Source organism: Streptomyces sp. NPDC012935 (genome assembly GCF_042900345.1).
GTDB lineage: Bacteria > Actinomycetota > Actinomycetes > Streptomycetales > Streptomycetaceae > Streptomyces.
In genome coordinates this window covers 1,146,931-1,204,601 of record NZ_JBIBBC010000001.1, presented here as the reverse complement: position 1 = coordinate 1,204,601, position 57,671 = coordinate 1,146,931, and the positions used below count along the sequence as shown (strand labels likewise).

Sequence of the window (57,671 nt, the reverse complement as noted above, 5' to 3'; positions counted from 1 at the left end):
TGGCCGAGTACGTGAGGAAGGTGCGGCCGTTGTGGTAGAGCGGTTCCGGGGCCTCGTTGACGGGGATGCCGGACCGCTCCCAGTCCAGGGTCGGGCTGGAGATGATCGTGAAGGTGTTGCTCGCCAGGGTGTACGGGTTGCTGAGCGGCGCGATGACCAGGCTCTGCGTACTGCCGTTGATGAAGCCGCTGCCGACCAGGTACAGCTTGCTGCCGACCTGCAGCACACTCGCGTCGATCAGCCAGCCGCCCGGCGTGAGGTTGGAGCCGGTCAGCGAGCCCTTGTACGTGTACGGGCCCATCGGGTCCGTACCGGCGCTCTCCAGCACATGCGTGCGCTGCGAGTCGCAGCACGCCACACCGCCCTGCCCGGCCGAGTAGTACACGTACCAGCGCCCGTTGAAGAGATGCATCTCAGGCGCCCAGATGTTGGTGTTGCGGGTCGACGTGGTGTCCGACCACACCTGCACATTCGGCGCGGTGGCCAGACCCGCGAGTGTCGGCGACTTGCGGATGCCGAGGATGCCGGTGAACGTCGTGGTGATCAGGTAGTAGTTGCCGTCGTGGTACTGCAGCCAGGGATCGGCGCCCTTGAACGACTTCAGCGGGTTCGTGAACGGGCGGCCGTCCGCCGCGGACGCCGGTTGCGTGGTCGTCACCAGGGCCAGCAACGCGGCGATCACGCACAGGATGAGTGATCTGCGGCGTTTCCTGGCAGGCGTGCGTGACATCCGAGGCATACGAGACCGTCCCTGTCCGTAATTTCGAACGAAGTTCGTGATTCCGATCGTGATTGGGTCAGAAGATAGAAGTGGGCCATGTCCCCGTCAACGGTTTCGTCGTCCACGCTTCACAAACCCGCGTGCGGACGCACGCTCGGCGCGGCCGGCCGGCGATGCGCTTGCCCGTTCAGGTGATGAACCGACCGATGCGCTACCGGTCGGTCAACTGCCCCCGTATCCAGTGCATATGGACAATCACCGCGCGCCTGTCGGTTCAACTCCCCTCTCCCGACGGCAGTTCACGGCCGGGACCACCACGACGGCCGCCCTGGCCGCGTTGGCCCCGACCGCGGCCGCCGCCGCGCCCGCCGTTCCCCAACAAGCCCCCGGGCGAGCGCGATCCACCGCCGACTGGGACACCTGTCTGGCCGTCGCACGCGCCCTGCTGGTCGTCGACGAACACGACAAGCCGCTCGTCCCGGGGTACCGGAGGATCCTCGACTCCGGGCTGCCGCGCGCGAAGACGAAGGCGGCCAAGAGAATCCTCGTCATCGGTGCCGGACCGGCCGGTCTCGTCGCCGCCTGGCTGCTCAAGCGAGCCGGACACCGGGTCACGCTCGTCGAGGCCAACGGCAACCGCGTCGGCGGCCGCATCAAGACGTTCCGCACCGGCGGCCACGAGCAGGCGGCCCAGGCGTTCGCCGACCCGGCCCAGTACGCGGAGGCCGGCGCCATGCGCATCCCCGGCAGCCATCCGCTGGTGATGACCCTGATCGACCAACTCGGCGTGAAACGCCGCCGGTTCCACCTCGTCGACGTCGACGGCGAGGGCAAGCCCGTCAACAACGCCTGGCTGCACGTCAACGGCGTCCGCGTGCGCCGCTCCGCGTACGCGAAGTCACCCCGCAGGATCAACCGTTCCTTCGGCGTCCCGCGCGAGTACTGGGACACGCCCTCCGGCACCATCCTGCGCCGTGCCCTGGACCCCGTACGCGACGAGTTCAGCACGGTCGGCCCGGACGGCAAGCGTGTCGACAAGCCGATGCCGGAGCGGGTCAAGGGCTGGGCGCGGGTCGTGCAGAAGTACGGCGACTGGTCGATGTACCGGTTCCTGACCGAGGAGGCGGGCTTCGACGAGCGGACCATCGATCTCATCGGCACCCTGGAGAACCTCACCTCACGGCTGCCGCTCTCCTTCATCCACAGCTTCATCAGTCAGTCGCTGATCAGCCCGGACACCGCGTTCTGGGAGCTGGTCGGCGGCACGGCGACGCTTCCGGACGCCCTTCTTAAGGAGGTCGCCGACGTTGTGCGCCTCGACCGGCGCGCCACGCACATCGAGTACTGGGCCCCCGGCCGGCCCGGCGCCGACGACACCTCCCACGTCCACGCGGGGGGCCCGCACGTCTGGATCGACACCGTCTCCGAGGGACGCGACGGCAAGGTCGTGCGCGAGGAGTTCACCGGCGACCTCGCGATCGTCACGGTGCCGTTCTCGGGACTCCGGCAGGTGCAGGTCAGCCCGCTGATGTCGTACAAGAAGCGGCGGGCGGTCGGCGAGCTGCACTACGACAGCGCGACCAAGGTGCTGCTCGAATTCGGCCTGCGCTGGTGGGAGTTCACCGAGGCCGATTGGGAGCGGGAGCTCGACGCCGTACGGCCCGGGCTCTACGACGACTACCGCAAGGGCAAGGCCCCGGCCGACGGCAGCCTCCTGGGCGCCCACCCCTCCGTCCCGGACGGCCACATCAGCGACGCCCAGCGCGCCCACTACGCCGCCAACCGCTGGGCCACCCGCGACCAGCCCGAGGCCGCGCACATCATCGGCGGCGGCTCGGTCTCCGACAACTCCAACCGCTTCATGATCAACCCGTCCCACCCCATCGAGGGCAGCAAGGGCGGCGTCGTCCTCGCCTCCTACAGCTGGGCCGACGACGCCTCGCGCTGGGACTCCCTCGACGAGGACGCCCGTTACCCGCACGCGCTGCGGGGGCTGCAACAGGTCTACGGCCAGCGCGTCGAGGTCTTCTACACCGGCGCCGGGCGCACCCAGAGCTGGCTGCGCGACCCGTACGCGTACGGCGAGGCGTCCGTCCTCCTGCCCGGCCAGCACACGGAGCTGCTGGAGGCCATCCGCAGCGCCGAGGGGCCGCTGTACTTCGCCGGGGACCACACCTCGGTGAAGCCGTCGTGGATCGAGGGCGCCCTCGAATCCGGGGTGCGGGCCGCGCTGGAGGCGCACGCGGACTGACACGCCGCCGGGCCGCGCGGACCCCGTGGGGTCACGCGGCATCCGCCTGGGCCCTGGCCCGTACCGCGTCGGCCGGATCCCAGCCCCGCCGCGGTACGGAGGCCGGCAGGAGGCGGGTGTACGGGTCCTCGGGCGCACCGAGGACCCGGTCCGTCGGGGCCTGCTCGTCGTCGCCGATGCCCTCGTCCTCGCCCTGACCACCCTGGACGAGACCCGAGCGGTGGAGCATTCCCACCAGCTGACGGCACTGCGGGAGTAGTTGCCGGCCGGAAGGAGCCGCGTCCGCGCAAGACCTGAGACGACTGCGCCGGATCCGGTGTTACGGCCGTAACGGCCCTTACGACTGCCTCACTCGGCCGGCGTGGCCCCCGGCGCCGCCAGGAGCTGTTCCGTCCAGATCACCTTGCCCGCCGCCGAATACCGGGTGCCCCAGCGTTCGGCGAACTGCGCCACCAGGAACAGTCCCCGGCCGCCCTCGTCCGTCGCGGCCGCGCTGCGCAGGTGGGGGGCGGTGCTGCTGCCGTCGGAGACCTCGCAGATCAGGGCGCGGTCGCGGATCAGGCGGACGCGGATGGGGCCGGTGGCGTGGCGCAGCGAGTTGGTGACCAGCTCGCTGAGGATCAGCTCGGTCGTGAACGCCTCCTCCGACAGACCCCAGTCGTCCAGCGTCCGGGTGGCCGCCGCCCGGACCCGGGCCACGGCGGAGGGGTCGTCCGGGACGTCCCAGGTCGCCGTGCGATCGGGGCTGAGGAGCCGTGTCCGGGCGACGACGAGGGCGATGTCGTCGCGCGGACGTTCCGGCAGCAGGGTCTCCAGTACGGCCTTGCACGTCTCCTCCGGCGTCCGGCCGCCCGTCGGCGGCGTCGCCTCGAGCGCCCCGCGCAGCCGCTCCAGGCCCTCGTCGATGTCCTGCCCCTGGCGCTCGACCAGCCCGTCCGTGTACAGGACCAGCCCGCTGCCCTCGGGCAGCCGCAGCTCGGTCGCCTCGAAGGGCAGGCTGCCGCTCAGACCCAGCGGGGGCCCGCCGGCGACGGCCGGGAACTCGACGTCGCCGTCAGGGTGGACGAGCGCGGGTTCGAGGTGCCCGGCGCGGGCGAGCGTGCACACCCCGGTGGACGGGTCGTACACGGCGTACAGGCAGGTCGCCCCGGTGACCGGTACCCCCTCGTTGTGGCCGTCGTCCTCGTCCTGGTCGATGCGGGCGACCAACTCGTCCAGATGGCCGAGGAGTTCGTCGGGCGGCAGGTCCAGGGTTGAGAAGTTGTGGACCGCCGTACGGAGCCGCCCCATCGTCGCCGCCGCGTGCAGTCCGTGTCCCACGACGTCCCCCACGACCAGCGCCACCCTCGCCCCCGGCAGCGGGATCACGTCGAACCAGTCCCCGCCGACCCCGCCCTGCGCCGCGTGCGCGGGCAGATAGCGGTAGGCGACGTCCAGGGCGCTCTGGTCGGGCAGCGCCCGGGGCAGCAGGCTGCGCTGGAGCGTGACCGACAGGGTGTGCTCGCGGGTGTAGCGGCGGGCGTTGTCGATGCTGACGGCGGCGCGCGCCACCAGCTCCTCCGCGAGGGACACGTCCTCCCGCTCGAACGGCTCGGGCCGGTCGGCGCGCCAGAAGGTGGCCATGCCCATGATCACGCCGCGGGCGCGCAGCGGGACCGTGAGCATCGTGTGGATGCCGAACGCCACGATGCGACGGGCGTTCTCGGGATCCTGCACCTGCCAGCCGGCGAAGGCCGGCATGTCCGCCTCCAGCACGGAGTCGCCCGTACCGAATCCGAAGGCCTGCGGCGTGCCCTCGCGGAAGTGGATCAGCTTGCCGATCGGATAGAGCGGGCTGCCTTCCCGCACGCCCCGGAAGGCGACCCGGCGCATGTCCGCACGGCCCTCCTTCGGCTCCTCGCCGCGCAGCACCGGATCCGCCAGGTCGACGCTGACGAAGTCCGCGAACCGCGGCACCGCGAAGTCGGCCAGCTCCTGCGAGGTGCGGGTGACCTCGAGGCTGGTGCCGATCTCCAGACCTGCGTCGTACAGCAGCTTCAGCCGCTCCTGCGCCACGTCCGCCCTGCCGGTCAGCGTCCGCAGCTCGGTGGTGTCGCGCAGGGTGGCCACGCTGCCCGGCGGACCGCCGTCCTGGTCGGTCGACCGCTGACTGACGGCCAGCAGCCGGCCCCGGGCCAGATGCACCTCGTCGGTGGCGTCCCGCCCTGAGGTGAACAGCCCGGCGAGATCGCGGCCGATGCCGAGGTCGGGACAGGGCCGCCCCTCCGCGTCCGCGGGCAGCCCGAGCAGCCTGCGCGCCTCGTCGTTCGCCAGCGCCAGCCGACGGCGGCCGTCCAAGATCAGGACGCCCTCGCGTACGGAGTGCAGGACGGCGTCGTGATGCTCGTACATCCGCGTCATCTCGGCGGGCCCCAGCCCGTGCGTCTGGCGCAGCAGGCGACGGCTGACCAGCGCCGTGCCGCCGGTGGCGAGGATGAGCGCCGCCGCAGCCGAGCCGAGCAGCACCGGCAGCTGGTTGTCGACGACCCCGCCCACGCTGGCCAGGGTCACCCCGGCGGACACCAGCCCGACGACCTTGTCGTCGCCGTCGGTCACGGGGACCACGGCCCGCACGGACGGCCCCAGGGTGCCGGTGTACGTCTCCCGTACGACCCCGCCTGCCGCGGCCGGCGCGATCGTGCCGACGAAGTGCCGGCCGATCCGGTCGGGGTTGGGGTGGGTGTAGCGGATTCCGTCGGTGCTCATCACGACGATGAAGTCCACGTCGGTCGCCTGGCGCGCCGCCTCGGCACGTGGCTGGAGCGAGGCGCTCGGATCCGGATCCGCCAGGGCGTCCACGACACCCGGCGCGTTCGCGAAGGACTCGGCCACGGCGAGGGACCGGTTGCCGGCCTCCCGTCTGGTGTCGTTGCGGACCTGCAGCACCAGTGCCACCACGGCGGCGACGACGAGGAGCACGACGATCGCCGCCTGGAGCACGAAGACCTGCCGGGCGACGGTACGCGCGCTCACCAGCGACCGCAGGCGGCCGAGGACTGCGGCCATGCCTCATTTCTAACACCGTTGGGCGGGGTGGGCACGGTCGCTCCGCGGGGAGGGCCGGAAGGGGGTGCCGGGTTGTGCCGTCGTTCGGGTGCGGCGCCGTCGTGACGGCCGCGCAGTTCCTCGCGCCCTTAGGGGCTACGGCGAGCAGGAACCGACGCGTCCGGCGTCGGGCACTTCACGGTCGGTGGGGGTGCCGGCCGGGGCCGGCATGCGCAGCAGCAGCAGTGCCGCGTCGTCGTGGAGCCGGCCGCCCACATGGGCCAGCAGCTCGTCGTGGAGGGCGGTGACGGTGCGCGCCGGTTCGTCGCAGGTGTGCCGTGCCAGTCCTTCGGCGAGCGGGTAGAACTCCCGCTCGTGGTCACGGGCCTCGGTGACGCCGTCGGTGTACAGCAGCAGCTGGTCCCCGTCGGCGAAGGGCAGCACATGCAGTGCCGGCGTCTCATCCGAGAGGGTGCGCAGTCCCAGGGGCGGCGCCGGCCGCTCCGGGTCGACCGCCACGACGACGGAGTCGCGCACCAGCAGCGGCGGCGCGTGACCGCAGTTGACCACCTCCAGCTGCCCGTCCCGGGGGTACCCGGCGACCACAGCAGTGACGAAGTCGTCGCTGCCCAGGTTGCGTGCCAGGCTCCGCTCGATGCGTGTGACGACGGAGAGGAGATCGGGCTCGTCGTATGCGGCCTCGCGGAACACACCGAGCACCAGAGCCGCGGTCCCCACCGCGGGCAGCCCCTTGCCGCGCACGTCGCCGACGATCAGGCGGACGCCGTACGGCGTGGAGACGAGCGCGTAGAGGTCGCCGCCGATCCGGGCCTCCGCCGCGGCGGCGCTGTAGCGCACGGCGACCTGGAACGGCCCGACCGTCGCCGGTACGGGCTGCAGCAGCGCGTGCTGGGCGGCCTCGGCGACGGAACGCACGGCGGCGAGCACCCGCTCGCGCCGCCCGCGCAGCGCGCTGGCGAGGCTCCCGGCCAGGGTGACGGCCATCAGGGCGGCCAGCACGACGGCCAGCTCGCGGACTCCGGCGTCGTCACGGACGCCGAGGACCGCGCCCAGGGCGGCGGCGAGCAGTCCCAGCCACAGGACCCCGCGCGGCCCGTTGGTGGTGGCCGCGAGCGCGGGACCCACAGCGAGAAGCGGCAGCCAGGTCATCCCCGATCCGCAGACGAGATCGACGAGCGCGATCGCGGAGACGATCAGAATGGGCAGTACGGGCGTAGCGGCGACCAGTCGCCTCGGCCAGTGGTAACGACCGTGGTGCGGGGCCTGGCTCATGTCTTGGGGTGTGTCCTCACCTGTGCGCGTGGGCCATGGTTCCGGAGTTTATGTCCGGTTTATTCAGGAAATCGGTTCGACCCCGGATGGGACAAGGACACGGATTTCAGATAGTGAGCGAGAGGCCTCGGGTCACGCGGCTCGCGGTCGGGAGCAGGCGCGCCCGGACCTCCTCCAGACGGGCCCGGGTCTCCTCCAGCCGGGAGCGCCGGTCGGCCCGCAGCGACACCCCGAGCGATCCGAGGGTGCCCCCGCTGTAGACGGGCACCGCGACGCAGACCGTGCCGAGGGCGTACTCCTCCAGGTCCGTGACCGCCGGGGCCAGCGGCTCCGAGTCGAGCCGCCGGATGAGCTCCGGAGGGTCGGTGATGGTCCTGGGCGTGAGGTCCGCGAGCCGGTGCCGGGACAGGTAGTCCTTGCGCGACTCCTCATCCAGCTCGCGCAGCACGGACTTGCCCAGCGCCGTGGCGTGTCCCGCGTCCTCGAACCCCACCCAGAGATCGACCCGGGGAGCGCGGGGGCCGTCCACGATCTCGGCGACCCGGATCTCGCCCTCCTCGTAGAAGGTGAGGTACGCGGCGGTCGACAGCTCGTCCCGCAGCGCGGCCAGCGTCGGGCGTATCCGGCTCAGCAGCGTCTGCGCCCGGCCCGCTGTGTGCAGGGTGCCGATCCGCTCGCCCAGGATGAATCCGCCGTCGTCGAGTTTGCGCACGTATCCGTCGTGGACCAGCGTCCGCAGCAGGTGGTACGCCGTGGCCAGGGGCAGGCCCGTCTCCCGCGCCAGCTGCTTGGCCGGCGCGCCGTTCTCGTGCGTGCTCATCGCCTCCAGCAGGCGGAAGGCGCGCTGTACGGAGCCGATGAGCGTAGGGCCGTCCTGAGCACCCATAGGAACAGCGTGCGCCGGGCGCCCGGCGCAGGCAAGGCGGGCCCGCCCCCACAAGGCTGGAGCGGCTCGTCCGCGGGGCTGCGGCTCGGCCCGGGGCGCTGGACCGGCTCGGCCGCGGGGCTGCGGCTCGGCCCGCGGGACTGGACCGGCTCGTCCCCGGGGCTGGAGCGGCTCGTCCGCGGGGCTGCGGGTCGGCCCAGGGCGCTGGACCGGCTCGTCCGCGGGGCTGGAGCGGCCCGGCCCGCGGCGCTGGACCGGCTCGTCCGCGGGCTGGACCGGCGCGGCCTACAGCACCCGCGCCACGAGAAGAGCCACGTCGTCGTGGTCGTCGGGGTGGCGCAGGCCGTACAGCAGGAGGTCGCAGGTCTCCTCCAGCGGCCTGTGGGGTTCGTCGAGGAAGCCGAGGAGGACGTTCAGGCGGTCGTCGATGGGATGGAGCCGGGTCTCGACGAGGCCGTCTGTGTAGAGGACCAGCAGGTCACCGGGGCCCAGCTCGACCGTGGTGCTCTCGAACGGGATGCCGCCGACGCCGAGCGGGGCACCGGTCGGCAGTTCGAGCAGCTCCGGGACGCGGCCGGGGCGGGCCAGTGCCGGCGGCATGTGTCCGGCGTTGGCGATGTGGCACTGCCCGGTGCGGGGGTCGTACACCGCGTACAGGCAGGTGACGATGTAGTGCTCCAGATCGCAGGTGATCTTGTCCAGGTGCTGGAGCACGGAGCCGGGCTCGAGGTCGAGATCGGCGTAGGCACAGGTGGCGGTGCGCAGCCGGCCCATGGTGGCGGCGGCGTCGATGCCGTTGCCCATGACGTCGCCGACGACCAGCGCCGTCTTGTCGTCCTCCAGCGGGATGACGTCGTACCAGTCGCCGCCGACCTCGCTGGTGGCCTGGGCAGGCTGGTAGCGGGAGGCGAGCTCCAGACCCGTGTGGTGCGGCGGATGGTCGGGCAGCAAGCTGCGCTGGAGGGTCAGGGAGGTGTTGCGCACGCTCTGGAACCAGCGGGCGTTGTCGATGGCCACCGCGGCCCGGCCGGCCAGCTCACTGGCCAGGACGACGTCGTCCTGGTCGAACGGCAACGGATTGCGGGTGCGCTTGAGGTCGAGGGCGCCGAGCACCTCGCCGTGCGCGATCAACGGCACGGCCAGATAGGAGTGCACGCCCGCCCGCGCCAGCAGCTCGGTGGCCTCGGCGTCCTTGGCGATACGCGGCAGATCCTGCTCGCCGACATGGCGTACGAGGATCGGCCGGCCGGTGTGCACGCACAGGGTGACCAGCCGGTCGCCCTCGTACGCGGCGAGGTCGCCGGGGGAGTCGGCGGCGCGCAGCGCCACGCTCGGGTAGGCCGCCTTCAGCGCGAGCGCGCGGAACAGTTCCGGGCCGTTGTCCGGCTTGCGGTTGCGCCGGCAGGCCAGCGCGGCGTCCAGGACGTCCACGGCGACCACGTCGGCCAGCTCGGGAGTGGCGACCTCCGCCAGCTCGTGGGCGGTCCGGTCCACCTCCAGCGTGGTGCCGACCCGGGTGGAGGCGTCGGCGATCAGGGCCAGGCGCCGCCGTGCCCGGTCGGCCTCGGCTGCCGCGCGGTGCCGCTCGGTGACGTCGACGAACGAGATGGCCGCGCCCAGGACCCGCCCGCCCGGGTCCTCCAGCCGGTAGAAGGACAGCGACCAGGCGTGCTCGTTCTCGGGGTCCGCCGGCGGGCGGCCCACGTGGTACTGGTCCAGCAGCGGCGTGCCGGTGGTGAGCACCTGGCGCAGACAGGACTCGATCGTGTCGATGTCTGGCAGCGGCAGGGTCTCCCGCAGCCGGCGGCCGACGTGATCCTCCGCCGGGGTGGCGTCGATACGCTCCAGTCCCGGGTTGACCAGCAGATAGCGCAGGTCCGGGTCCAGGAGCGCGATCCCGATCGGGGACTGGTTGATCAGCCGTTCGCACAGCGCCAGGTCCGTCTCGACCCGTTGGAGCAGGGAGTGGTCGGCCGCGATGCCCAGGGCGTAGACGTCACCGAGATCGTCCAGCAGCCGCATGTTGCGGAACTCCGTCAGCCGGGTGCTGCCGTCCTTGTGCCGCACGGGGAAGGTGCCGGCCCAGCTCCGGCCCGTCTCCAGCACCTCCGTGAACAGCTGCACCACGGCCGGCAGCTGATCGGGGTGGATGAACAGGCGCGTCGCATGCGTGCCGAGGGCCTCCTCGGCCGTATAGCCGAAGAGCTCCTCGGCCTGCGGGGTCCAGAAAACCACCCGCCCGTCGGCGTCCACGACCACCGCGGCCACGCTCAGCACATCGAGCAGACCGGTCGGCCGGGACGGCTCCGGCGCGTACCCGCCTCCCGCGGACTCGAAGGATCCGGCTGTCATCCCAGCTCCTCCTTCACCGGCCGGCACGGCCTGCCGACCTCGGCCACGGTCGGGTACCACGATCGGGGCGACCGGCACCTCCATGCTCTCTCCGCCCTCCCGGTCCTGCCCGGTGAGAGGCCGCCTACGGGCCGCCCCCGCCCACCCGCCCGCACGTCAGCGGAACGGGACCGGGGCCGTCGGCCCGTGCACATCGGGCGGACAAGCAGGAACATGGTCGTGTAGAAGACGGGACGGGACCCATGGACGCTGCGTGAGGACCCATGGATGCTGCGCGAGAAGAACCGGAGGCGCCCACGTCCGCAGGACCGAGCGCCATATTCGACGCGTCCACCGACGCGGCGGCGGTCGTGTCCGGACACGGTGTCGTCATCGGCTGGACCCGGGCCGCGGAGGAGCTCCTCGGCCACCCCGCCTCGGAGATCGTCGGTTCCCCCGCCGAGCGGCTGCTGGCGGTACCGAGTGACCCGGTCCGTGCGGCCGGCGTCGCCGAGCGCTGCCGGGAGGGCATGGGATGGAACGGTCTTATTCCGCTACGGCACCGTGACGGCCGCCGCGTCGATGTGGACCTGCGGGTCTCCGCGTCCTTCCGCATCACGGGGGACGAGTGCTTTCTGATCTCGGCACGGCAGCGGCGCCGGCAATGGGCGGTCGGCCAGTCCATGCTCGACGGATTCCTGACCCGCTCACCGGTCGGCATGGCCGTGCTGGACACCGAGCTGCGCTACGTCTGGCTCAACGACACCCTGGAACGCTTCGGAGGTGTCCCCCGCGAACAGCGCCTCGGCCGCCGGCTGAGCGAACTGCTGCCGGGGCTGCAGGCGGAGACCATCGAGGGCCGGATGCGCAAGGTCCTGGAAACGGGCCTGCCCGTCACCGACTACGAGTACGTGGGATGGAGTTGGGCCGACCCCCACCGTCAGCACGCCTACTCCACCTCGTTCTTCCCCCTGGTGGACCCCGACGACTCGATCACCGGCGTCTGCTACATGGTGCTGGACGTCACCGAGCGGTGGAACGCCCGCCAGCTGCTGTCGCTGGTCAGCGAGGCCGGAACCCGCATCGGTACCACGCTGGACGTGCTGTGGACGGCTCAGGAACTGGCCGACTTCGCCGTCCCGCGCTTCGCGGACTTCGTCGTCGTCGACCTGCTGGAGCCGGTGCTCAGCACCGAAGGGCACGGAACGTGGCTGACCGACGCGGGCCCGGCCCCCGCCAAGCCGGTGATGCGCCGGGCCGGCATGAGCTCGGTGCGCGAGGGCTGCCCGGAGGCGGTGGCGCGGGTGGGGGAGCGGGTGGACTTCGTCCCGCCGCCGCACGACGCGCATCTGCTCATCGACGGAGGGCCGATCCTCATCCCGGTCCTCGACCCCTCCGACGAACTGTGGAACTCCGAGCAACCCGCACGAGCGGCCCGCATCCGCGAGTTCGGCCTGCACTCCCTCATCTCCGTGCCGATGCGGGCACGGAACACCACCCTGGGTCTCACCACCTTCATACGGTCGCGCAATCCCGTCTCCTTCCAGCCCGACGACGTCCTCGTCGCCCAGGAACTGGTGGCCCGAGCGGCCCTGTGCGTCGACAACGCCCGCCGTTACACCCGGGAACACACGGCCGCGGTCACCCTGCAACGCAGCCTGCTGCCCCAGGCCCTGACGGGGGGTACGGCACTGCAGGTGGCCTCCTCCTATCTGCCCGCGGACCCGAGCGGCGGGGTCGGCGGGGACTGGTTCGACGTGATCCCGCTGTCCGGGGCCCGGGTGGGCCTCGTGGTCGGCGACGTCGTCGGCCACGGCATCACGGCGGCGGCGACCATGGGCCGGCTGCGCACCGCCGTACAGACCCTGGCCGACATGGAGATGCCGCCCGACGAACTGCTGGCCCACCTCGACGACCTCGTGCTGCGCCTCAGCGAGGAGCGGCCCGAGGTCGAGCCGAGCGGGGCAGCCCACCAGGGCATTGCCGGGTTCCTCGGCGCCACTTGCCTGTACGCCGTGTACGACCCCGTCACCCGACGCTGCACGATGGCCCGCGCCGGACACCCGCCGCCGATCGTCGTCGCGCCCGACGGGCAGGTCTCCTACCCGGAACCCCCTGCCGGGCCCCCGCTCGGGCTGGGCGGGATGGCCTTCGAGGCCTGCGAGATCGAACTCGCCGAGAACAGCCTGCTCGGCCTCTACACCGACGGCCTCGTCGCGGACGCCGACCGCGACATGGAACGCGGCATGTCCCGGCTCGGCGACCTGCTGTCCCGGCGGGACCTCGACCTCGACACGCTGTGCTCGTCCGCGGTGCGCGAGCTCGTGCCCGCGCCGCAGCCCGACGACATCGCCCTCCTGCTTGCGCGCACCCACGCCCTCGGCGCCGAGCACGTCGTCTCGTGGGACGTGCCCGTCGACCCGGCCGCCGTCGCCGACATCCGGGCCCGGGCGACCCGCCAGGTGACGGAATGGGGTTTCGCGGAACTGGCCATGACGACCGAGCTGATCGTGAGCGAACTGGTCACCAACGCCATCCGCTACGCCGAACCCCCCATCCGCCTACGCCTCCTCCGCGACACCCGTCTGACCTGCGAGGTCGCCGACGGCAGCAGCACCGCCCCACGACTGCGGCACGCCCGCAGCATGGACGAGGGCGGCCGCGGCCTGTTCCTGGTGGCCCAACTCACCCATCGCTGGGGCGCCCGTTACACGGCCGGCGGAAAGATCATCTGGGCCGAACAGGAAATTCCCTGACCGCCGACAGCGGTGTGCCGGGCCCGACTGCACGGGCCCGGCACACCAACCGACGTGCGAATCCCCTAAGGGACCAGGATCAGCTCCTCGTCTCCGCCATCACCACCCGTGCTGCTTCTTCTCGTGCCCGGAGTGCTTGGGCTTGTCGGGCTGCTTGGGGTGATCCGGCTTGACGGGCTTGCTCGGGTAGTCGGGCTTCACCGGCTTCACCGGGTGAGCGGGCTTGGCCGGGTAGGCAGGCTTGGCCGGGTACGCGGGCTTGACGGGGTGGGCCGGCTTGGCGGGGTACGCGGGCTTGACCGGCTTGGCGGGGTAGGCGGGCTTGGCCGGGTACTCAGGCTTCACCGGTTTTGCCGGGTACACGGGCTTCGCCGGGTAATCCGGCTTCACAGGCTTGACCGGGTAGGCGGGCTTGGCCGGGTAGTCGGGCTTCACCGGTTTGGCGGGGTAGGCGGGCTTCGCTGGGTAGTCGGGCTTGACTGGCTTGACCGGGTAGGCGGGCTTGGCCGGGTAGTCGGGCTTGACTGGCTTGACCGGGTAGGCGGGCTTCGCCGGGTAATCCGGCTTCACAGGCTTGACCGGGTAGGCAGGCTTCGCCGGGTAGTCGGGCTTCACCGGCTTGACCGGGTAAGCGGGCTTGACGGGGTGCACCGGGTATTCCGGCTTGACTGGCTTGGCCGGGTACTCGGGCTTGACCGGCTTGACCGGGTATTCGGGCTTGACCGGGTGTACCGGATACTCGGGCTTGACCGGGTGTACCGGGTAGGCGGGCTTGACCGGGTGTACCGGGTAGGCGGGCTTTTCCGGGTGTACCGGGTACGCCGGCTTGGCGCCGTGTGCCGGATGTGCGGGCTTGGCCGGGTACGGCGGGTGCGGGGTGGTGTCGTCCTGGGCGTGGGCGGTGCCCGCGCTCGCCAGTGCGGCTGCGGCGAGCGCGGCAGCCATGGCGGCGGGCGCCAGAACAGATCGCCATTTCGGCGATGTCGTCATCTTCCACTCTCCTCGACTTGGTTCAGGGCCTCGTGACGGTTGGTCAGCACCAAGAGCCGGACAGTGGAATGAATAGGAAATACGGTGATATGAATAACGCCGCGACGCCCATAAGCCACCGGATGGTGTAGCACCCGGGGGCCAGTTGGCCCGGAACCGGCGAGGCTCGGAGGGGCCCCGCCCAACGGAGTGGCGGCGACCGCGACCCCGGGTGTCAGGACACCAGCCCTCGCCCGTCCCGCAACCTCCCGGCGAACGCCCGCGCGGCGGCCAGGTCCCCGGCGTTGGGCCGCTGCTTGTTGATACCGCCGAGGATTTTGAACGGCGTCCAGGTGTCGAACGCCCGGCACGAGAAGCTCCCGTCCACCTCGAAGCCCTTGCCTCGGAGGAGCCGGACGAGGGGGCGGGTGAAAGGCGCCGGCGAAATCTCGGGGAGCCCGCTGGTGGCGAACACGAACGTCCGGCCTCGCCCGGCGGGAAGTGCCTTGACGAACTCGGTCAGCCGGGGGTGGAGCCTGCCGTAGAAGACGCCCGAGCCGAATCCCACGAGGTCGGCCCCGGCCAGCTCCGCCAGGTCGGCCTGCTCGGGCGCGACCACCTCCGCGCCGAGTACGTCGGCCATGCTGTTGGCGACACGACGCGTATTGCCGTGCGACACGGACGTGCACACGATGACGGTCCTCATCCTCACGATCCCTTCTCTCGCTTTGACAGTGAGGACCGCACAGAGGCACTCAGACGTGACAGCCGCCCGGATGTGACGCGGTGTCATCGCCTGCGCGACAGCGGCCGCGTACGCGTTGAACCTGCTGTTGAGGCGCTCGAAAACCAGTGGCGCGGCGCTGCCGGCCGCCAATAACGTGGCTGCCGATCCAACTCCCCCAGGCAAGGACGTGCCGTTGTACACCGTGTGAGACCTCCCGAGAGCTGATTTGTCGCGCGTCGCGCTTATGCGCCGCGCTCCTTTTTGCTGCGGACTTCTCACTGGAACCGGTGTACTTCTGTGCTCAATAGCTGGGTGGTCATGCCCACCTGCCTGCCGCTCGTTCTCCGCCGTTGCCACACCTGCGCGTCCGAGCGCTTCCGGGCGAACGGCAAGTTTCGCGTCAACGCGAACCACAAGCTCCTCGACGTCTGGCTCCTCGTGCTCTGCACCGCTTGCGGGGAGACTGCGAAGCTCACGGTCCTGGAGCGGATGAACGTGCGCTCCGTACGGCCTGAGCTGCTGGACCGGCTGCACGACAACGACCCCGGCCTGGCAGCCGAGTTGCTCCAGGATCCGGTCGTGCAGCGCCGCAATCGCATCGCCCTCGACTGGGGCAACGCCTGGCGCCTCGACACGGGCGGATCGGATCACCTGGACCGTGAGGTGATCGACGTGTCGGTCCGCTTCGCGGCCCGGATCCCCGTCCGGCCGGTGCGACTGATCGCTGAAGGCTGCGGTCTGTCGCGGGCCGAGGTCGAGAGACTGCTCGCGGAGGGGAAGCTCGTTTCGGCGGTCCGGCTGAGCGGCAAGCTCTCCGGCGACTTCACCTTCACGCTCAAGCGCTGAGCCTACGGGTCAGTCAGGGCCTGTCCGGCAAGATCCGCCCGACAGGCCCTGGAGGACCACTCCCGCGCGGCGCCCCCGGTGAAATCAGGGCCGTCCTTGCGCTTGAATCCCAGATGCCGTGACGCAGCATCGCCGGGATGTCCGCCTGCGCCGGCTCGTCGCCGGCCCGGCCGGGGGCGGCGAGGCCTGCGGCGCGGAGGTCATGGCTTCCTCACGGTGACGGTGTACGTGTGGATGGCGGCTCGGTACTTCTTGTCGGGGTTGGGACTGCCGCTCGGGACAGGAGACGGGGTGACGGGACCGCCGGCATCGCCGCCGCCTGCGCATGCACCATGCGGGCACTGGATGAGCCGGATCTTCGTCGTGCCCCGACCCGACGGCCCTGAAGTCGAAGAAGCCGTTCCGCTCCCGCTGCCGACGGCGTCGTCGGCCTCGATCTCCTCGCGCTTGTCCGTCTACCGGACGACTTCAGGGTCGGGTTCCGGCACCGTCGCTCTGCTGGCCCGCCACTTCACCACCCGCCTGGGGTCCGCCGATGCCTCACACCCGCTATCTGATCGCCGTCGCCGCGCTCTGCTGCGCCATCACCTGGGCCCTGCGAGCCCTGCCCTGCACCGCCCTGGAGCCTCTCATCCAGTACCTCAGTACCCACATGCCCACCGGCGTCCTGGTGATCCTCAGCCTCTACACCGTGCGCACCCTGCCGCTGACCGAGGTGCGCGTCCTCGCGCCGCTGGCCGGCCTGCAGCCCGCCGAAGCGACAACCATCGTGCTTCGGCTCACCTCGTCGAGACAGCCGCCCCGATGAGGGGAAACGTCTTTAGCCGGTGACGTTGTCCTTCTCCCCGGTGCGGAACATGCGGCTGACGGCGTCAGTGAACCGCTTTCGCCCTTTCGGCGACCGGTTCTCCCTGTCGATCAAGAAGCGCGCCGTCTGTGCCGTGTCGCGAGAGGGGTGACCCACCTGATGGAGTTGCCAGTAGCGGGCTACTCGTCGATCCAAATCTGCCAGGTCAGTCCGGCCGGTCCGCGCCAGAAGCACCGGGCCTCTCCAGCTTTCTGGAGCTGTCAGGGCCACTACGCCCCCGTCAGGGGTGTAGGCAGCTGTGTACTCGCCCTCTGCAACATCGATTGCCTCCATCCAGTTCGCTGCCTGGACGAAGGACGTGAAGACGCAAAGATCTTCCGTCTGGTCGAAGACGAGCACCGTTTCGCTGGGAAGCTCCATGCCGACATCCTGACAGCCGGTCTACGGGCTACCTGCGCGGCCTGGTCAGCGCGACCTTGTGGTGCGGGTCCTGGCGAGGGGGCGGTGACCCGGAACGGACGACCGTTGCCTCCGCCTGCAGCGACGATCTGGCCACCGTGACACTCGACGAGGAACTCGACCGTGCGGTGGGCATCCTCTCCATCGGCGACATGGCAATCCAACGGAACGCCAGGGCCTGGCCGGTGGAACGTGCCGGGTCGGCGTGCCCAAGGCGGATGAGGCGGTTCTCGAAGGGGTCCCGCTCATTAATCACTCGACCGCCCGTCGGACCTGCGGGAAACTCCCCGCGATGACTCAACGAACCGATACGCCTCCCACCTGGGACGAGCGCACGCAGCTGATCACGTTCCTGGAGTACGCCCGTGACACGGCGCGAGCCAAGTGCGAGGGCGTGTCCGCACAAGACGCCCGCAGGGCCCCGCTCCCGAACTCACCGCTGATGACCCTGTGCGGGCTGATCAGCCATCTGCGGTGGGTCGAGTACCACTGGGTCCAAGTGATGTTCCTGGGGGAGGAACCAGCGGGTCCGCTCACGCAGGCGAGTGACGACGACCCCGACCCCGAGATGCGGACAGCGCTGGACATCCCGTTGCCCCAGCTTCTCGCCGCATACGAGGAGCAGAGCGACCGCTACCGTCGCCTGCTGTCCGACCACGACTTGAACTCGAAGGCCAAGCGACCCATCAGCGACGGCCGCCACGTGGACCTCCGCTGGGTGATCCTTCACCTCATCGAAGAGATCTCCCGGCACAACGGGCATCTCGACATCGTGCGAGAGCTCGTCGACGGACAGACCGGCGTCTAGGCCCCTTCGGCTGGGCACGAGCGGAGCCCGCGTCTGATCGAAGCGACGGTGCCGGTGCCGTGGAAGACGTAGGCACGCTGTCGAACCTCGTGACCACAGCCCGACGCAAGGCCAGCGGACGCGTCCGCCGTCACCGGCGAGGTGGGTCTTGCGCTCGGCGACATCAGCGCCGCCAACCGCTACTTCTTCCGGCCGGCCTCGATCGTCAATGCGGCTACGAGGCCAACCGCCCCCGCAGCCATCGAGCCGAAGAAGACCCCGTCGAAGAGCGCACTGTTGGCGCCCTCAACTGTGCCGTCCTCATGCCGGCACGACTTCTCGAAGGGGAAGCTGGCGGTGTGCAGATCTCCGCAGCGATTGTGCAGGTCTTCATTGAGCACGCTTGCCTTGACCCAAGAGAGCCCCCACACCAGGAAGAAGATCCCGGCGCAGGCGCACACGGCTCCCCATAACCGGTTCAGTCGAGCGTCGAACGTGCCGGGCCTCGTCATGCGCTGGAGCGTACGCGCCTTTACGGCGACGACCGCCGCGGGCGCTCGTCGTCGGCACTCGCAGCTGCCATGCCCCCGGATACACTGCTCCGCTCCACTCTGACTGGAGGTCATCCGAGTGTCCCCTGCACGGGTACTTGCCGGTGCTCCGTCGGCTCTGGTGATTCTCGCCCTCTCCGGCTGCTCCTCCCCTTGGAGTTGCACCGACACGACGGCGGAGCGCGGTGAGGCCGGTGTCAGGGTGCAGGTCGAGGACACGTCTGGGCGGCCTCTCGGCGTCACGGCTGCGGTCGTTGACTGGCGCATTGAGCCCCACCCGCAGGTGCCCTCCGATGGTGACCAGGTCCACCTCCACTACCGCTTCGACGGCGCCGACGAGATATCCGGCCCTGCGGTGGACGCCTGCGCGGTCGACAAAGTGCGCATGGCGTTGGGGTGTCAGACGGTCTATTCGTCCGAGGCGTTCGGGCCGGACGGTGACCTCACGGGGGACGCCTGGCTCGCCGTCGAGCACCCTGAGCAGGTTGCCGGAGTGCTGTTGATCCCCAATGACCAGTCCTACGACGGACGAACCTGCGAGCAGGACATCAAGGACGGTGGTGGGCCGCATCCTCCGGAACCAGCCAGCGTGGGGGACCAACTGTAAGCCGTCATTTCAGTCGGGAGCCGGCGGTGACGTAACGGATCGCGACGTGAGCGGATGGGCGGGATGCCGCGGGCCAGCGGATCACGGCCTTGCTGTTCAGAAGGTTCGCGCGGAGATACCGACGGACAAGGGCAGGCCGTGACGGTCGACGATGAGATGGATTCTCGACCTCACGCCCGACAGCCCGAACCCGGCGGCAGTTGGTTCCAGATGCCGTCCCAGGCGGCCACGAAGATTTCGCCGCCGGCACCTCACGGTCCCCTCGATCGCCGAGTGCTCGCCCAGGACGCTGTACGGGACCACGGCCGGCCGCGGCGCCGACTTCGTGGCGGCGATCAGTCCGAGCGCTTTGCGACGTTCCATGGAGGGGGCCTCGTATTCGATCGGTGGAGGGGAAAGGCGCAACGGTCGGTGGTGTGGTGACCGAGGCGCGATTTCAGGAGACCGCTTCTGAGCCAGGCGTGGCAGGTCGGGTTTATGGGGGGTACAAGCTCGACCCCCCACCCCGCGGGGTGGGGGGTCGCAGCGTGGAAGGCATGCCGCACCCGACACCTCCCGGACACCCGCGCCGTGTCAATCCCCTGATTTCATAAGGACGTTGGTCATGCAGCCTGGCTCTGGCCAGAAGAACCGTGCATGTCGCAGCGATGGCCCGAACAGGGGAGGAGACGCGGACGGCGCTCCTCCCGTTGAGCGCCGAGTCATTGCTCGACGAGGACCTTGAGGCTCTTGCGGTCGGCCATGCCCCGGTATCCGGCCGGGACGCCGTCGAGGTTCGTGGTGGCGTCGAAGACCGATCCCACGAAACCGGCAGTGCCGCAGGTGGAGAAGGTTGCGTTTATGGGGGGCACAAGCTCGACCTCCCTCCGAGCGCCCCGGTGGCTACGGTGGAACGCAAGGACGACCACAGTGGCCACCGCACGGAGATCCGGGACTTTCTCGCCGGCCGACGCGCCAAGATCACCCCTGAGCAGGCCGGTCTGCCCACCAGTGCCCGGCGCCGGGTCCCGGGGCTGCGGCGTGAGGAAGTCGCCGTCCCGGCCGGCGTGAGCACCGCGTGGTACACCCGCCTGGAGAAGGGCCACATCAGTGGCGTCGCCGAAGACGTCCTCGCCGCGGTCGCCCGAGCCCTGCAACTGGACGAGGACGAACGCACCTACCTGTTCTCCCTGGCCCGCGCCGCCAGGCCCGCCCGGCGCACGCCGTCCCGCCGCAAGGACGTCGAGGTCCCGCCCCGCATCCAGTGGCTGCTCGACTCCGTCACGATGTCCGCTGCCTTCGTACGCAACGGCCGCTTGGACGTCATTGCCCACAACGTGCTCGGCAGGGCCTTGCACGCGCCGATGTTCGAGAGCCCCACCATCGACAAGCGCGGCCGCACCAACTTCGCCCGCTACCACTTCCTCGATACCGGCTCACAGGACTTCTTCGTCGACTGGGAGGCCGGCGCCGCCGCCACCGTTGCGTTGCTGCGGGCCGAGGCCGGGCGTGAGCCGCATGATCGGGCCCTGCGCGAGCTGATCGGCGAACTGTCCACCGTCAGCGCCGACTTCCGCACCATGTGGGCCGCGCACGACGTCCGTATCCGCCACGAGGGCGTCAAGCGGCTGCAGCACCCCGAGGTCGGCCTCCTCGAGCTGACCTACCGGTCTCTGGACCTGCCCGTGTAGCAGCGAGCTGTGCACGACCTGAGCCTCTACACCGCCGAACCGGGCAGCACGTCCGAAGAACGCGTCACACTCCTCGCCAGCCTGGCAGCCACCCCCGCCTGGGCGACCGAGACCACCGACCAACTGCGCTGAGCAGCCTGCTCAGACAGTTGTTGCCGGCGGCTGTGTTCCGCCGGAAGCCCACCGCTCTCCGTGTCGGCCTCCGCTTCCGGATGGCGCCTCAGCGGCGGGGCTCTGGCAGGTCAGCGGTCGCGGTCGCGGGAGCCGGCCCGATTCGGGTCGCGGCTCATTCTCCTCAGATGCTCCCAGCGGCCTCGAGCGCTCCGTCAGCGCCTGCGATCGGAGCCGCATCCCCCATGGCAGCACCTCGCGGTGATGACTCAGAGCCAGTCCTTCCGCTTGAAGATGAGGTACAAACTGGTGCAGACTCCCGCCATCAGCAACACCGCGAACGGGTACCCGAACACCCAGTGCAGCTCCGGCATGTGATCGAAGTTCATGCCGTAGATCGTCCCGACCAGCGTCGGAGCGAACAGGATCGCCGCCCAGGACGAGATCTTCTTGAAGTCGTCTACCAGGTGGCGCTGACCTGGAACGATGTGACATTCGCTGTCGCTGACCTGCGGCGATGAGGCTTTCAGGTTCGGGCCGCGATATGTAGCCCATTCTCCCCACGCGCTCCCCAGCGCCGCCCGTACTCCCCAAATTCTCCCCAGGGAGCGGCTCGTTGAGTCACGGGGCGGCGCTGCGGTGCCCGTGACGTCGAGAGCCCTGTTCACAGTCCGTTACCAGCACCGGACCGCCTTGCCGCAGGCGGATTGCGTGCATGCTTGGGTTGCGTAGTCCACAGACGCCTGCCTATGCGAGTTGCTCCGGCGGTTCGGCTGAGCCTGGCGCGGGCTCCGATTGTCAGTGGTGACCCATATCATCCGCTCACCCGTATAGAGCCGGTTCGGAGCGGAGCGGTACGACATGGCACGACGACGTCCGTGGATCATCGAGGACAGCGCGATCGACTCACCGGATCAAGATCGTTTTGATCACCGGTCAGTGAGTCGTGAACTTCTCGATATCGTTCGCGGCTCCACTCAGCCGCTCGCTGTCGGACTGCTCGGGCCGTTCGGCAGTGGCAAGTCCTCCGTCGTGCGTCTCCTCGCAGATGAACTGAGAGGGGACAAGAAGTGGGCGATCCTGCACTTGAGCGCCGAGCGGCACAGTGGCTCAGCCCGGGCAAGGGGATTGCTGTACGGGCTGCTTGACGAAGCTCAGCGGCAGAGGCTCATCACTGTCGGGAAATGGGAATCCGAACGGGCTTGTCTGGACGGCGGGCGGCAGCGCACTGCGTCGCGTCCCACTGCTAATGCCGCCAAGCCAGGGGGCACGCGGTGGTTCACCTACCCCGCAGCCGCTGGTGTTGCGCTGGCGTGGCTTCTCGCCTCCCTGGTCACGATCTGGCTGCTCGGCACTGTTGTGGTGACGGTCGGCCACTTCAGTGGCCTCGGAGCCGGTGTATCGGCCTGGACCTGGTTCGCAGCTCAGGGGGCTGGACCGCTGACAACTGCCTTGTCGGGCGCTGCCGTCGTGGCCTGCGTTCTCGGGACTGCCAAGGACGGCGCGCTGTCCATGTTGAAGAAGCACGAGATCACCCTCACCACACCGCGTCCGGAATCCACAGACGACCTGGAGCAGGTGTTCTCCGGGCTGATCGAAGCCATCGATCGCCGATTGGTCATAGCCATCGATGACATTGACCGCCTGGCTGCAAGTGAAGTGCTCGAAGCCATCACCACCGTGCGCAGCCTGCTGCTCACCGGTACGTACCACAAGCATCCGCCCGTGTTCCTGCTCTCCTGCGACGAGGACATTGTCCGAGAGGCGATTGTCGGCGTGCGTCCGGGGCTGGCCCATCGGCCCGTCCAGCGGGACCGCGGCAGTGGACAGCATGTTCCGGCCCGGGCCGCCGAACGCAAGGCGACGGAAGAGGCCGCGCAGGAGTACTTGAACAAGCTGTTCACCGTTCGGCTCGTGCTTCCTGCCCACCACGACGCAGATCTCCGTCAGTACCTTGAGCACCTCCTCACCCAGCCCGAACCACACCAACTGGTGGCCCGGCTTGGCGGTATATCGGCCCTGCGTGACGTACTCGAAACGCTGATCCACCCGGACGTCCGTGATCCCCGGCATGCCATCCGCCTGCTTAATGCCTTTTTGGCTGACTACGGCCTTGCTATCCGACGTGAGCAGGACAACGGCGCGTCCGCCTGGATCGCCCGCGGTGAAGTCACCGGCCACCCCATCACCCTGGCCAGGCTGACTGTGCTGCGCCACGATTACCGAGCTTTGTACGACGCCATTCGCGCCGAGCACGACCTGCTCGCGCTCTTGGACGACGCCCTGCTCAACGCGCCCAGCGCGCTTCGCGATCCGCTCCTTGATGCCTACGTCATCAAGGCCGAGCAGGATGGTTCGGAAGACGGATCAGGCGACGACGTCGGTGTCTTGCCCCGTCTCGATACCGCGGCGCACCCCGGACTGAGCTATCTGCGGGCCACGGCCTTCCGGGCGCGGATGGGACGCCCCGAGCACCTGACGCCGCTCCTCACTTTGGGCTCCACTCCGGCCAGCCGTGCGCTGGGCAGTGACCAAGCAGCAGCCGTCCAACGTGAACTGCTTCAGCGTGATGCCGATGCCTTCCGTGACCGCCTCACAGCTATCGACATGCGCGCACGTGTGCTACTTGCCGCGACCCACGCCTTGGGGGCAGCGCGCCCCGGCCAGGACCTCGACAACACGATGGCAGCTATCGTGCAGGCTCTCGCATCCACGCCTGGCCTTACAGACCACCTCGACTCCAGCGGCGACCCCGTCAAACGCGCTCTGCTCAACCTGACCGACCGCATCGCCAGCCGACGCACACAGACCCGAGAAGCGGTTGCGGCCCACCACCTCATCGGGATCCTCCGTCTCATACCCCCGGCTCACCTACCCTCCCTCTACACCAGTCTCAGCGTTCCTCCCGCACCGGCCCCCGGAGTCACCGCCGAGACAGATCAGCCGGCTTTCGCGTGGGCCAAGGCGCTGATCCTCCTCCCTGCCAACGAGCACGCTCAGCAGCTGCGACCCGCCGTGGAGAAGTACTTCCGTATCCTCGCCCGCACCGGTGGGCCCGAGCACCTGAAGGCATGGCTCGTAGAGCATGCCGAAGCGCCCGCAGCACAGCGCGCCCTCTGGCCACCAGACGCGTATCAAGCGCTCCTCACGATGGCCAGGCGTGCGGCGGACAGCACCACCACAGCCGAGGTCCGCCGTGCTATTGACGAGGCAGCCAACTACCACCACTGGCAGCCGCCAGTCATGCGCGGCGTCCTGGAATGGCTGTCTGCCGACTCTGACCCACTGCGCAGACATGCGGTGGACCTTCTGCGTCAGCGCACGATTCCCAAAGACGAATGGGGCCGAGCCACCGCCTCTGATGCGGCAAGCGACGCCACGCTCGCCACAGAGCTCCTCGGGCACGCGGCCACGTTCCTTATCGATGACGATGATGCCGAGAGCTCCGAGAGGACCCTGGAACTCCTCCACCGCTGGCTACGGATCCTCGGTGACCGCACCGCCCCCGACGGACGCCACGTCAGCACCGTCGTTGCCGAGGCACTCGGCCAAACCGCACACACATGCCAAGAGCTCGCCTCGGCAGCAGCCGGCATTCTGTCCGACCTACAACAGCAGGACGCGGCAACCTGCGCCGTGGCCATCGCAAGTCATCTTAGAGAAACGGCATCCAGCGATGTCTCTGTGGCCGACGCCCTCGCGGAAGCCGTGCTGACGTTCATGCGGGTCAGGACCAACGACCCCACAGCCAAGGATGCCGCTCGCGCATGCCGTACGGCCCTGACGGCCGGCTTCACCAGCGACGATGCCCAAAGCGCTTTCGCACGTCGGCACCTTGCCGCGGTCATGACCACTGACGCGGGCCGCGAGGCGGGCGAAGTACTGATCGACGAATTCACGCCCCGCCTCGCACAGCAGCACATGCCCCTCAGCGCAGATCACTTCTCAAGCCTCCGTGTTCTGCTTGGCAACCCGCCTACGAGAGCCGCCCGCCTGGGTCAGGTACTACAACACCTCCACAATCGGATGGGCACGCAGCCGGCTGAGAATGCAGGGTTTGCGGCCCACTACGTGGCGGACCAGACAGTCGGCGTGCAGTGGCTCACATGGATCACCCAGCACTGGGCCGCCATTCCTGACCATGAGCGCTCACTCGCCGTGGCCGCAGCTCACCGTCCAGATCTGGCCCAGAGCAACGGACTTCCCGACCTGCTTGCCCAACACCTCCTGGATACGGGCGAGGCAGGATCGTGGCAGCATGCCGCAGCCCTCTGGAACGCAGTCGCCTCGGAACGCCAAGTGGCCCTGCTCGTGGCCGCGAACGGCCGCTGCCCTGCCCTCGCCGATCGAGCGGCTCAAGCATCGACAGATATCCTCATCACAGCACTGAACGCAGCGACAACCCACGAACTACCTGCTCTTCTCATCCTCATCTCGACGAGTCCGCAGGCTTCCCAGGCCATCTCTGACTACCTCGACGACGCTATTGCGGCTCGCGAATGGAATGAAGCAGACGCTGTACTCATCGCTGCCGCTTGCTCTGACCTCGCGCCCCTGTGGAAAGTCCTCCTGGCGGCCCTTTCAAAGGGCCCAAGCACGATCGAACGCGTCGGCCCGCTCATCGCCGTGCTGCTTACGCGCGCCCCCGACGACCCTCCCCGCAACCTCGTTGACGAGATTGCTCCTGTGCTCCGCGACGCGACAGCCGCCAGTGCCGCAGCGCTCGGCTACGCCGTTAAGCCCGCACCTCACATCGCCACGGCACTGCGCCGCACCCTGCACGGACACAGCAAGACTGCTGCGGAGAAGGAACGGACAACGGCCTTTAAGCAGGCGGCAGGACTTCGATGATGACGTCACTGACTGTCGGTCCGTCACCGCGTGGTGATCGACGGCAGCCGGCGCTGCGGTCGCAGGGTCTGCGGGACAGTTCGGGGTCGCGTACCTGTTCAGTGGAGGGTGCTGGCTTACGTTTCTCGTGGTACTCGCCGGGCTGCCAGGTGGTGCTGGGGGCCCTGAGCTATCCAGGGCAGTGGGCCGGCGGCCTTGTCCGAGCCGATGGTGAAGAGGTTCATGATGATCGGCCTGTGTTAGGCGCACCGCATGAAGCGAGTGGTGTCACTGGCGAAGTTGCCTGGTTGGGCAGCGCTCGGTGGCTCTGCTGGGGAGGGCCGAACGGGAAGGTCGGGCGGGCTCGCTAGGTGGCGGAGTCTGATGACGCGTGGTCCCCGGTTGGCCAACCGGGGACCACGCGTCATCAGGGATCAGCGGGATTGCCGGAAGTAGGTCACAGCAGGCGGCGCGTCCTGCGGATCGGGAGGATGCTCAGGGCCATGACAGTCCCGTCTTCGTGGAAGGAGATCGGACCGCTCCAGCGCCTGCCTGCGTCCGTGCCGTACCAGTTGGAACGGAGCTTGTAGGCCGCATGTCGGTACTCCTCGACGCGCCCCTCGCTGATCAAGTCGTACAGTTCCTCGACCATGCCGGAGAACGCCTCGATTCGTACGGTCTCCATGCGGAAGACGTGATCCGTGCCGACGAACTTGGTGTTGCCGATCATGATGTGCGCATCGTGGACGCTGGCCGTGGCGGCGAAGGCGGGGACGTCGTAGTGCTGTCGGCCCTGGCCCTTGGTCAGGTACTGGGCTGTTTTGGGTCCTCCGCCGGCGAATGCGGTAAGGCCGGCGCTTCCGGTACGGGCCAGGAGTTGACCGAACCAGGCGAGGTCCTTCTCGGACACCTGAAAACCGTCGACGGTCCGTTCCCGTTTCCCAACGTGCGCGGGTATTCGGATCGCGTTCGGGTAGGGGATGCCGCTCCTGTCCTCCGCCTCAAGATCGGCGTTGCGCGGCGCTTCAGGTAGACGCTCGGGGAGGAGGGCTTCACCGGGTGACTGGAGGGCGTTGACCACGACTCCGCCCTGTCCCATCAGCTCGGTGGAGAGCAGAAGGCACTGCGCTGCGTTCCATGGGCCGATCTGCATGCCCTCAGCGAGCTCTGATCCCCTGGCCAACTGTCGGACTGTGGTGCTGCGGGATCGGCTGGTCCGCTTGCTCGGCTTCTGGTGGTTTCCTCTGCACACCACGAAGGTGACGATCGACGCTTCGCCGGGCTTCCAAGCCTCGATGAGGTAGTCCGGTCGTGGCCGTGAACCCTTCGACCGCTCCGAGCCGCCCAAGGCCCAACCGGCTCGCAGCACCGTGCTTGTGTCCACGACCGAGACCACGTGGTCCGGGTACTGCTGTTTCACGATGTGCTCGGCCACGGCGAGTCCGAAGCCGACGCCCAACTCCTGGGACTGCATTGCCTTGTACCTGCGCTCGGCAGTCCGGCCCTTGTCCGTGAGCTCCAGGGCTCCGGCCCGGTCGCCGTGAACTGCTTCGCAGTACTTCAGGCTCTGCCAGTGTTCCGCGAGTCCTCGTGCCATGCCCTGTCCGGCCAGCACGTATCCCCGCGCCATGGCATGCAGCACCTGCCACGGTGTCAGCTCGATGATCCGACCGCACTCGGCGCGCGCAACGGGCTGCAAGTCGGGCTTTCTGCGCCCTGCTTCCTGGCCCTTCTCACGTCGTTGTTTGTCGATGGCCGCCGCTGCCTTGTCCGTGTGCTCCACCAGATCAGCCGTCGAGCGGACGTGGACCGTCGTCGTGAAGCTGAGTTCCTTGAGGATCTGTCGCGCGGTTCTTGCCATGCGTCCCCCTGCGGTGTCCGCGTGCTCCGGCCGGCCGAGAACGGTAGGCCGGAGCATTGGGGCGCACACAAGTGCGCAAGCTGCACTGGGGGCAGAAAATTGGCCATACGTGAGGCATGCCGCAAGGGCCAAGACTTGGGCGACGTACCGGCAGCATCCCGCACGTGCCAAAGTCCCACCTGGTCGACCGTCACCCGCGGGGAAGGTGTGGGCCGGATGCCGTACTTGGGAGGGGAGCCCATATGGCCTTGCTGTCTTCGAACATGGTCTGGCTGACCTGGCCGGGGCTACGGCGTCGACGTCAGCGAGTGACCTTGCGGGCCCGCGTTATGTGTGGGTTAGAGGGCCGTCTGTGCAGCGGATGCCGGACATCCGCCCCGTGCTCAGACTCGTCTGACGAGCTGGGCGCGGGGCGGAGCTGGTTTACGTTGGTCAGGTTGTCTTGGGCTGGGAGTCGGCGAGGTCGTTCAGGACCGCGTTGACCACAGGCCAGCACATGTTCAGTGTGTCGCGGTCCGGGGCATGAGCCTCGCGAATCTCGGCGCGTGGGTGGACGAAATTGCGGTACCTGCGCAGTTCGTGGCAGAAGCGCTCGACGTCGGAGCCGATCCATCCGGCCTCGTGGCAGGTCTTGATCAGGGTGTCCAGGCTGACGTTGTCCGGTGACTTGTTGCCGAGCAGGGATGCGTCGCGTTCCTGGACCACGTGGACCAGGACGCCTTCGAGGAGGCTGCCGAGCATGATGATGGCCGCTACGTGAGCGCCGTTGGCGTAGCAGGTGCGTGCCTCGTCCAAGCGGTGCTGGAGGAGCCCGGCCATCTTCTGGTCGTTGATGAGGTCTGACATAGCTGCCCTGAGTTCGACCGGACCCTGGTTGCCCGGGTGGGCAAGTGAGGGGTCGCAGGCGATGAGGCGGGGACGGCCGCCGGGGTTCTCCAGGCGTACGCCCTCGTGGATGAGGAAGGCGTTAACGGCGGAGACGACGGCGGGGAGCTGCTCGGGTTCATCGAGGTACTCGCGTGGGTCGGCGAGCCGGAGCAAGACCTTCGCCAACTCCGCGGGGTCGTCCCGGCGTTCGGTCAGACGAGCCAGGGTCCAGTCCATCCGGTAACCGTCGTACTCCGGAACCTGCTGCCAGCCGGCACGTTCGAGGAACTGCGCGATTTCATAGCCCTTGCGGTAGTAGAGGTGGTCGTTGCCGCAGATGACGCGGGCCAGCTCTTGCAGGGTGTTGACGTCCAGGACGCCGAGTGGGGACTGCGTGGTCATGCCGGCCCTTCCGTACTGGGGATTTCGGTTTCGTCGTCTTCTGTCATGTCGAGGGCAGCGATCGGATCGGCCGCGTCCGGGCCATCGGAGGATTCCGGCATGTCCTCGGTCAGCTCCTCGTCGGTGGAGAGGTCGAGGGGGGTCCACTTCACTCCGGCGGACGAGGAGGTGGGCGTGGCATGAGACCAGTCGCCGGCGTGACCGGACGTGGCCGGACGGATGCCCAGCCGGTTCAGTTCCTCCCACAGGCCGGTCAGGGCCTCCTCGGGGTCGAACCGGAATTCGCTTTCGGGGATGCGCCAAAACGTCCAGCCGACCCTCTGGAGTTCGCGATCACGCTGCTGGTCGTGCCGGATCTGTTCGGGCGTCGAGTGGTACCGCTCGCCGTCGCACTCCACGGCCAGGCGCCCCCGCGCCCCCACAACGACGAGGTCGATGCGCTTGCTTCCTGCCGGGTACTGCGGGATGACGTGATACCCGCGGGCTTTCAGACGCAGGTAGACGTGCTGCTCGAAGAGCGATTCGAACGGCTTCTGCGGGACCTCGCTCGACACCTCCCCGAGGTCGTTGGAGTTGGCCAGCGCTGCGGGTGGGTTCTCCATGTAGGCAAGGAGGTTGAGGCGGAGGTCTCCGGACTTCAGGCGGTCCCCCGGCACCGAGTAGAAGAGCCGCATCTGGTCCTGGGCGCGGGACGCGGCGACGTTGTACGCCTGTCGCTCGCTGCGCGCGCCGCCCGCGATGCGTGGCGGGTCGGTCGCGACCATGGACAGCAGGATGACGTGGCGTTCGTCTCCCTGGAACGATGCGGGGTTGCCCACACGTATCTGGTGGCGTTCACGTACAGGCGCCGGAATGCGCTCGTTGATCAACTGTTCCAGGAGCTTGACTTGGCCCACCGGCCCTTGAAGGGCGATGACGCCCATGGTCTTGTCCCGGTAGGCGGGATCCTCCACCAGCTGGGCCAAGCAGTCGACGATGGTCTCGGCTTCCTTCGGGTTACGGAGTCGGCTGTCGCGTCCCTGGGTGACGGCTCCGTCGACGAAGTGCGTCACGAGCGGATCGAGGCGGTCACCGCCGTACTGGCGCAGTGGCTGCAGTTTGTTGTTGTAGAAGGTCTGGGAGGACCAGCCGATGATCTCTGGCATGCACCGGAAGTGCTCCTCCAGCCGGATCACCTTTGGGAAGAACGTGGACAGCAGCTGATAGAGGTTGGTGGCGGGGCCGTAGAGAGTGCGTAGGCTCGGAGGCATGTCCGGCAGATGGGAGATGAGCCGGTCGTGGATCGCCTGGTGACGGCCCATGCCGCTGAGCGAGGGCGCGCACTGCTTGTCGTCCCCCACGACGATCACGCGAGGAGCGAGCCACATCAGGAACAGCGCGTCCATGCCTGCCTGGCTCGCTTCGTCAACGATGACCACGTCGAACGCATCCCGCTTGGGCGCCACCATCTCGGCAACCTGCGAGATGGGCATGACCCACGCCGGGACCGCTCCCTGCGCCGTCCGCATGGCGTCGTGCGCTGCGGCACGGTAGCGGCCCGCGCTCCGGCCCTTGCCCTTGCCGTACGAGGCCATGTGGGTGCGATACGCCTGCAGCGCGGACCGCTGTTCCTGTGTCATGCGTTCCAGGCAGTGCAGCCGACCCCAGGTGGCGGCGAGTTCACCCGTCAGGTCCTCCAGGTTCCTTTCGCACTGGGCCAGTTCGCCTTCGAGCTGACGCTCACGGCCCGGGGTGCGCTTGCGGCGTACGAACGCGGAAGCCACAGCCCAGGCCCACGCCTCGGCCAGTGAGTCCAGCCGCGACTCCCATGCTGGATCGCCGGGGTCCTGCGTCAGCCGGTCGGCGAGCAAGGGATGTGCCCTGCGAACGCTGTCCAGGAGCACAGCGCACTGGCGTCGACGATGCTCACGCCTGTGGGCGTCCCGCAGCGCTTCGATCTCCTTGGTGTAGCGGTCGATGTCCTGTTCTCGGACAGCCTGGGCGGCGGCCAGTGCTTCGGAGGCGGGGTGAGAACCTTCCACCGGCGTACGGAGCTGCTCCTCCCACGCGCCGATCCGGGCCATGGCCTCATCGGCTGTCTGCCGACCGGAGAGGGCGGCCAGCGCGGTGGTGAAGTCCTGCCAGGCAACGCGGGAGGTGAGCGCGACATGCAGGCCGTGGCGTACGAGCAGTTCGTCGATGCGTTCTCGGGCGGCGCCGAAGGCGTCGACGTGCTTCAGGCGTGTGTATGCCTCGGCCAGGGAGGCCAAGCGGAGTGCCAGCGGCCCATCAGAAATGGGAACTCCTACCTGTGCCCACCGCTCCGAGAGCGTGGCAACAACCGAGTGTGCGCGCAGGTGAGTGAGGACGGAGTCGAGATCGTCGAGTGTTTCGGGCGGGTGACCGTCCACGGTGCATGTGTCGAGGAGCTCTTGAGCGGCCTTCTGCGGCTTCGCGGCGCGGAAGCTTCCGCGAGGACGCAGCTTGCCGCCCGAGGCGAGATGGTCGCGCAGCGCCGAGCCCGTCGAGACCAACGCATCGGCGTGGTGCGCGGAAAGTTGCTCGGGCACGACGATGCGCTGCATGCCTTGCTCTTCCAACTGCTCGGACACAGTGGCGAGTTGATCGGCCAACCCGGAGACCCGACGCCACAGGAACAGGTTCTCGCGGGAGAGCCGGTCCGTAAGGGCCTTGGTGGTCCACTTGCCGGTCTCCCATTGCCTGGCCGACGGCGGCAGACCGAGGTGGTGCAGGGCCGTATGGCAGTCGCCCGCGAGTGAGGTCAGCTCATCAGCGACGGGAGCGTGGAGCTGTGCCAGTTGATCGCGAATGTCAACCGCTTCGGGCGATAGGCCGTCATCCGTGACGCGGCTGGCTGCGAGTGCCTGGGCCAGGTCCTCGGAGGTGGGGAGAGTGTCGGGATCGGGCAAGGTGCCGCCCGCGCGTGGCTCCGCCGCGCCGTCGCGCAGCAGGGTGAGCAGTTCTGCGGCCTGCGCGGGGGAGAGCGGGGGGATGGAGAGGGCCGGCCCTCGGTCCGGAACGAGGCCGATCCAGGAGTGATGTTCAGCGTTGTCGCATACGCGCTGCACGACGGATGCGAGGATGCCGGCGTAGCCGGGCGCGACCTCTGGGTGCCGGTAGACCTCCGCCTCCCGTAGGGCGATCACCTGCTCGTTGAGTGAGCTGATCCGTCCCCGCACCTCCTCACGGCGTGCGGAGAGGCGACGGATCTCGTCCCGAAGCTGATCGGGGTCACTGGCGGCGACCTGGTCCGTCAGGGCGTTGATCGTGCGTTCCAGTTCGTCTGCCCCGTCCTGCCGTGCGGAGCTGAGGAGGAGGACGCATAAATCCCTTACGGCGGGCGGCAGTTTGTCCCGCAGGACCGTCAGGGCCTGGTCGCGGGCACTGGTCACCAGGACCCTCTGTCCCTGTGCGAGCAGTGCGGAGACCAGGTTGGCGATCGTATGTGTCTTGCCGGTACCCGGCGGACCCTGCACCACCACGCCTGTGTCGTGCTCCAGCCGTCGCAGTACGCTACGTTGCCGTTCGTTGGTCTTACCCGGGAAGAGCGGGTCGTCCCCGAAGAGGGGCGGGATCTCGCGGCCGCCCCAGGTGGCGCGCTGCTCGGAGTTCAGGGGTAGTACGAGCTGGGCGAATCCCAGGGGCGCGTGTGCCTCAGAGGCGACGCTGTCCGCGATTCGGTCGTAGAAGCTCAGCAGCGCGTTACGGTCCCGCGGCCGCAGCACCAGCGCAGGCGCGTAGGTGAGGCGGGCGCCTGTCTCAGGCTCGCGCGGAGGCTGCCACTCGGCGCTGAAGGCAACAGGACGCTGCAGCACCAGCTCCTGCCACTGGGCCAGCTGGTCCAGGGCCTCCGATCCCAGCAGGTGCATCGACTTGGCGGCTATCTCCTCCGCGAGCGCGGCCGAGCGCTCCGGAGCCCAGCCGTCGTCGGTGTCGAGGAACGCCTGATCCTCAAGCCGCACCGCGCCTTCGGACATGAGACGGACCGTGAGCCGGGCAGTTTTGCGGTCCACCGAGGTTTCCACTCGGTGCGTGAGCAGATGGCGGTGGACGGTGTCCACGCGCGGATCGCTCCACGTCAACAGACCGGTAGCCAGCACGAGTTCGAGCTGGTCGTCCTGCTGAGTGAGCTTCTGGTGCCAGTGGTAGACCTGCTCGTACAGCTCTCTCAGCGATCGCTCCGCACGCTCTCGCTCCGCCCACCGGCGCCAGCGGTCGAGCCACGGACCGTAGGCGCGCAGCACTTCGGCCGCATCCTCGCGGCGGACGGTGTGATCGTCTGCTTCCTCCCACCACTGACGGCCGTCAGCGGCGCGCACCAGTTCCCGCCTCGGCCCCTCGATGGCGAGTGGCGGATCACCGCCATCGGCATCCTGACACCGCTCTGCGGATATCCACCCCTCCAGCACCTCCGGCAGGGAGGGCGGTGCCGTTTGCGGCACGTGGTCGAGCGCGAGTAGGAGGCCGTCGACTCGGTCCGACGGACGCCGTACGGAGGCGGGCAGGTTGGCCAGCCAGACGCGCTCCCGTGGGCGGCGGTCGTCGCGGAGACGGTTTTGGCTGCTCTGGACGACTTCTTTGAGGAAGCCGATCAAACCGGTGGTCTGTCCGATGACGTCAGGGTCGTTCGCGGCAGGTCGTGGCACGTTCACCTTGCTCCCCTCGGCTGGTGGCGAACGTTTCAGAATGGGGTTGCCGGACAGGCTGGACAACGCGCTTCAAGAGAATGGCGCGATATGCGTGGCGCATAGGCCGATTCGACATGCTGCCCCGATCAGTGCGTCGGTAAGCGGTGCGAACGCATGTCCGGGCACGCGCTAGTCCGCTGTCCACCGTGGGGTGGAGTCGCCGCCGAAAGACATCGCGACTGGCTGATCTGTGCCCTTACCGAAGCCTCCACGTCTGCCGAGACTGCTGCTCAGGACGTGGGGAGGACTTGGATGGCGGTGCGGAGTCGACGTCTGTCGGGCGCGCGGAAACGCCGAGAGCAGCGGCTCAAGCTGGGCTTGATCGGCGTCATAGTCTGCCTCGTTGTACTGGTCGTGTTCTCGCAGGTGATCTGGCCGTACCTCGTCGGTGGGCTCGTTCTCGTCGGGAGTGTCTCCGGCGGGTGGTGGCTGTGGCGTATGAATCGATCTATCAAAGGGCGCGATGACCAGTGGCGGCAGGAGGAGGCACTCAAGGCCGGCCGCCGATCCCTCATCGAAGTGGACGCGATGTCGGGTGGTGAATTCGAGGACTTCGTTGTGGGTCTGTGCCGACGCGACGGATGCACTGAGGTTCGCCGGGTCGGTGGTTCACACGACGATGGCGCGGACGTGCTGGGGCGTCTGCCGGACGGCCGGAGCATGGTGATTCAGTGCAAGCGTTACTCACCGAAGAGCAGGATCCCGAGCCGCGAGGTCCGGGACCTTCTGGGCTCAAGGGTTCACTTCAAGGCCGACGTCGCGATCTTCGTTACGACCACGTACTTCACCGGACCGTCCGAGCGGACCGCGGTACAGAACGGCGTCATGGCGGTGCACCGCGACCATCTCGGGTTGTGGAACAACGGCGCCTCGCTTCTGTCGCTTAGCGAGGTGAACGGGGCGGGACAAGGCGACCGCAGGCATCGTGCTCGCTACAAGGAGACATACGAGTAGTGCACGTTGGCTCCTCCTAGGACGGTCCTCCTATACGACTTACCGACCTTTGACTGGCGACCGCGGTCGAGGGAATCGATAGCGAGCGACCTAACCGGCGGCTGGGGGTAACGTCTTTCCGATGACTCATCATGTGGAGTGCGTTGCCATCATGGACGGGCCGCGAAGGGTTCCTGATCTGCGGTTATTTGAGTGCGCATTATGTGCGGTGTGGGCGTTACGGGCTATATCTTGACGCTGAAATGACGCTCGTAACGCTCATTCTGATGCAGTGTTAGGTGGGAGGTTGGGTCGGTCAGGGCATCTGAAGGGACTGGGATGGCAGAGGTCCTGACTGCCGGAACGCTGACCCCGTGAAAAGGTCATGGCGATGTGACGGGGCGCCCGCAGAGACATAACATGGGCAAAAGCTCCAGAAAGCCGAAGCTGAAGCGCCGCCATCGGACCATGCCGCGTCTGCTCCTGCGACGCTTCGCCGATGGCGAGCAGATCATCCGCGTGCCTCTTGACGGGGGCGAGCGCCGTTCGGTCGGGATCGCCGACGTCCCCGTCCGCCGCCCGATGCCAAGTCGCCATGGTTCGCGAAGGGGGAACGGCATAGGCAGAAGGGAAAGCCCCCGGCCTTCGGCGTCCGAGCAACAACAGCTTGCCGACGTGGTCTAGCGTTTGTCCTCCTAATCCTTAACGGCGGGGGAGCTCGCGGTGATCGGTCTGAAGGAAGCCATCCAGGCGACGTACGACGAGCTGACGGCTGCGGCACACGGGGGCGCCAATAATCCACTGCGATTTCAGTACAGCAGCATCGAGCTGGAGATGACCATCGCCATGAGCGACTCACGGGAGCGCCAGGGCGGACTGAAGGTCTGGGTCTTGGACGGCTTCCGGAAGCGGATTCGCGGCAAGACCTCTACGCACACGGTCCGGGTGACCATCGAGCCGCACACCTCCGCCGGGGGAGAAGTCGCCTACACGGTGCACGAGTGATCACCTCCAGAGTGCCTCGACCTGGTCCGGGTTCCAGAGGACCACGGCGGTCGCGTCGGAGGGGTGGAGGTTGGGCCGTGGTGCCGGTGTCGCACAACACCGCGGCCCAACGGGCCGACGTGGTCGAGCAGTGTTACGGAGTGCGGGGTCGGTCCCGGCAGATTGTGGCGAAGTCGCAGGCGGCGCAGGTGCCGCACCACGAGGTCTTTCGGGGCATGTCGTTGTGGCGGAGTTGGTCCCCGGCCTTGGCGACCTTGCCGGAGATCTCCTTCAGCAGGGTGTCGTTGACCTCCTCGCGGCTGCTGCGGCTGCCCTCATCGAGGTTCAGGACCTCGACGAGGTCGGCGCGCTTGCCGCTCAGCTCCTCGTACCCCGCAACGTAGATGTGCAGTTGATCGCGGGTGACAGCGTCAGCCTGGGCGCGTTCCTTGGACTTGAAGTCCACGATCGACTGCTCACCGGTGTCGATCCGGCGGATCAGGTCGATTCGCCCGCTGACCGTCACCCCTGGCGTGAGATGCACCTCTACGGGCTGCTCGGAGTGCTCGGTGAGGGCCAGTCGCGAGCCGTTCTCGCGGAGGTAGCGGTGGACGGAGCGGATGGCTGCGTTGCGCAGCTGTTCCTTGAGCGGCTCCGGTGCGAACGGAGCGTGCAGGTGCCGGTCGACGAGCGCCTCCACCTCAGTCGTGTCGACGATGTCGCCCTTCACGGCGCGCTTGTGAACCTCCGCCATTACGTCATGGAGCGACTTGCCGTACCCGAGTTCCTTCTGCAACGGCGAGTCGAAGCCGTACAGGAACCGCAGCTTGAACTGGTATGGACACTCGAACAGGTACTTCAGCTCGCTGAAGCTGAAGACGATGTCGGGCGTGTCGGCCAGGGGGGTGGAGGGCAGTCGGTTCAGCGTGGACTCGTCGGGCCTGGCGGCCTCCCGGGTCAGGACGTAGGTGTTGCGCGTCGCCTCGGCGAAGAACTGCGACTCCCGCTGGTAGAGCTTGCCCGGCCCGGGGGAGAAGGAGAGGACGAGGAACTTCTGGGCGCGGGTCGCGGCCACGTAGAAGAGCCGGCGCTCGTCGTCCTCGCTGCCGCGGTACCGGTCGGCGTCGTTGACGGCGGCCTCCGGGACGATGTGGAAGACACTGAGTCCGCCCTGCCGTTTGCTGGGGAAGCGGTTGCGGCGCATACAGGGCACGAAGACCGCCGGCCACTGCATGCCCTTGGCCTGGTGGACGGTGGCGATCGTGACGGCATCGGGCTGGGCGTATCCTGCGTCGGCGTCACTCTCCTCGTAGTAGTCGCCGGCCTGGTGCTCCAGCCACTTGGCGAAGGTGGCGAACCGGTCGGGCGGGCTGCTGAGGAAGTGGATGCGCTCGTAGTCGCCGATGGCGGTGCTGAACCGTCCCAGGTTGTAGAAGGCGAGCTCACTGCGCTCGCGGCCGACCTCGGCCGTCAGGTGTTCCTCGCGGACGCCGACCTCGCCCAGGAAGCGCTGGTAGGTGCCCTGGATCGTATAGGTGTCCCAGGGCGTGCCCTCCGCCCAGCCGCGGGCCTCGTCGAGGATCTTCACCCCGCGCTTCAGGGCCTCCTCACGGAGCCCGAGCCGGGCGTCCGTCCAGGCTGTGACGACGGCGTCGCCGTCGACGGTTCCGGCGATGTAGTCGAAGCAGGTCTTGGCGGCCTGGACCTCGGGGGTCTGGAACAGGCGGCTCAGGCCCTTGATGATGTAGCGGATGCCGCGGGCGCGCATCTCGGTGACCAGCGGGTCGGCATCGCCTGACACGCTGCGGAAGAGGACGGCGAAGTCCGCGTACGCCAGGCCCCGTGGCGGCGCGCCGGCACGGTCGGTGAAGGGCAGTCCGATCATCCACTCGATGCGGTCGCAGATCCACGCGGCCTCCTCCTGCGGCGTACCGAAGGAGAGGGCCAGCAGGTCGCCGCGGTCATAACTCTGGTGGCCACTGGCGATCATCGACTTGCTCAGCCGACGCGCGGGATCGATGCCCTCCGCCACCCGGCGTGCAAGGTCCACCACCGCCTCGGATGAGCGGAAGTTCTCATTGAGCGTCACGGTCTTGGCGCTGGTGTGGCGGGTGGCGAACGTCAGGATGTTGTTCACCGCGCTTCCGCGCCACTGGTAGATCGTCTGGTCGTCGTCCCCCACGACGCACAGGTTCGCGCCGAACTGGATGAGGCCGGCGATCAACTGCTCTTGGACGGGGTTGGTGTCCTGGTATTCGTCCACCACGACGTAGCGGACCGTATCCTGCACGTGGGCGCGCAGATTGACCACGGGTTCGGCGGTCGGCCCTCCCGTACTCGGTGGCGGGAGCAGCAGGTCCGCGGCGAGGCGGAGGATCTCGCTGTAGTCGAGGTAGTGAAGGCGCTGGAGCAACGCCCGGTAACTGCTCAGGCCGTCGAGCACGTCAGACGGCAACTCGTCCTGGTCGATCTCGTCCTCTCGGAGCATCCCCAAAACTCGTTGGTAGAGACGTGAGTTGACGTACCGCTTCATCGGACGGGTCGGTTTGCCCTTGGTGCGGATCTGTGTCGTCGTCAGGCCGCTGGTCCGGCTATTGCGGTCGATCAGAACACGAGCCTGCACATCGCTGAGAACAGTGCATTTGAACGTTTCCGGCACCTGGGACTGCAGCATGCTCAAGGCGTAGCCGTGCATGGTGCCGACGAAAAGCTCGGCCAATCCACGCACATCTCCCAGTTCCTCTCGGACGCGAGAGACGATGCGCTGCTTCAGCTCTCCGGCCGCCCGGTCGGTGAACGTGAAGGCGACAATGTGCCGCGGCTCCACGCCGGGTAGCTGGAGCAACTTCACCACCCGCCGGGCGATGACTTCCGTCTTTCCGGAGCCGGCGCACGCGACGATTCCCAGGTGCCGGTCCACGGTGTCGATCGCTGCCAGCTGATCCGAAGTTAGTTGCACCGAGGTGCCTCCACTTGTCACGTCGGGGACCTGCTCCCCGAGCGACGAACTGTGTACCAAGCGGCACTGACAGTCGCTTCATTGCTGCAGCGTCCTGCCTGCCACCAGTTCGAATTTCGTCTGGCGTGCCTGTCGGGCAATCTGTCCAATGATCACTGGTTAATGTTTTCGGAGGTGCGTTAATCGCCTCACTCTAACGGGTGTACATGTTCGAGGTTCGTCTCTGATGTGTTCGATGTATCCGGTGGGGTGATCGTGTAAGCGACTGGGACTGGTGGAGGCGGCGGCCGCGGCCGGGTGGATCGCGCAAAACGCGCAGGACGTATTCCGTCCTCGATTGCAGAGTCGCGGATTCACTCACGGGCGGCGAGTTCGATCGAACGGGCCGTAAGTCCTTGCGGGCGGACAGCTGAGGAAAGGCCGAGTAGTGGTCCGGGCGACGCGGTGCCGACTGCGTAAAATGTGAATGTGAGTCAGGAAGGTGCCGCTACCGCAGATGCATCGCGCCATGCCAAAAGGCACTAGGTGCTTGGAGGGCGCTTGGTGAGGGTACGTCTGCTGTTTTCTGACCTGCTCTTACGTGATGCCCTGACTGGCCGTCAGTGAACCTGGGCGTTCCTGGATCTGCGCGCGGAGGACGGCCGGGCGCGCTTCCTGGAGTTGCTGTCCGAGGCGGACGTACTCGTGCACGGATACCGCCCCGGCGGTCTGGACGAGCTCGTCACCCCGGACCTCCGTGCTGCCGCGTGCCCCGGCCTGATGGAAATGGCCCTGAACGCCTACGGCTGGACCCCCGTGGCAGAACCGCAGGGGCTTCGACACCCTCGTCCAGTTCAGCACCGGCCTCGCCGACGCGACGACGGCCTGGGCTCTCGCCGACCCCGGAAATTGGACGCCGATCACCGCGCTGGGCACGCTCGGCGACGCCGACCGGCCCCGGCACCTTCCCGTCGAAGCACTCGACTTCGTCACCGGATACCCGATCGCCGCAGCCGCGATCCGGGGCCTGACGCACCGGGTGACAACGGGAGGGGGCTCGGTCTCCCGCGTGTCACTCGCCCGCACCGCGGCGATGCTCATCGACGCGGGCCATCTCACCGAGGAGCCGGAGATCCGCCTGCCCCTCCACGGGCCTTACGGCCCGGCATCTTCGCCAGTGGCGACGGCCCGGTCAGGCGGCTCGAATTCCCCGTGTCGGTCGAGGAGAACCTGCTCTTTTGGGAGCGGCCCCTGAGGCGGCAGGCTCGTCCACGCCGACATGGTCCACCAGGCGCTTACCGCAGTCGGCTCCTCTCGCGGCGCGGCACGGTGGCCGGGGCCCGTGCTCCCGTCGTGCTGTGGTGCGGCACGGTCAGTCTGTTCGCTGACTTCGTCTACGAGAGGGCACGGTCGGTCACCGGGCTCCTCCTGGCTTCACTGGGCGATTCCGCCCTGGTCGTCGGTGTCGTCACTGGTGCCGGTGAGGCGGCGGCGCTGGCGTTGCGACTGGTCTCCGGCCCGCTGGCCGACCGCACCCGCCGGTTTTGAGGACTGGTGATCGCCGGATACCGGGCTTACCGGGCCGTCCCCAGGCGATTGCGGCGCGTCATCACTATGTTGCGCCAGCGTTCGCGGGTCCGTCGTTCCCCGTCGATCCACCGTGCCTGTGCGACATTCGGTGGGAGGGGGAGGTCGGCCATGAAGTGCGCGATCTCGACGTAGTACGCGTAGTCGCCGCTGCGGGTGAGCTCGTGCAGGAGGGAGATCCCGGCCGCGAGTTCGTCGCGAGCGTCGAGAACCGCATGGTGGAAGCACAGGGCCAGTTGGAGTTTGGCCGCGGCGTAGGAGATTCCGGAGACGTCGATTTCGGCGAGGAGGACGGCGGCCCGGTCGGGCAGGTCTGCGGCGTACCCGGCCTCGCGAACCAATGCGGCGATCCGTGCGGTCATCTCGGCGGAGCGCAGGCTGAGGCGCAACAGCAGCCGGTCTGCCAGATCGAGCCCGTCGTCGGCCTGGGCAGGGTCGGTGAAGGCGACGGCGAAGGCGAGGTGTGCCTGGGACATTGCGGTCTCGCCTACCGCACCGTGCTGTTCGGCTTCGCTCCGGGCCGCCAGGTAGGCGGCTGCGGCCCGGTCCATGTCTCCCTGGACCCACCACACGTCCCCAAGCACTCGCTGGTGCCGTCCCTCCCAGCCCAGCCTTCCGGCGGCATCCACCGCCGCAGGGAAGTCCCCGGACAGTCGGCTCAGATGCGCTAGGCCGCGGCCGGCGGCGAAGGCCAACCGGCCGCCGGCGGAGGCAACGCGCTGCATGCCACGACGCGAGTCATCGGTCAGCCCAAGATCCCGTTGGGCCTTCGCCAGGTAGTACGTGGCCAGCTCGGCCAGCTCATCGGTGAGCAGCCCCGATGCCAGGACGGCCGAGAGCCGACTGGCTGTACGCTCGCGGTGCTCGTGCTGGCGGCGGGCGATGGCGCTGAGCGTTTCCACCAAGGCATCCGCCGTGGTCTGCAGGCCGCCCGACGACGTGTCACGCGCGGCGGGCAGCGCGAGCGGCTCCCAAATGGAATCTGCCACATACTGGAATGCGGCACCGCCGAGCCAGCCGAGATCGAGACCGAAGTCCCGCGCAAGGAGCAAGCCTTGCTGAAGGCAGCCGACCAGGACGGTTCGGTCGCGTCTGAGATCTTGGCGCCACTCCTCCTCCAGGGCATGGAATGCACGCTGGGCCGCGCGCTGCCAGTCCTGCTGCGACCAGCGGTCGTCACTGCCGTCCTCCGCGTTGCGGATGGCGGAGCGGATGAGGTCGTGGATATGGAAGGGCCACGTGCCGGAGGGGGACTCCCGGATGAAGGGACGTTCAATCAGCCGTAGGGCGGGCGCGTCGTGGTCCATGGAGGCGGCCTTGGTGGCCAGAGGCACGGAGAAAGCGCTGAGCAGGCTGACCGAGCGGAGGACGTGGCGTTCCTCGGCGGTCAGGTCGCTGAGCGTGCGGGCGATCAGGGCGGGGAAGTCGTGGTCGAAGTCGGTGACCTGCGGTTGCCTGCCGCCCCGTCGCAGCTCCAGGTAGCGCATGACCGACAGGTCCAGGTACAGGGGCAGCCCGTGGGAGCGCTCGGCGATGACCCGGCGGACCGGTGCGTCGATCAGCGGCTGCCCGTCGCGGCTGAGCCTGCGGGCCAGGTACTCCTCGCAGTCGTCGGGGGAGAAGTCGCCGATCAGGATCTGGCGGCCGGAGGCACCTGAACGGGGATGTGCGGCGTCGTCGGTGACGAGGCCGGGCCAGGCGTTCGGTCCGACCCAGTCGAGTTGCCCTTCCAGGCTCGTCTCCGCCCACTGGAGGCGGTTGCGTCCGGTGACGACGAAGAACGCGTTGGGCATCAGCCATACGATGCGCTGGAGCAGTCGCTCGAAGTCGCGGTGGGTGCGGTCACCGGTGTCCTCGAAGGCGTCCAGCAGGATCACGGGCAGTGCGCTGTTGCCGGCCGGGAGCTGGGCCAGGTCCCAGGCGAGAAGGTGCGGGTAGAAGCTGAGGGCTTCCAGGTCCGGCTCGGCTTCCAGGAGATCGGCCAGACGGGAGCAGCCGGCGAGGGCGCGCACGGATTGGCGCCGCTCGCGTAACGCCTTGATGAGCGCTCCGGCTCCGTGGCCGAGTGCGCCCCCGACGGTGCCGGGCAGGAGCAGGGCCTGGGCGACGTCGCTGAGGGCGGACTGTATCTGCTGGGGCAGGGCGGCCGCGGCGCTAAAGCGGCTCAGTAGCCCGCCCCGGCGTAGGTAGTCCTCGATCGGTTCGCCCGGGTGGTTATGCTCCCAGTAGCGGCGCAGGGCGAGGTCGAAAGCGGGCATCGGCCGGCCGAGGGCGGCGACGGCGAGGCGGATCGTGAGGATGACTCGCTCGAAGTCTGTGCGTGCCGCACGAGCGAGGTCGATCCGAACGGGCAGGGTCCGCGCCTCGGGGTGGGACGGCGATTCCCATTGCACGGGGCGAAGCTCGCTGCCGGCCAGCGACGCCTCGATCTTGCGGGAGAGTGTGGACTTGCCGATCCCTCCCACGCCGTGGAAGACGAGGATGTTCTGGCGCGGGCTCTCCAGGTCCTCCACATTGAAGTCCGCGCCGGCTACGAGCTGTATGTGTTCTGCCAGGCAGGCCGTCACCGCCCGCCACTGAGCCTGCCGGTTCGTGAACGCCTCATCGGCGGAGATGCTCCGGTCGTTCGAGCTGAACAGCGTGCGAAGATCCCGCCTGGCCACGCCCCGCCTCCCCCCTGTTGATCAACTGGGGTCAATCTACGCACTCGCGAGGACTACAGGGCAAGCCCGCATTCGGGCAGCATCTGCCAATATCTGTACCTCAGTTGGAGGCTGGTCAGCAGTGCGCCCCGCCGTCCTGGCGTAGGTGAGATCCACATGCTGGTGCTGGCGAGGCCGGCGCCAAGGCTTTGTCAGCAACCTAGGGTTGCCTCTCGGGCAGCGCGCGCCCAGACGGCCTGCTGGCGGGTGGTGAAGCCCATGCGGTTCCAGTGGAAGAGGATGTGTCTGGCCAGGATGCCGCGCAGCCCGAGCTGAAGGTCGCCCGCACGTGCTGCTGCGCTCAGGGCTCGTGCGCCGTGCTCCATGCTGGTGACCCAGGCACGCAGAAGCATCAGGGGCCCATCGGAGAGTGCAGGGCCGGCGTCGAGCATCAGGAGCCGCCGTAGCGTGCCCACCATGCCGCTGACCTTGTCGGGGGACATGTCTGTGGATAGGGGCCGTCTGGCTTCGACCTGCCCCCACACATCTCCCTGTTCGCCCCACTCCAGCCCAGCGGCGCGTAGGAACAGTGTGGTGACGAGGAGGGAAGTCTCCTTGGGCCCGAGGAGCTCCCCGCGGTCATCGGTGACGTGCTGGTAGTAGCGGAGCACGCCGACGCTGTCGGCGTGGAACAGGGCATGTGCGAGCCTCACGCCGTGCGGCCCGCCGAAGGCGACGGCTTCCGGTTCGTACTGCGAGGGCCACCACTGAGTGGCCACACCGCAGGACAAGGTGCTGTCGAGGGCTTTGGAGACGTGCTCGATGGTGTCCTCGGTCCTCGCGCCTGGGGCCGGCTGGACGCGTAGGCGCCAGCAGGGGTACTTGCGCACGAACCACCATGCTGCGACCGGCCCGGCGTGCAGGGCTGGCAGGAGGTAGGCGCGGAAGGCGCGGTCTGCGGTTGTGTAGTCGGCGAACTTGATGTTCACCTGGTGCCAGTCCGCGGGCGGGGTGTCGAGTGCGGCCCGGCCAGCGGCGCGGTAGCGCTCGACCGCGTCGGCCAGTCGGGCAGGGGACGTGCTTGCTCTGGTAGCTGCCTCCTTGACCGGCGTGCCGGCGAGGACGGACAGCACTGCGTTCTCCAGCACGCCGGGGTCCTCGTGGTCCACTTCATCTCCTCAGCACAAGAGCAGGCAGCCGTCCCATTCAGTGGCGGGCGCGGGACCCGGTTCGGCGCCTTGGAACGCCAGGGCTGCCCCTGCCGCTCCTTCGAGGAAGCTGGGGTCCTTCGGAGGGCTGAGGGCTAGGAAGCGTTCGCGGAGTTCGGGGAGTCGGTCGGTGAACACGGTGGGGGTTTCGGCGTCCTCGGCGACGCGTTGCACGGTGCGTAGCAGGCCGCCGACTCCGTGGCACAGGCCGCGGGTGGTGAGCTGGTCGAGCTGGGACGGGTCGGCCAGGCAGTACAGGAGTGCGCGTTCGGCCATCCTCTTGCGGTCCTCGTCGCCCAGGGCGATCGCAGCGAGCTGCTGCGCACGAGCCAGTCCGGGGACGCCGTAGCACCAGGACGGTGCGGTCGACGCCACGGGTGTCGGGTTTGTATCGGCGATCCAGCGCGGCCAGCGGGTCCCGCGGTGGTCGCTGCGGCGTATGCGGTCGAGCCAGTGGCAGATGCGGGCTATGGCGGTGTCGTGGCCACCCACGGTGATGCCGTGGCGCTTGGCCAGGGCGAGGAGGGCGAGCGGGCCGGTGATGCCATGGGCGAGACCGGCGTTGGCATGACCGCCGGGCGTTGCCGCCTGGTGGCTGGCCGGGGCGTGCCCGACCCACCAGCCGGGGAGTGGTTCCCCCCTGGGCCCAGCCGCGGGCTCGGTGAGCCGGACCAGGTACTCCAGGACCGCCTTCAACTCGTCGCTCTCCGGCAGGCGCCGCAGGAGAAGGGCACCGAGTCCGGTCAGGCCCCGGAACAGGTCGTACTCGGCGAAGCTGGCGTAGCGGCCCTGGTCGATGCGTGCGTGGGCGGTAGCCAGGCGGCGGCGGGTGTGTGCGGCGACGACGGCGTCCAGTGTGTGCAGGGCTCCGGTGTAGCGGTCGCTGTCGGCGGCGGCCAGGTGCAGGACGTACGTCATCGCGGGTGCGCCAAGGAACAGGCTGGCATCGTCTCCGTCGATCAGGGGGCCGATGGCGGCGAGTTCCCGGTGTACGGACCGCCATGAGGCGACCCCGCGCCGGGCTGCTTCGATGTGGAGCAGGGTGATGCCGAGGGGGCCGTGCGCGAGGGACTGAAGGGTGGCCTCGGGGGCGGGCGGGGCGGTGGTCACCACGTGGCTCCTTGGGCGCGGGCGGTCCAGGACAGGGCGGCGGCGCGGGCGAGGCGGCGGCAGGCGGCTTCGCCGTCGGGGTCGATGCCGGCGGTGCGGTTGTGGTGCATGTGCAGCAGGGATGGCAGTACGGCGGCTGGGTCGGCACCGTTGGCTTTGAGGGCCTGGTGGTAGGCGGTCAGGGCGTCTCGGCGCAGGGCCCACGTTGTGGCGACGTAGGCGCCGTCCGGCAGGGAGTGCAGGGAGGCGCGGTCGGGGTCCGGGGTGATGAGGCGGATCGCCGTGGTGAGTACGTCACGGGGTGCGGGGGAGCCGTCGCTCTTCAGGAGGTTGGTCGTGAGCCATGTCCGGCTGTCTGTGGGTGAGCCGAGGAAGGCGTCGGTGATGTCCACGAAGCTGGCGGCGGTGACGGCAGGCCGCAGGTGATCGGGGGTGGGCAGGGCCATCTGCGCGAGGGCGGCGGCGGAGTCCGCGGCGAAGAACCGTTCGGCGGCCTCCAAGACGGTGCCGGTGCCGTAGCGACCGGACTCCGGCTCGTCGGTGTCCCATTGCACGCGCTGGATCAGTCCTTCGGCGCGTACCTCTGCGGCCCACGCGGCGACGCGCTGTGCAGCGTCGCCGAAGGTGTGTGGGTCCGGCAGGCGGAGCCGCAGTCGCAGGTGGCTGTCAGGGTCGGCGTAGCGGGTGAACCACCAGTCCGGCGCTTCGGCTTCCCAGTCGCTCAGCAGCCGCGGCAGTTGGGTGGTCAGCACCTCCGGTACGCGGTCGGAGTTGCCGTACAGCTTGAGGTACGCCCACTCGCTCGCGCCCGGTATCCGGCCGGAGGTGCGGCTCACCACGGTCGTGGTCCGGGAGATGGGCGCGGGGGCCGGCGGTTGGTCGGCGGCGAAGGGCACGGTGATCTCATGCGCGCGTCCCACCCAGCCGAACGCGCTCTCCGGGGGCGCCTCGTGCAGCACCACTGTGCCGTTTCGGTCCAGCTCGGCCTGAAGGAGCTGGACGTGGGCGGGGATGTCGAGGTCCAGGCGCAGCCGTTGGTCGTCGCTGCCGACGTAGACGGTGCGTGGCACGCCGTAGCGGATGCGCCAGTCGGTGAAGCGGAAGGCCCAGTTGTCCCCGCCGAGGTCTCGGGCGCGTAGTCGCCAGCACGCGGCGGACAGGATGGTGCGGCCGACGCGTACTTCTGGCAGGAACGGCAGTTGGGCTGCCGCGCCCCAGGCGAAGGGTAGGAGGACCGCAGTGTGTGAGCGGTGTAGTTCGCACACGAAGCGGACCAGTGGGTGGGTGGCGTTGGCGAGTTCCACGGCGTTCATGACCGACGGTTCGATCAGCTGACCGGTGGCAAGCTGCACCAGGTACAGGCGTTGCGAGTCGGCGACGACGCCGAGGTCGTCCAGGTCGAGGGTGGCTTGCGGGTTGTGCTCGCTGACGGACAGCACATTCGGCAAGACAGCCGGGGCACGTGCGACGTTGTACGTCGGCAGCCGCAGCGGCGGGCTGGAGACCTGGCCTCGGGCGGCGCCGACAGTGAGCGTCGGCAGGTCGGCGTACGCGGCGGTCATCCGCTCCCGGTCGGGTTGCTCCAGCATGGTCAGGAAGCGGCCGGTGGTGGTGCCGGCTGCGAGGGAGAGCCCGGCCGTGGTCAGTGTGAACCGGCCGCGCTCCAGGTCCTTCAGGGAGGGCGACAGCACGGTGAAGCACAGTTCGACGTGCGCGGGAACCTGGTCGGGCTTGCCGAGTGACAGCGCCTGGATGTCCTCCTCGCTGAGGACGATCTCGCGCTGGTCGTTGAGAGCGGCGTGCTGGGCGAGGGCGAGGAGGTGTTCGTCGCGGCGGCTCGTGGCCAGCACTGTGCGCTTCAGGACCGTCCCGCGGTAGCCGACGGGAAAGCCGAGGCCGGTGTCCGGGTCGGTGAGGTCACGCAAGGGGACGATGGCGCCCATGCTGTAGCGCTCCAGGAACCGCGTCCGGTAGTCATTCCAGGACGGAGAACCGTTCGGGTACGGCGTGATCCGGGCCATGACCTCCAGAGCGTGCTCAGCCTCACGGGCCACGATCTCCGGTAGGACGACGTCGCAGTCGGGCCGTAGGTTGACGACCAGAGTGCGGTCCGTGATGCCGGTGAGGGCGTTCATCCTTGCGCCAGCCTGTGCGCGGAGAGACTGTTGGTTGTCCAGTGGGCCGCTGTTGTGAGCGGTGAGGAGTGTGCGAATCTGCCGCAGCTTCCTCGCCGTGTCAGAGGTGGCTTCGGCTGTTTCGAGCTGGTCGATCAGGTGACCGAGAGCGTCGTCGCACGTCATGGGGGCGTGCAGGCTGCTCAGAAGTACCCGGTGCGCGACAAGGTTGCGCAGCATGTCCTCGATCATCGCAGGTGGGGTCTCGGGGTAGCGGCTGGACAGCTTGGCCGTGAGGTCGCCGACCGCGATGGGCGAACGGGCGAGAGCCAGTACCGCTTCGACGGCCGGGGTGCACTGTAACCGCGTATCGGTTGGGCCGTCAGGGCCGCCCGGCTGGTGCTGCACTGTGATCCGGCCCCCGCGCGCTGTGCAGGTGGGGTCGGCGATGACATGCAGGTGCCGCAGCACATCCGGGTCGCGTTCCAGGGCGGTGATGACGTCGTTCATCCACACCGCGTCGGCGCGCGCGAAGGCGCGGTGTTCGGTGCCCCACTGGACTCGGGCTGCATGCCCGACACGTACGGGTGCGGGCCCGGCGAACAGCCCGAAGGGCGTGGCGCGGTGCTGCATCCGCAGCAGGTAGCGAGCCAGAGAGACAGCCGTGCGCCTGACGACCCGTGGTCGCCGGCGTTCTCCGCTGAGCACCTGACGGACAGTGTCGGCAAGGAGGGGGGTGGCGACCTCGATCGCGGGGGCCACGGTGTCATCCGTCCAGACCTGAGCGATCCATTCATCCAACCGGTGCGTGTCGGCGGCGTCGCCGTACAGGCCTGGCCAGGGGGGCAGCGTCGCTGCCAACGGGAACACCGAAGCTCTGATCATGCCCGCATCAATAGCGCGATACATGGGACGTGCCTCCTTCATTGTCACGACGGTGCGGGGGCCGGGCTGGGCAAGGAGCCTCGGCCCGGCCCCGCGCGGCGGGTCAGCCGCCGATGCAGGTGCTGTTGGAGCAGGCTGACTGGCAGGTGGAGCCGCAGTTGTCGCTGGTGTCGTTCAGTAGCGAGCCGAGGACCGGGGCGGAGGCCACGGTCTCGATACGGAGGTCGAAGTCCGACTCTGTGGCGGCCCCGAAGTCCGTGGCGGCCTTCAGAGTGGTGCCTGTGTTCTGCGGTGCCATCGCGTTCTCCTCGTCTGCAGAGGTGGGTGGATGTGTCTTACGGCCTGATCGCGACGCGGGCGGCGTCACGGCCAGGAGACGGTGATTCGCGTGTGCAGCCGGTCGATGACGCGGCCTGCTGGGAGTTGGTCGTCCGGGGTTCCGGCCGGGTGGACCTCGATGTGCGCACGGTGACCGCGATGGTCGCGGTCCCACGTCTGGATCTCCTCGACCAGGCGCTCGGCGACGGCCTTGCCCTGCGGCCCGTGGCCGACCGCGCCCAGCTCGAACCGGTCGGGGTCATCGGTGGCGCGGACCGTGCGGTAGGCGAAGCTGTCGCCGTCCACGAGCGTCGGCACGCCGAGCGGCGAGGCGGAGGCGACCAGGCCGCGTTGCCGGGCGGAGGGCTTCGCTGCCATCAGGGGGAGGTTGTCCAGGGCGGTCGTCAGCCACAGGTCCAGATGCTCGTTGGACTCATCGCCTGCGAGGGTCACGCCGGACCACGCCTCGGCGCGCGCGGTGCGCAGTGCGGTACGCAGGGCCTCGGTGTCGGGCTCGGGGTGTCCGTCCAGGCGCAGGGCGATCTCCTCGCCGTCCGTGTCGTGGAGGACGGCCAGGCGCACGCGGTTCTCGCCGGCGCCCTGCATCGGCACGAAGCCGCACAGCTCGAACCCGTCGCTGACCAGACGCTCGCCGTCGCGGACGAAGGCGATGGTGCGGGTCATGCCGCGCATCCGCAGCGGGACGACGAGTCGGCCGCCTTCCTTGAGTTGGTGGATCCAGGCCGGTGGGATGTCGGCTGCCTGCACGGTGACGAGGATGCGGTCGTACGGTGCATGGCCGGGCGCGCCGTGCTCGCCGTCGGCGGTGATCACGGTGACGTTCCGGTGACCGGTCCCTTTGAGGAAGTCCTTCGCACGCTGTGTGACATCGTGGTCGATGTCCATCGTGATGACGCGGCCTTGCTCTCCCAGCAGCTCGGCGAGATAGGCCGCGTTCACGCCGCCGGAGCCGATCTCCAGGACGCTCATCCCCGGCTGGATATCGGCCTGCTCGATCTGCATGGCCTGGATGCGCGGAGCAGACACCGAGCTGACGTCCACGCCCGTGGCGTCCGTCTTCGTCACAGCGGCGTACTCGGCGTCGTAAGTCCTGGCCATGGCCACGTCGGGAGTGGCCAGGTGTCGGGGGACCGAGCGGAACGCGGCCACCACGCGGGGGCTGCGTGCGGCGCCCAGTTCGATCAGCCGCTGCACCATGGCATCGCGTAGTTGCTGGTCGGACACAGGGGCACTGTCGTTGTTCCGGGTCGTCATGCCGGGGACGTCATCCACGAGCGTTCTCCTTCTCGGGGGCGTGCGCCGAGGGGTTGGGGGAGGGGCCGTACAGAGGGTCGGAGGCGAGGCAGGCGCCCCGCGCCGGAGTAGTTCGATGCGGCTGGCCCGCTCCCGCTGCGACCTGTCTTTCGGAGGCCAGGGGAAGCCTCCAGTTCGAACAGCGGGGGCGGGGTTTGAAGACCCGGCTGAGCGCGGCCGACTTCCTACGCGATGTGGGCGGGCGGTCTGTGGAGTGGCGCGCTGGTGGGCCACTGGTCGACGGGGTAAGGCTGCGCGAGCGCGGAGCTGGGGGCGCGTTGCCGGCGGATGGCTCGCTCGCTCATCGTCCAGTGGAGCTGTTCGAGCCTGAAAACGCACCACTGGCAGGCGAAGAGGGGAAAGGCCCTGTCTGCCACAGTGATGTCGCCGATCTCTGCCACCGGAACGCCGGTCTGTTCGCACCTGAAGCAGCTCCCGTTCTGCCAGTCGAAACGGCCCCACAACTCGTCCGGCCTCAAACCCATGGCGGACCGCCGTCTGGGAGGTGCGGCCTCGGGTGACCGCCGACGAGGGGCAGAAAGGCGACGGGACGGGCGTGCCAGACGAAGGAGTGGGGTTCTGCCGTGAGCGGCAGCGTGAAGTCCGCTCCCTGCTTCAGGGCGGAGGCGGCATCACGCCATCCCCGGTCGCGTCGGTCCACGAGCGGGTCGATGAACGCCGGTTCGACGACCGAGGCGATGATGCGGATCTGGATTCGGGCCCATCGGACGGCTGAGGCGGCGGTCTGCTGCGCAGCCGAGCTGATGCACCGGCCGTCGGTGTGACGCCACTCGCACCAGAAGCCTGGTTCAGGCGCGCAGGCGGCACGTGCAGGCGCGGGCGAGCGGCGAAGCAGCAAGGGGTGGTCAGGGCGCATGGCCGTTTTCCTCCGTGTACACCCACAGCAGGCGGCGGGTCAGCCCGGCCACGTCGCGCATGAAGAAGAAGGCACTGAAGGCCGGCGTCTCCTTCGTGGGCCGCTCGGACAGCGTCAGCAGCCTGTCTGCCTCTCTGCACAGGCCCCTGACGGCGGGGTCCTCATCGGCGCCCAGCTCCCCGCCGAGAAGCAGGCCCAGCTGCTCAATGATGACCGTCGTCCTGGCGTTGATGTCCTCGCGGGTGGAGGTACTCAGCTCCATCTTCAGTGCGGCGTCGGTGCTGCCCGCGATCAGCTCCGTGTCGATGGGCAGGCAGTCGACGGCTGGAGCCTTGCGTTCGTCGGGCACGGTGGCCATCACGCATCTCCCCTTCGTACTGCAACCTGGGGCGGCTGCTGCCTCGGTTGCTCGGTTCGCAGACGAACGTAGAGCGGCCTTCACCCAAGTCCCAAGAAGATTGCGCGAGTTTGCAGTAAGCCGATTGACGGCCTCGAACGACTCCTCGACCATCGTCGTGTCGCGCAAACCCGAGCAAGGCAGCAGACAGGAGAACGACCATGAAGCTACGGTTCCTTGGTAAGAACTCCACGGTCGGCGACTGCCCGACCCTGTACGCCACAGACCGGGACACCTACCTCGTCCAGGGCTGGAAGATCTTCGCGAACGACCTGTTGATGCAACTCGAGATCTCCGAGAGGGAGACGGCGGTGGAGGTGCCCACGGAGCTGTTCGAGCACCTCACGAAGGACGGCCTGCCGACCGGGGAGATCAGGCGCCTCGAAGACCCGATCATGATCCTGACGCCGGGGGGTACGTTCGTCGTCCAGGGCCGAGAGGTGAACGACCCCGAGGCCCTGGCCCAGATGGAGATTCCGGACTACGAGACCGTGGTCGAGGTCCCCAAGACCGCGATCATCGCCCTACTGGAGGAACCGCGTGAAGCTGATCTCCAGCGCCGAGCGCAACCAGCTCTTTGAGAGCTTCGCGCAGGACGCATTCCATCTGGAGCTGAGGGACGACTACTCCGTCCCCGACGAGGACAGCCCGTTCACGAGCTGGCTGCGCGGTGAGACCGTCGACTACTGCTACATGGAACCGTGGACGCAGCTCATGCGGCGTGTCACCGGGGAAGGGAAAACCGTCCGACGTGTCCGCGTGGTCACGGAGCCGCACACTCCCTACATCCAGTGGGAGCACGCCACCACCGCCCTCAACGAAGAGGCTGGCGAAGAGATTCGCTGGCTGCCCCGGCACCGCTTGCCCGACGGCGTCACCTTCCCCGTGGGAGGCAACGACTGGTGGCTGTACGACGACCGCCTTCTCGCCGTGGGCCACTTCGACTCCGACGGCAGAGTCCTCGGATCGGAGATCGTCGAAGATCCGGCAACCGTAGCCGTGTGCGTGCGCCTGCGGGACCGGCTGTGGGACGCCGCCATCCCCCACCCCGAGTACAAGCCCTGACCGACCCGTGACCACGCAAGTAGAAGAGGCACTGCAAGCGCTCGGTGCCCGGCTGCGCGGCTTCCGCAAGGACGCCGGCTTCACCAGCGGCCGGGCATTCGCGCGTGCCACCTCGTGGCAGGAGTCGAAGGTCTCCCGCATCGAGAACGGCAGACAGCGCCCCAGTGAGGACGACATCCGCGTTTGGTGCGAGATGACCGGCCAGGGCGACCAACTGGGGGACCTGGTCGCGATCGTCCGCCACGTCGACGAGCTGTGGCTCGAGTGGCGCCGACAACTCCAGACCGGCGTCGAGAAGCGGCAGCGCCAAGCCATTCCGGTGTACGCCAGGACCAAGGTCTTCCGCATCTGGCACCCCACGGTCGTCTGGGGAACTCTCCAGACCTCCGAGTACGCCGCCGAGGTCTTCCAACAGGGCGTCAGCTACTACGAGATCCCCAACGACGCAGAAGCCGCCGTGGCGAAGCGCTTGGAGCGGCAGCAGTACCTGTACCAAGGGGATCGCATCTTCAACGTCCTACTCGGCGAACAGGCCCTGTACACCAACTTCGGCGGCCCGGAAGTGATGAGGGGGCAACTTGACCGCCTCCTGGCCGTGATGAGGCTACCCCGCCTCAGCCTGGGCATCGTCCCCCGGTCGGCGCCAACCTCCATATGGCCGGGCAACGCGTTCTCGATGTTCGATGACCGGCTCGTCCTCGTCGAGACCTACTCGGCGGAGCTCTCCGTCACGCAGCCCCGAGAAATCGAGCTGTACACCAAGGCGTTCGCCCTCTTGAAACAGTCGGCGGTCTACGGAACCGCCGTCCGAGACCTCATCTCCACAGCGATCCAACACTTCGATCAGATGCCGAGCGACTAGGAGAGCGCACCATGCAGCCCATGACCCCGAACTGGCGAACCAGCTCCTACACAGAGACGCAGAACTGCGTCGAAGTGGCCGACAACGACCGTGAGCACGTGCTTGTTCGGGACACGAAGGCGCGCGGTTGGGGAATGCTGGCCGTCCAGCGAAGCAGCTGGGCGGCATTCGTCGAGTACGCCACGAAGGCGTAGCGCCGGATCGGATGGGGCCCCGTCCACAGCTTCTCAGGGTGGAGCCCCACCCAACTTCGCGGCGTTGTCTGTTCCGTTTCGGAACGAGTCTCGATGGGATGCAGGTTCTCCATTTCCGTGTCATGCAGCGACATGATGTCGTGGACGTTTTGAGGCAGTCTCACGCCGTGGCCTCTGCATGCTGTCCCAGCCTTGAGTCATTTCCTCAAGCGCGAAACGGTCCTGATTTCTCAGTCCTGGTACGCCTCGTCCGTTGAGTGCACAAGCAGAGGGAACAGCCGGGTGATTGGGTCGCCCTGCTCGGCCTACCTACGGGTACGAGTCGCGCGGTGCCCGCTTTCGGGCCCACCCATGGAGTCGACGGGCGCTGCGTGGTATCGCTACAAGCGGGAGAGAGCACCGAGGTCTCTGGCGAGACCGGTGTTGTCGGTGCCGATCTTTCGGTAGACGGAGGAGAGCAGTCGCTTCACACCCTGTTCGGTGATGCGCAGTTCCTTCGCGACCACCGCTGCGGGGTGGCCTTGGGCCGTCATTTCGGCAACGCGTCGTTCATGGGCGGTGAGTGTGTCTCTCTGCGCGTGGCGCAGCGGCCGCAGTCCGGCCGCCGAGAGTTCCTCTCTGGCGTGGGCGGCCAGAGCCTCGGCGTCACAGTGGACAGCAGCTTCCAGGCCGAGGAACAGGCGATCCGCGGCTTCTTGTAGTTGGCCGTTCCGGGACAGGGCTGCGCCGTATCCGACCAGGGCCCGGGCCAGCTCGTACGAGGCCGGAGACCGTTCCAGGTGGTCGACGGCCTCGGCGTACAGGTCGAGTGCCGCCGACCCGCCGGTCACTTCGGCCTCGGTGTGGAGTGCCTGGCCGATCGCGGACGCCGCACCGAAGTGCCGGGCCCGTTCGACGGCCTCCCGGGCCAGGCGGACCGCCCGGTCGGGATCGGTGGAGGCGAGAGTGGACGCCAGGTGCAGCTGCCAGGGGCACCAGGTCGGGTTGCGCCAGTTCCGTGACTCCAGCCAGTCCCCGACGTCGGACAGGATGCGCTCGGCCTCGGATTGCCGCCCCTCGGCCAGGAGCAGTTCGGCGTACACCGTGCGGGGATCCGGGTAGACGACGGCATTCGGAACCATCTCGCCATAGCGGTAGGAATCGGCGAGCTTACGCGCGTCGGACGTCCGCCCGCGGGCGACAAGGGTCTGGATGAGGATGCCGATGGCGAACCACTGGGCGGGCACCGCGCCTTCCACTCGCTCGGCGGTGCGCAGGCCGTCCCGTACCAGTGCCTCCGCATCGGTGAGGCAGCCGCGGCGGTAGCGGATGTAGGCCAAGAGGGCCTGTCCGACAGCCAGGTGGGAGCCGCGCCAGCCTTTGGACTCGCACTCGGCCATCCCTTCAGCGAACAGCTCTTCGGCCCGCCGTGGCTGGTCGCAGTACATGAAGACGAGGGCGACGGAAACGGGTACCTCGAAGCCCCGGTTCTCATCAGTCCAGCTCAGTCCGCCGCGCAGGGACTCCTCGGCATGGGAGAGGACGGTCTGCCGCGGCTCGCCGCGCATCATGGCGTCCCAGGCTCGCAGGCCCAGGATGTAGCGCTCCTCCAGACCGCGGCCGGTCAGGCGCTCGGCCAGCCGCGCCAGCCGGCGCGAGCGGGCGGACGAGTCGGGCTCGTCGGCGCGGAGCGCGCTCCATACGAAGTGATCGGCTTGCATACGCAGCCGGATGCGTGGGTTGGTCGCCTGCCGTGCCTCGTCGGCGGCCAGGGCTGCCGCCTCGGCCACCTGGTCGGTGTGGGCCAGCGCCTGTGTCAGCCGTTGGACCATGGAGGCCCTCAGCTCGGGGTCGACTCCGGGTTCCGACAGAGCTTCCCGGAGATGACGGATCGTGGGGCTGGGGTCGATCAGGGAGGTCGAGCAGGCCAGTTCGTGGAGGAGCGCTGCACGGTCCTGCGGGAGGGGCGGCTCCCGCAGCGCCCGGGTCAGCACGCGCCGGGCGGCCTCCGGCGCCCCCGCGTGAAGGTACTCCCGCGCGGCATCCCGCAGACATTCGACTGCTTCGGGGCTGCCCTCGCAGGGCACCTCCAGCAGATGCCGGGCAGCGGCGGTGGCACCGAACCCCGCGGCGCGGACAGCATCTGCCGCGTAATTGTGCAGACCGATTCGCAGGGCCGAGGGAATGGACCGGTAGATCGTCGAGGCGATCAGCGGATGTACGAACTCCAGGTCACCGCCCTGTCCGGGGGCGTCGGTCAGGATTCGCGCGGCGCGCAGTGTGCGGATCGCCTCGGCGGCCTCCTCGCTGTCGAGGACGGCGAGGGCAGCCGTGAGGTCCGGCGAGATGGGGGTACCCAGAACAGCGGCGGCCCACGCGAAGCGGACGGTCGCCGCACCGAGCCCTTGCAGTCGCTCGATCAGCCCGCGGCCCCTGATCGCCGAGGCCAGATCCCGCACCACCGGCAACTCGTCCTGCGTGCCTGCTACTTGCCGTTCGCCGAGCCGGATGGCGAGTTCGACGACCTCGAAAGGACTCCCTGCGGTCACCGCCCAGCATTCCTGGCAGAACTCGTCCTCGGCTCCCTCGCCCACCTTCTCCCTGATGATTCGTGCCACGCCGTACGGCGTGAGTGGTTTCAGGGCGTAGGGGCGGTTCCTGTGATGCTCGATGAGCGCGCGGAAGGTGGTCTCGTCGGGCGGCAGTTCGTCCGGCCGGTAGGCGACGACGATCAGCAGTGGGAGGTCTTCGGCTCGTGGGGCGAAGGAAGCGATCCAGTTCAGAGATTCGATGTCGGCCCAGTGCATGTCGTCCAGGAGCAGGACGACGGGTGCCTTCATGACCGTGAGGCGGGTCACGACCCAGTCCAGGCCGTCGCGCACCCCGGTCGGGTCCGGTGCCCGAGTGGGGTCTGGCGCCCTGAGTCCGAGTGCGGCGGCGACGATGTCGTACCAACCACCCAGGAAGACACGGCGCTCCGCCTCGTCCATCGCTGCCAGGGCGGGCTGCACCAGCTGGCGCACCACGCGGAACGCGGACTCCTGCTCCGTCTCGCCGCCCTTGCCCGACAACACCGTGAAACCGTGTGCCGCGGCCCGGGCACGCGCTTCCGCGATGAGCGCCGTCTTGCCCAGTCCGGCCGGGCCGGTGAAGGCGAGCAGCCCGGTGCGCCGCGGTCGCCCCACACGGTCGGTGGTTCTGCCCAGCTCCGCCAACGCTTCGTCGATCGCGCGAAATTCGTCTTGGCGCTCCAGCAACAGGCAGTTCTCGGTGGTCGGCAGCCGCAGCTCATGCGCCATATGCCTGGCCGCGTCATATCGCCGATCCCCGGAAGACAGCGCCGACCGCTCGACTGGCTCCTGGGGGGACGGCCTCTCCTCGGCCATCCACTCCCTCAACTCGTTCAAGCCTTCAACAGCACTCTGCGTTGGAGCCTGCGCATCCACTACACGGTCGAGTTGCTTGAGAAGGTCGTCAGCCCTGACGGGCACGCCGGCCCTCGACGGGGGGTTGGTCACGCCTGACCACGCCTGGGCGTTCCCCATCCCGCTGCCTCCTCTCCTGGATCGTCGTCCCTCCACTCGGATGGGAAGACGACCTCGCCCCCCAGTTCCGCGACCAGCGTGTTCCGCGCGTTGCTCAGATGGACCCGTACGGTGCTCGGAGCGATGTCCAAGTGTGCGGCGATCTCATGGTTGGTCCACTCGCCCTGCCACTTCAACAGTGCCACCCGTCGCTGAGCACAAGGCATGCTGTCGACGACCTTCCAGCACTTCTGCAAAAGGAGATTGGAGATCGCCGTACGCGGCGTATCCACGTCGGACACCATGTCCTGGCCGCTGACGCTCTCTGCGTAGTGTCTGGCTGCTTTCCACTGGTCGAAGACCTTGTTCTTCAGCACTCGGTACAGCCACGCCCGTTGACTGCACTCGCTTCGGGTGCGCAAAGTACCCCACTGCAAGGCAGCGGCCTTGAATGTCTCCTGAACCAGGTCGCGAGCCATATGAAGCTTGCCACCAAGCAGCCGGTCCGCGAATTTGACCATGGCATCACGGAACTTCATGTACAGGACCGCAATCTCATCCCAGTGATGCGCCGGGATTCGAGGCGTCATGAGTCCCGCTCCGGAAGCGACCCTGCCCCGCCTCCGACCTGAATCAACATTTTCGGACCCCCCATGCCAGCCTCCTGCGCCACTACGGTGCCGGGCGGCGCCTGCGTGGTGATGGCCAGCAGTGTCTTGCGGCGCGACGTCTCCGAAAGGAATTTCGTCACTCCAACGATGAGTAAGACGCAGCAGGCGGACTGCCACGGCAACACGTGCCGCACGAAGGCTGCCCCCTCAACTGCCCACCCCTGCACCAGGGCTGTGATGGTGTTCATGCCTGTTCATCTCTCGCCCCACCAGAAGTGTTTAGCCGACGTCAACAGCCATGCGAACACGCAACGGCAGGATTCACCCCGGGATGCCATCGAATTCGAACGTTCATGTTGAAGTAGATAGTGAGTCCGCACGCCTCAGCGGCAGCAGCAGTGGCCGGCGGCCTTCCATCGCAAAGCCCAGAATCAGATCCGTGTACCGCGCCTGCAAGGGTTCGGCGTGACTGGCTTCCCTAAGAGCTCGTAACACGATCTTGTGGACCTGCGCTGATGGGGAGTGGCTTGTAGGAGGGTTCCGTCGTTCGTGGGGTGTGGGGAACCGACCATGGAACGTGGACGACGACTTGTGGACGCTGATTGAGCCGTTGCTGCCGTCGTGGCCCAAGAAGGCACCCGGTCCGAAGCCCGTGGATGACCGGCTGTGCCTGCAAGGCATCCT

The 57,671-nt window shown here is 68.4% G+C and carries 41 protein-coding genes and 3 pseudogenes (2 of these 44 only partly in view); 18 read left to right on the top strand and 26 right to left on the bottom strand.

What is annotated here, in order from left to right; genetic code table 11:
• Positions 1-730, bottom strand: the start of a protein-coding gene (locus tag ACFY5C_RS05235) for a family 43 glycosylhydrolase (protein ID WP_389440560.1). It extends 770 nt beyond the left edge of the window; only the first 730 of its 1,500 coding nucleotides appear in the window; the start codon lies at positions 728-730; its stop codon lies off the left edge, out of view.
• A gap of 238 nt (positions 731-968) precedes the next feature.
• On the opposite strand from ACFY5C_RS05235, the gene ACFY5C_RS05230 reads away from it, so the two are divergent.
• On the top strand, positions 969-2,972 hold the full coding sequence (locus ACFY5C_RS05230) for a flavin monoamine oxidase family protein (RefSeq protein ID WP_389440558.1): 2,004 nt from the start codon (positions 969-971) through the stop codon (positions 2,970-2,972).
• Between the two features lie 31 nt (positions 2,973-3,003).
• Here ACFY5C_RS05230 and ACFY5C_RS05225 read toward each other — a convergent pair whose 3' ends face one another.
• The 5 genes from ACFY5C_RS05225 to ACFY5C_RS05205 all read right to left on the bottom strand — a co-directional run bounded on the left by ACFY5C_RS05225 (position 3,004) and on the right by ACFY5C_RS05205 (position 10,527).
• Positions 3,004-3,207 (bottom strand): hypothetical protein, encoded by a 204-nt coding sequence (locus ACFY5C_RS05225; protein WP_389440556.1) that lies wholly within the window; start codon positions 3,205-3,207, stop codon positions 3,004-3,006.
• A 113-nt stretch (positions 3,208-3,320) separates the two neighbouring features.
• Complete coding sequence (locus tag ACFY5C_RS05220) at positions 3,321-6,017, bottom strand: SpoIIE family protein phosphatase (RefSeq protein ID WP_389440555.1); 2,697 nt, start codon at positions 6,015-6,017, stop codon at positions 3,321-3,323.
• Between the two features lie 135 nt (positions 6,018-6,152).
• Positions 6,153-7,289: a PP2C family protein-serine/threonine phosphatase gene (locus ACFY5C_RS05215; protein ID WP_389440552.1), complete on the bottom strand. Its 1,137-nt coding sequence runs from the start codon at positions 7,287-7,289 to the stop codon at positions 6,153-6,155.
• A 106-nt stretch (positions 7,290-7,395) separates the two neighbouring features.
• Positions 7,396-8,175: an IclR family transcriptional regulator gene (locus tag ACFY5C_RS05210; protein ID WP_389440549.1), complete on the bottom strand. Its 780-nt coding sequence runs from the start codon at positions 8,173-8,175 to the stop codon at positions 7,396-7,398.
• A 285-nt stretch (positions 8,176-8,460) separates the two neighbouring features.
• On the bottom strand, positions 8,461-10,527 hold the full coding sequence (locus ACFY5C_RS05205; RefSeq protein WP_389440547.1) for a SpoIIE family protein phosphatase: 2,067 nt from the start codon (positions 10,525-10,527) through the stop codon (positions 8,461-8,463).
• A gap of 263 nt (positions 10,528-10,790) precedes the next feature.
• On the opposite strand from ACFY5C_RS05205, the gene ACFY5C_RS05200 reads away from it, so the two are divergent.
• Entirely contained in the window at positions 10,791-13,262 is a 2,472-nt protein-coding gene (locus ACFY5C_RS05200) for a SpoIIE family protein phosphatase (protein ID WP_389440545.1), read from the top strand.
• A 99-nt stretch (positions 13,263-13,361) separates the two neighbouring features.
• Here ACFY5C_RS05200 and ACFY5C_RS05195 read toward each other — a convergent pair whose 3' ends face one another.
• Both ACFY5C_RS05195 and ACFY5C_RS05190 read right to left on the bottom strand, forming a co-directional pair.
• Entirely contained in the window at positions 13,362-14,252 is an 891-nt protein-coding gene (locus ACFY5C_RS05195) for a hypothetical protein (RefSeq protein ID WP_389440542.1), read from the bottom strand.
• A gap of 214 nt (positions 14,253-14,466) precedes the next feature.
• Positions 14,467-14,937: a flavodoxin family protein gene (locus tag ACFY5C_RS05190; protein ID WP_389440539.1), complete on the bottom strand. Its 471-nt coding sequence runs from the start codon at positions 14,935-14,937 to the stop codon at positions 14,467-14,469.
• A gap of 339 nt (positions 14,938-15,276) precedes the next feature.
• Here ACFY5C_RS05190 and ACFY5C_RS05185 point away from each other — a divergent pair, with 339 nt between their 5' ends.
• Positions 15,277-15,804, top strand: a complete 528-nt coding sequence (locus ACFY5C_RS05185) for a DUF1062 domain-containing protein (protein WP_389440536.1) — start codon at positions 15,277-15,279, stop codon at positions 15,802-15,804.
• A gap of 535 nt (positions 15,805-16,339) precedes the next feature.
• A complete protein-coding gene (locus tag ACFY5C_RS05180) occupies positions 16,340-16,612 on the top strand; it encodes a branched-chain amino acid ABC transporter (RefSeq protein WP_389440533.1) in 273 nt (90 codons plus the stop codon).
• Positions 16,613-16,624: 12 nt separating this feature from the next.
• Here the strand turns inward: ACFY5C_RS05180 and ACFY5C_RS05175 are convergent, their stop codons facing one another.
• Positions 16,625-17,032, bottom strand: coding sequence for a hypothetical protein (locus ACFY5C_RS05175; RefSeq protein ID WP_389440530.1), 408 nt, complete (start codon positions 17,030-17,032; stop codon positions 16,625-16,627).
• A 331-nt stretch (positions 17,033-17,363) separates the two neighbouring features.
• Here ACFY5C_RS05175 and ACFY5C_RS05170 point away from each other — a divergent pair, with 331 nt between their 5' ends.
• A complete protein-coding gene (locus ACFY5C_RS05170) occupies positions 17,364-17,879 on the top strand; it encodes a DinB family protein (RefSeq protein ID WP_389440527.1) in 516 nt (171 codons plus the stop codon).
• Between the two features lie 179 nt (positions 17,880-18,058).
• Here ACFY5C_RS05170 and ACFY5C_RS05165 read toward each other — a convergent pair whose 3' ends face one another.
• Positions 18,059-18,370, bottom strand: coding sequence for a hypothetical protein (locus ACFY5C_RS05165; protein ID WP_389440524.1), 312 nt, complete (start codon positions 18,368-18,370; stop codon positions 18,059-18,061).
• Between the two features lie 118 nt (positions 18,371-18,488).
• Between ACFY5C_RS05165 and ACFY5C_RS05160 the strand changes: the two genes are divergently transcribed.
• Positions 18,489-19,016, top strand: a complete 528-nt coding sequence (locus ACFY5C_RS05160; protein WP_389440522.1) for a hypothetical protein — start codon at positions 18,489-18,491, stop codon at positions 19,014-19,016.
• Positions 19,017-19,717: 701 nt separating this feature from the next.
• On the opposite strand, the gene ACFY5C_RS05155 is transcribed toward ACFY5C_RS05160, so the two are convergent.
• Positions 19,718-19,867 (bottom strand): hypothetical protein, encoded by a 150-nt coding sequence (locus tag ACFY5C_RS05155; protein ID WP_389440519.1) that lies wholly within the window; start codon positions 19,865-19,867, stop codon positions 19,718-19,720.
• A gap of 36 nt (positions 19,868-19,903) precedes the next feature.
• On the opposite strand from ACFY5C_RS05155, the pseudogene ACFY5C_RS05150 reads away from it, so the two are divergent.
• A pseudogene (locus ACFY5C_RS05150) lies at positions 19,904-20,818 on the top strand (helix-turn-helix transcriptional regulator).
• 248 nt (positions 20,819-21,066) lie between these two features.
• On the opposite strand, the pseudogene ACFY5C_RS05145 reads toward ACFY5C_RS05150, so the two are convergent.
• Positions 21,067-21,258: pseudogene (locus ACFY5C_RS05145) on the bottom strand (CorA family divalent cation transporter); the annotation flags it as partial.
• 400 nt (positions 21,259-21,658) lie between these two features.
• Here ACFY5C_RS05145 and ACFY5C_RS05140 point away from each other — a divergent pair.
• Complete coding sequence (locus ACFY5C_RS05140) at positions 21,659-25,648, top strand: P-loop NTPase fold protein (protein ID WP_389440516.1); 3,990 nt, start codon at positions 21,659-21,661, stop codon at positions 25,646-25,648.
• A 436-nt stretch (positions 25,649-26,084) separates the two neighbouring features.
• On the opposite strand, the gene ACFY5C_RS05135 is transcribed toward ACFY5C_RS05140, so the two are convergent.
• From ACFY5C_RS05135 to ACFY5C_RS05125, 3 genes are all read right to left on the bottom strand, one after another.
• Positions 26,085-27,488 carry a hypothetical protein gene (locus tag ACFY5C_RS05135; protein ID WP_389440514.1) on the bottom strand — a complete coding sequence of 468 codons (1,404 nt, stop codon included), beginning with the start codon at positions 27,486-27,488 and terminating at the stop codon, positions 26,085-26,087.
• 432 nt (positions 27,489-27,920) lie between these two features.
• Positions 27,921-28,757: a hypothetical protein gene (locus tag ACFY5C_RS05130; protein ID WP_389440512.1), complete on the bottom strand. Its 837-nt coding sequence runs from the start codon at positions 28,755-28,757 to the stop codon at positions 27,921-27,923.
• Complete coding sequence (locus ACFY5C_RS05125; protein WP_389440509.1) at positions 28,754-33,403, bottom strand: AAA domain-containing protein; 4,650 nt, start codon at positions 33,401-33,403, stop codon at positions 28,754-28,756. The genes ACFY5C_RS05130 and ACFY5C_RS05125 overlap by 4 nt, the downstream gene beginning before the upstream one ends.
• 294 nt (positions 33,404-33,697) lie before the next feature.
• Here ACFY5C_RS05125 and ACFY5C_RS05120 point away from each other — a divergent pair, with 294 nt between their 5' ends.
• Both ACFY5C_RS05120 and ACFY5C_RS05115 read left to right on the top strand, forming a co-directional pair.
• Entirely contained in the window at positions 33,698-34,399 is a 702-nt protein-coding gene (locus tag ACFY5C_RS05120) for a restriction endonuclease (RefSeq protein ID WP_389440506.1), read from the top strand.
• A gap of 702 nt (positions 34,400-35,101) precedes the next feature.
• Positions 35,102-35,383: a trypco2 family protein gene (locus ACFY5C_RS05115; RefSeq protein ID WP_389440503.1), complete on the top strand. Its 282-nt coding sequence runs from the start codon at positions 35,102-35,104 to the stop codon at positions 35,381-35,383.
• A gap of 133 nt (positions 35,384-35,516) precedes the next feature.
• Here the strand turns inward: ACFY5C_RS05115 and ACFY5C_RS05110 are convergent, their stop codons facing one another.
• Complete coding sequence (locus ACFY5C_RS05110; RefSeq protein WP_389440501.1) at positions 35,517-38,321, bottom strand: ATP-dependent helicase; 2,805 nt, start codon at positions 38,319-38,321, stop codon at positions 35,517-35,519.
• A gap of 618 nt (positions 38,322-38,939) precedes the next feature.
• Here ACFY5C_RS05110 and ACFY5C_RS05105 point away from each other — a divergent pair.
• Positions 38,940-39,555, top strand: a pseudogene (locus ACFY5C_RS05105) (CoA transferase).
• 74 nt (positions 39,556-39,629) lie between these two features.
• Complete coding sequence (locus ACFY5C_RS05100; protein ID WP_389440498.1) at positions 39,630-39,848, top strand: hypothetical protein; 219 nt, start codon at positions 39,630-39,632, stop codon at positions 39,846-39,848.
• Positions 39,849-39,874: 26 nt separating this feature from the next.
• Here the strand turns inward: ACFY5C_RS05100 and ACFY5C_RS05095 are convergent, their stop codons facing one another.
• The 6 genes from ACFY5C_RS05095 to fxlM form a co-directional block, all read right to left on the bottom strand.
• On the bottom strand, positions 39,875-42,550 hold the full coding sequence (locus tag ACFY5C_RS05095; RefSeq protein WP_389440495.1) for an ATP/GTP-binding protein: 2,676 nt from the start codon (positions 42,548-42,550) through the stop codon (positions 39,875-39,877).
• A gap of 191 nt (positions 42,551-42,741) precedes the next feature.
• Positions 42,742-43,698 carry a thiopeptide-type bacteriocin biosynthesis protein gene (locus ACFY5C_RS05090; protein ID WP_389440492.1) on the bottom strand — a complete coding sequence of 319 codons (957 nt, stop codon included), beginning with the start codon at positions 43,696-43,698 and terminating at the stop codon, positions 42,742-42,744.
• Between the two features lie 9 nt (positions 43,699-43,707).
• Positions 43,708-44,847 carry a lanthionine synthetase C family protein gene (locus tag ACFY5C_RS05085; RefSeq protein ID WP_389440489.1) on the bottom strand — a complete coding sequence of 380 codons (1,140 nt, stop codon included), beginning with the start codon at positions 44,845-44,847 and terminating at the stop codon, positions 43,708-43,710.
• The gene (locus tag ACFY5C_RS05080) at positions 44,844-47,846 is read right to left on the bottom strand and encodes a lantibiotic dehydratase (RefSeq protein ID WP_389440487.1); all 3,003 of its coding nucleotides are present in this window, start codon (positions 47,844-47,846) and stop codon (positions 44,844-44,846) included. Before ACFY5C_RS05080 ends, ACFY5C_RS05085 begins: the two co-directional genes overlap by 4 nt.
• Positions 47,847-47,949: 103 nt before the next feature.
• Positions 47,950-48,144 carry an FxLD family lanthipeptide gene (locus tag ACFY5C_RS05075; RefSeq protein WP_389440484.1) on the bottom strand — a complete coding sequence of 65 codons (195 nt, stop codon included), beginning with the start codon at positions 48,142-48,144 and terminating at the stop codon, positions 47,950-47,952.
• Between the two features lie 65 nt (positions 48,145-48,209).
• On the bottom strand, positions 48,210-49,457 hold the full coding sequence (gene fxlM, locus ACFY5C_RS05070) for a methyltransferase, FxLD system (RefSeq protein ID WP_389440481.1): 1,248 nt from the start codon (positions 49,455-49,457) through the stop codon (positions 48,210-48,212).
• A 538-nt stretch (positions 49,458-49,995) separates the two neighbouring features.
• On the opposite strand from fxlM, the gene ACFY5C_RS05065 reads away from it, so the two are divergent.
• The gene (locus tag ACFY5C_RS05065) at positions 49,996-50,214 is read left to right on the top strand and encodes a hypothetical protein (RefSeq protein WP_389440478.1); all 219 of its coding nucleotides are present in this window, start codon (positions 49,996-49,998) and stop codon (positions 50,212-50,214) included.
• Positions 50,215-50,344: 130 nt separating this feature from the next.
• On the opposite strand, the gene ACFY5C_RS05060 is transcribed toward ACFY5C_RS05065, so the two are convergent.
• Positions 50,345-50,713 (bottom strand): hypothetical protein, encoded by a 369-nt coding sequence (locus tag ACFY5C_RS05060; RefSeq protein WP_389440476.1) that lies wholly within the window; start codon positions 50,711-50,713, stop codon positions 50,345-50,347.
• Between the two features lie 200 nt (positions 50,714-50,913).
• Between ACFY5C_RS05060 and ACFY5C_RS05055 the strand changes: the two genes are divergently transcribed.
• Genes ACFY5C_RS05055 through ACFY5C_RS05040 form a run of 4 tightly spaced genes read left to right on the top strand, consistent with a single transcriptional unit; the run spans position 50,914 to position 52,873 of the window.
• A complete protein-coding gene (locus tag ACFY5C_RS05055; RefSeq protein ID WP_389440474.1) occupies positions 50,914-51,333 on the top strand; it encodes a hypothetical protein in 420 nt (139 codons plus the stop codon).
• On the top strand, positions 51,293-51,817 hold the full coding sequence (locus tag ACFY5C_RS05050; protein WP_389440471.1) for a DUF6879 family protein: 525 nt from the start codon (positions 51,293-51,295) through the stop codon (positions 51,815-51,817). The genes ACFY5C_RS05055 and ACFY5C_RS05050 overlap by 41 nt, the downstream gene beginning before the upstream one ends.
• Before the next feature lie 7 nt (positions 51,818-51,824).
• Complete coding sequence (locus ACFY5C_RS05045) at positions 51,825-52,679, top strand: helix-turn-helix domain-containing protein (protein WP_389440468.1); 855 nt, start codon at positions 51,825-51,827, stop codon at positions 52,677-52,679.
• A gap of 11 nt (positions 52,680-52,690) precedes the next feature.
• Positions 52,691-52,873 (top strand): DUF397 domain-containing protein, encoded by a 183-nt coding sequence (locus tag ACFY5C_RS05040; RefSeq protein WP_389440466.1) that lies wholly within the window; start codon positions 52,691-52,693, stop codon positions 52,871-52,873.
• 380 nt (positions 52,874-53,253) lie between these two features.
• On the opposite strand, the gene ACFY5C_RS05035 is transcribed toward ACFY5C_RS05040, so the two are convergent.
• From ACFY5C_RS05035 to ACFY5C_RS05025, 3 genes are all read right to left on the bottom strand, one after another.
• The gene (locus ACFY5C_RS05035) at positions 53,254-56,151 is read right to left on the bottom strand and encodes an ATP-binding protein (RefSeq protein ID WP_389440463.1); all 2,898 of its coding nucleotides are present in this window, start codon (positions 56,149-56,151) and stop codon (positions 53,254-53,256) included.
• Between the two features lie 215 nt (positions 56,152-56,366).
• Positions 56,367-56,966, bottom strand: coding sequence for an RNA polymerase sigma factor (locus tag ACFY5C_RS05030; protein WP_389440460.1), 600 nt, complete (start codon positions 56,964-56,966; stop codon positions 56,367-56,369).
• On the bottom strand, positions 56,963-57,235 hold the full coding sequence (locus ACFY5C_RS05025; RefSeq protein WP_389440458.1) for a hypothetical protein: 273 nt from the start codon (positions 57,233-57,235) through the stop codon (positions 56,963-56,965). The genes ACFY5C_RS05030 and ACFY5C_RS05025 overlap by 4 nt, the downstream gene beginning before the upstream one ends.
• A 308-nt stretch (positions 57,236-57,543) precedes the next feature.
• On the opposite strand from ACFY5C_RS05025, the gene ACFY5C_RS05020 reads away from it, so the two are divergent.
• Positions 57,544-57,671 (top strand): IS5 family transposase gene (locus tag ACFY5C_RS05020; protein WP_389440456.1); it runs 678 nt beyond the window's last position. Within the gene, positions 57,544-57,671 belong to an annotated coding region that runs on past the window's edge; the region does not span the whole gene.

Coding starts and splice junctions, on each gene's coding strand:
- ACFY5C_RS05170 (WP_389440527.1), top strand. CDS start 17,364: ATGACTCAACGAACCGATACGCCTCCCACCTGGGACGAGCGCACGCAG.
- ACFY5C_RS05215 (WP_389440552.1), bottom strand. CDS start 7,289: ATGAGCCAGGCCCCGCACCACGGTCGTTACCACTGGCCGAGGCGACTG.
- ACFY5C_RS05230 (WP_389440558.1), top strand. CDS start 969: ATGGACAATCACCGCGCGCCTGTCGGTTCAACTCCCCTCTCCCGACGG.
- ACFY5C_RS05120 (WP_389440506.1), top strand. CDS start 33,698: ATGGCGGTGCGGAGTCGACGTCTGTCGGGCGCGCGGAAACGCCGAGAG.
- ACFY5C_RS05220 (WP_389440555.1), bottom strand. CDS start 6,017: ATGGCCGCAGTCCTCGGCCGCCTGCGGTCGCTGGTGAGCGCGCGTACC.
- ACFY5C_RS05135 (WP_389440514.1), bottom strand. CDS start 27,488: ATGGCAAGAACCGCGCGACAGATCCTCAAGGAACTCAGCTTCACGACG.
- ACFY5C_RS05035 (WP_389440463.1), bottom strand. CDS start 56,151: ATGGCGCATGAGCTGCGGCTGCCGACCACCGAGAACTGCCTGTTGCTG.
- ACFY5C_RS05190 (WP_389440539.1), bottom strand. CDS start 14,937: ATGAGGACCGTCATCGTGTGCACGTCCGTGTCGCACGGCAATACGCGT.
- ACFY5C_RS05055 (WP_389440474.1), top strand. CDS start 50,914: ATGAAGCTACGGTTCCTTGGTAAGAACTCCACGGTCGGCGACTGCCCG.
- ACFY5C_RS05210 (WP_389440549.1), bottom strand. CDS start 8,175: ATGGGTGCTCAGGACGGCCCTACGCTCATCGGCTCCGTACAGCGCGCC.
- ACFY5C_RS05080 (WP_389440487.1), bottom strand. CDS start 47,846: ATGATCAGAGCTTCGGTGTTCCCGTTGGCAGCGACGCTGCCCCCCTGG.
- ACFY5C_RS05140 (WP_389440516.1), top strand. CDS start 21,659: ATGGCACGACGACGTCCGTGGATCATCGAGGACAGCGCGATCGACTCA.
- ACFY5C_RS05075 (WP_389440484.1), bottom strand. CDS start 48,144: ATGGCACCGCAGAACACAGGCACCACTCTGAAGGCCGCCACGGACTTC.
- ACFY5C_RS05180 (WP_389440533.1), top strand. CDS start 16,340: ATGCCTCACACCCGCTATCTGATCGCCGTCGCCGCGCTCTGCTGCGCC.
- ACFY5C_RS05175 (WP_389440530.1), bottom strand. CDS start 17,032: ATGGAGCTTCCCAGCGAAACGGTGCTCGTCTTCGACCAGACGGAAGAT.
- ACFY5C_RS05060 (WP_389440476.1), bottom strand. CDS start 50,713: ATGGCCACCGTGCCCGACGAACGCAAGGCTCCAGCCGTCGACTGCCTG.
- ACFY5C_RS05025 (WP_389440458.1), bottom strand. CDS start 57,235: ATGAACACCATCACAGCCCTGGTGCAGGGGTGGGCAGTTGAGGGGGCA.
- ACFY5C_RS05200 (WP_389440545.1), top strand. CDS start 10,791: ATGGATGCTGCGCGAGAAGAACCGGAGGCGCCCACGTCCGCAGGACCG.
- ACFY5C_RS05185 (WP_389440536.1), top strand. CDS start 15,277: ATGCCCACCTGCCTGCCGCTCGTTCTCCGCCGTTGCCACACCTGCGCG.
- ACFY5C_RS05040 (WP_389440466.1), top strand. CDS start 52,691: ATGCAGCCCATGACCCCGAACTGGCGAACCAGCTCCTACACAGAGACG.
- ACFY5C_RS05130 (WP_389440512.1), bottom strand. CDS start 28,757: ATGACCACGCAGTCCCCACTCGGCGTCCTGGACGTCAACACCCTGCAA.
- ACFY5C_RS05195 (WP_389440542.1), bottom strand. CDS start 14,252: ATGACGACATCGCCGAAATGGCGATCTGTTCTGGCGCCCGCCGCCATG.
- ACFY5C_RS05205 (WP_389440547.1), bottom strand. CDS start 10,527: ATGACAGCCGGATCCTTCGAGTCCGCGGGAGGCGGGTACGCGCCGGAG.
- ACFY5C_RS05165 (WP_389440524.1), bottom strand. CDS start 18,370: ATGACGAGGCCCGGCACGTTCGACGCTCGACTGAACCGGTTATGGGGA.
- ACFY5C_RS05030 (WP_389440460.1), bottom strand. CDS start 56,966: ATGACGCCTCGAATCCCGGCGCATCACTGGGATGAGATTGCGGTCCTG.